This is a genomic window from Odoribacter sp. Z80, assembly GCF_009935865.1.
Classification (GTDB): Bacteria; Bacteroidota; Bacteroidia; order Bacteroidales; family Marinifilaceae; genus Odoribacter.
The window spans coordinates 288358-345484 of sequence record NZ_QWEL01000003.1 but is presented as its reverse complement, the minus strand read 5'-3'; the positions used below and the strand labels follow the sequence as shown (position 1 = coordinate 345484).

The window sequence follows — 57127 nt, the reverse complement described above, 5'->3', positions numbered from 1 at the left end:
GGAGGCAATAACCTGACTTCATTAGATGTAAGCAAGAATACAGCATTGACAGACTTGTACTGTGGAGAAAATAACCTAACTTCTTCCGCATTAAACCAGATTTTCAGGGATTTACCGCAAGGGAAAACAGGAAACATCTTTATATATGACAACCCCGGAAGTGAAACTTGTGACAAGAGTATTGCAGAAAATAAGGGGTGGGAAGTGTATTACTAAAAACAAACAAAATAATTTATTAACCTTTTCACCACTCCTGATTCCTTAGGGAGTTGGGGGTGGTGAAATTAAAGATGATATGTTTCTTTTATTAATATCTTATTTCTATTGTAATTATGACTATCCAAGAATTTTCGAATCTGCTTGATTTCCTAAAAACAAGAAAGCACATAGAATATAGGAAAGAATATTATATTTACTTATCCAAAGATTTAAAAAAAGGATTTGCAGATGCTATCCTTAAACCACATTACAAAGGAGAATTTGATTATGTAATTCCCCTTGCAAGTTATTGGGCAACGATTGATAGATGGAATGGGTATTGGCTTCATAATTTCGGATTTTATAATAGTAATTATGAACCTTGTGAAATCATATTCAAAACACAAAAAGGAGAAGCATGGAAACTATACGAATTGACTGAATCTACAACGATTGGCAAAGAAAGTTTCGCTCCCATATTTAAACTCCGAAATGAAAGTGAAACAATGACGAAAGAGATTCGTTGTGAAGAATATCTCCCTGATTTTAACAAGTCTCGTTTATTATTATATAATGAACTAAATGATATTACTACTGATTGATTTTAGTTTAATTGTACAAAAGTCAGCATCCCACCCGTTGCTGGCTTTTTTATTGGTGGTGGGAAAATACAGTAATTCCGGTTATATATACCTTTTACCAGATTTATCACCAACAGGAAATATACGAGTACAGGAGGAGATAAAGTCAGTATTTTATTACTCCATTACGATAAACAGGAAGTATAAATTTAAAATTTAATTGCCTATGAAGAATAAATAACAGACACAACCAAGATAGAATTAACAATAGTATTAACTTACTTTCGTTTACTTGACAAGTTAAACCATGAGTTAAACCGAAACAAAAAAGAAATAGCTAAAAGACTTCGTAGCTCGCTGGTGGCGTCGAAAGCGCAGCTTTTGATGCCGGAGAAGAGCAATTGACTCTTAATCAATGGGCCGAGGGTTCGAGCCCCTCCGAGGTCACAGAAGATAAACCACTTACGAAAGTAGGTGGTTTTTCTTTTGGGGTTGATTTTTGGTTGTTTTTGAAATTCACGTCAACCGAACAATTTGCGGCAAATATCGGCTATTTTAGAGACAAAACAGATTTCTATTTTTTCCACTTTTTTGGAGAATCCTTTTTTATTTCCCAGGGGCACAAAGATACGTTTAAAACCTAATTTTTCTGCTTCGGAAATCCGTTGTTCAATGCGACTGACCGCCCGTATCTCTCCGGACAACCCGACTTCACCGGCAAAAACGGTATCACCGGGAAGAGCCGCATCTATATTGGATGATAAAACAGCCATCACTACGGCCAAATCCAAAGCCGGGTCATTTACCTTAATGCCTCCTGCTATATTCAAAAAGACGTCTTTAGCAGCTAATTTAAATCCAACCCTCTTTTCAAGTACGGCAAGCAACATATTCAGACGCCTTGAATCAAAACCCGTAGCAGAACGCTGAGGCACTCCATAGGCTGCTGTAGAGACCAGCGATTGCACCTCCAGCAAAATGGGACGCACGCCTTCTACGGTTGCAGATACCGCAATACCACTTAACTCCTGATTATGATTCGACAAAAGTAACTCGGAAGGATTACTCACCTGACGCAAACCGGATTGCAACATCTCATATATCCCAATCTCAGAAGTGGAACCAAAACGGTTTTTCATAGACCTCAATATACGATACATGTATTGCTGGTCTCCTTCAAACTGCAACACCGTATCTACCATATGTTCCAGAATTTTAGGTCCGGCCAGTTGTCCGTCTTTTGTGATATGTCCGATTAAAATCGTGGAAATCGTATTTTCCTTACAAAACCGCAGCAACGCATTAGTACACTCCCGGATTTGAGACAAACTGCCGGGAATGGAATCAACCATTTCAGTGGCTAAAGTCTGGATGGAATCTATAATTAACAAATCCGGTTGGATAGTACGGGCATGTTCCAATACCACCTCCAAAGAATTCCCGGATAAAAAAAGACATTCATCATTATCAGCATTCAAGCGCTGCGCCCTCATTTTTATCTGCGAGATACTTTCCTCACCGGAAACATACAACACCTTTCCACACTGGTTGTGTAAAGCAAACTGAAGTACTAATGTAGATTTTCCAATACCCGGTTCTCCTCCCAAAAGAATCATAGACCCCGGAACCATACCCCCACCCAATACCCGGTTCAATTCCTGGTCTCCGGTATCGCGGCGGGCATCTGCATTCACTTTAATCTCAGACAGACGTAAAGCCTTAGAAGTAGGGCTACCAACGACAGAAATATTCCTTTTCCCCTGACCTGACACTTCTATTTCTTCAACAAAACTGTTCCATTCTCCACATACATTACAACGTCCCGTCCATTTGGATTCCTTTGCTCCGCAATTCTTACAGACATATACCGTTTTAGATTTCATCGTAAATCCCTATTCTAATAAAACTCTTCGTCCTCTTCATTTATTTCGTTATTCATCTCTGCAGATTCTGCCGGAACGGTTTCATCACAATCCAGACGTTTGGTCACCCCTGCCGGCCGTTCAAAAGGAGCATCCGTCATCTTTAACGATGAGTCTGCATAAGCTTTCTGCAAAAATTTTGCCCATATAGGCAAAGCCATACTTGCTCCCTGTCCATTAGCCAGATTCTGGAAACGGATAGACCGGTCTTCGGCGCCAACCCACACTCCCCCGACCAGATCCGGAGTCACTCCCATAAACCAACCATCGGCATGCTTTTGGGTTGTACCTGTTTTTCCTCCCATCGGATTCATCAATTTGTAGCGGTAACGCAAACGAACACCCGTTCCTCCCGTTACGACCCCTTCCAGCAAATTACACATCAGATAAGCTGTATTCTCAGTAATCACTTCCCGCGAATCAGGGAGGAACTGCTCCAATACGTTCCCGTATTTATCTTCAATCCGATAGACTAACAAAGGAGAATTGTAAACCCCCTTATTCGCAAAAATAGAGTAAGCAGTCACCATTTCCTTTACTGAAATCTCTGCTGTTCCCAAAAAAACAGAAGGGACAGGGTCAATAAAACTCGTAATCCCCATTTTATGAGCCATCTGAGCAACCGCCCCGGGTGTAAATTGTTTCAATACCCAGGCCGAAATATTATTCTCGGAATTAGCCAACCCCCAACGCAATGTTACCATCTCCCCTTTTCGCTTCGTCCCTCCGCGAGCAGTCCAGGGCACTCCGTCCGGCAATATAAAGGTCTGAGGTATATTAGGGACTTTATCACATGGTCCTAAGCCTTCCTGCATAGCTAAAGTGTATAAAATCGGTTTTATGGTGGAACCAACCTGCCGTTTTCCTACACTCACCATATCATACATAAAATAGCGATAATCCGGACCTCCGACATAAGCTTTGACATAACCGTTTTTAGGATTCATCACCATAAACCCGGAACGAAAAAAAGACTTATAATGCCTGATAGAATCAAGCGGGGTCATCACCGTATCACGTATTCCCTTCCAGGTAAATACCTGCATCTCCACCGGTTGCTCAAAAGTCTTCCGGATCTCAGCATATTTTTTACCGGCCCGGGATAAAACGCGGTAACGTTCAGATTGCCTGATAGACGTATTTAACACCCCCTCAATCTCTTCTTCTGTCATATCGTTAGAAAAAGGAGGATTCGATTTATTTACCTTTTCTTTATCAAACAGAGGCTGCAAATCCTGAGATAAATGTTCCCGCACTGCCTCTTCTGCATACTTTTGCATACGGGAATCCAAAGTGGCATAAATCTTTAAACCATCAGAATACAAATCGTAATGAGTACCATCCACCTTCACATTCTTTTTACACCAGCCATACAACGGATTGGTCTCCCAGGCTACAGAATCCAAACGGTATTGTTCTCTATTACCGTAATACTTTCTTTCAGGCTTATTTGCCGTCATAAACAAGCGCAGATATTCCCTGAAATAAGTCGCTAATCCTTCTTTATGGTCCACCCGTTTAAACTGCAATCCCAAAGGCAACAGTCGTAAAGAATCATACTGTTGCTCAGAAATTTTATCATACTTGTACATCTGAGCAAGTACTACATTCCTGCGATTTAAAGTTAATTCAGGACGTCTCACCGGATTATAGTATGATGAATTTTTAGCCATACCGATCAACATAGCTGCCTGCTCCATCTTTAAAGAATCCAAAGGAATCTGAAAATAAATATCTGCAGCAGAACTGATTCCGACAGCCAGATTCAAAAAATCGTATTTATTCAAATACATGGTAATAATCTCTTCCTTGGTATAGCTTTTTTCAAGTCTCACTGCAATGACCCATTCGCGAAACTTACGGATAGCCAATTCAAAAACATTCAAATCCGGCTCCCGTGGGAACAGCATCTTTGCCAGCTGCTGACTGATTGTACTACCTCCTCCGGCAGAGGTATTGGCTGTAAGTACCCCTTTTAACACCCGGAATAATCCCCGGACATCTACCCCACTGTGTTCATAAAAACGGACATCTTCCGTTGCAATTAAAGCATCAATGACAGATTGCGGTATTTCTTTATACTCTATATACTTCCGGTTTTCCTTTTCAAAATATTTGTTCATCACCGGACCATCGGCAAAATAAACTTCAGAAGCAAAGCGGTTATTGGGATTTTCCAACTCTTCAAAAGTAGGCATAAAGCCAAGCTTTCCGATAGAAATCAAATAGAAAAAAAGGAAAACAACTCCTATGCCGACAAAAACCACCGACCAGAATATGACGAATAATTTCCAATATTTTTTTACCATGCCTATTCGTATTAGTAGAAAACAAAAGTAATTAAAAATTACAGAGATATTTCATTTTAATTTAAACGATAACATTTTTTCAAAATTGTCTGAGACACACTTTTCCTGAACACAACAAGAGGATGTATCATCACCCTGACACATCCTCTATATCGCTATGGAAATACAATTATTTGTATTCGTCCCAACTTTTAATGGCTATATCTTCGCGGTTTACTTTACAAATGGCATATATAAACGCACTGGCCAAACGGGCATTGGTAATCAATGGAATATTATAATCCACTGCCGCACGACGTATTTTATAGCCATTATCCAATTCGCGCTTGGAATAGTTCTTCGGAATATTAATCACCATATCAATTTTCTTATTCCGGAGATAATCCATTATATTTGGTTCCTTTTGTTCGTCCGGCCAATGCAATAAAGTCACATTTATGCCATTCTCTTCAAAAAACTTGGCAGTACCGGCAGTTGCAAAAATATGATACCCTTTCTCCATCAGCATTTTAGTTGAATTAAGCAATTCCACTTTCGAACGGCTGGGCCCTGAAGAAATCAGAATATTTTTTTCAGGAATCCGGTTACCCACAGAAATCATACTTTTCAGGATGGCTTCGTAATAATTCTCACCGATACAACCAACCTCACCCGTCGAAGACATATCTACCCCCAAAACAGGATCAGCTTTCAGCAAACGGGCAAAAGAAAATTGAGAGGCTTTTACTCCCACATAATCCAAATCAAAAACCGATTTGTTCAATGCTTCCACATGCTCACCCAACATAATGCGGGTTGCCATCTCGATAAAATTGTATTTTAACACTTTAGATACAAACGGAAAACTCCGGGAAGCGCGAAGATTACATTCAATGACTTTAATATCATTGTCTTTAGCCAAGAACTGCATATTGAAAGGACCGGAGATATTCAGCTCCTTAGCAATAGCCCGGGCTATCTTCTTTATCCGGCGAAGAGTTTCCACATACAGCTTCTGGGCAGGAAAAACAATAGTAGCATCACCGGAATGCACGCCGGCAAACTCTACATGCTCACTGATAGCATAGGCTTTAATTTCACCTCCCTGGGCCACAGCATCTATTTCAACTTCTTTTGCCTGTTCGATAAATTCCGTTACTACGACCGGATAATCCTTCGAAACTTCAGCCGCCAACTCCAGGAAACGAACCAATTCCTCTTTATTGGACACCACATTCATAGCAGCTCCGGAAAGAACATAAGAAGGACGTATCAATAAAGGGAAACCCACTTCTTCCACGAATTTATAAATATCATCCAAACTGGTCAATTCTTTCCAACGGGGCTGGTCAATTCCCAACTGGTCGCACATGGTGGAAAACTTCTGACGGTCTTCGGCCCGGTCAATAGATTCAGCAGAAGTTCCCAGAATATTTACGTGCTGGGCATTCAACCGCATAGCGAGGTTATTCGGTATCTGACCTCCGGTGGAAACGATTACCCCTTTCGGGTCTTCCAATTCCACAATATCCATCACCCGCTCAAAAGAGAGTTCATCAAAATACAAACGGTCGCACGTATCATAATCCGTACTTACTGTTTCCGGATTATAATTGATCATTACAGAGCGATAGCCGGATTTATTAATGGTATGCAAAGCACTTACCCCACACCAGTCAAACTCTACGCTACTGCCAATCCGATATGCACCCGACCCCAAAACAATGACAGAGCGACCATCATGTTCATACTGAATATCATTTTCCGAACCATTATAGGTGATATACAAATAATTAGTCATTGCCGGATATTCTCCGGCCAATGTATCTATCTGTTTTACATAAGGAACAATTCCCAAGCCTTTGCGGTACTCGCGGACCATCAACATTTTCTGATGTATCGGCTGGTCATTTTTGATAGTAAATCTCCCGATCTGAAAATCAGAAAATCCCATTTGTTTGGCTTTCCGCAACAATACCGAACTGACCCCTGTAATAGTGGAATATTTGTTCAATTCCTCTTTCAGGTGATAAATATTTTGTAATCTCTCCAAAAACCATTTATCAATCCGGGTTATCTCATGGATTTTTTCCACAGAATATCCTTTGTTAAAAGCTTCAGCTATAGCAAAAATACGCTTATCCGTAGGATTCAGCAATTCTTCATCCACATCCGGAATCTCTATATTATTGCCAACAAATCCGTGCATCCCCTGACCTACCATCCGAAGTCCTTTTTGAATAGCTTCCTCAAAAGTACGGCCGATAGCCATAATCTCACCGACGCTTTTCATAGAAGAACCTATCAATTTAGATACTCCTTCAAATTTACTCAAATCCCAACGGGGAATCTTACACACCACATAATCCAAAGCAGGCTCAAAACAAGCGGTAGTCACTTTGGTAACAGAATTTTTAATTTCATGCAGACCATAGCCCAACCCTAATTTTGCAGCAACAAAAGCCAAAGGATATCCGGTTGCCTTAGACGCCAAAGCACTGGAACGGGACAAACGGGCATTCACTTCAATTACACGATAATCCTCAGAATTCGGGTCCAGGGTATACTGAACATTACACTCTCCGATTATTCCGATGTGACGGATAATTTTGATGGCAATAGCACGAAGCTTATGATATTCACTGTTACTTAATGTCTGAGAAGGTGCCACTACAATACTCTCTCCGGTATGGATGCCAAGGGGATCAAAATTTTCCATATTACAAACCGTAATACAGTTATCATACTGGTCCCGCACCACTTCATATTCCACTTCTTTCCATCCTTTCAGGGATTCTTCCACCAACACCTGAGGAGAATAAGAAAAAGCACTGGCAGCCAGTCTCCGGAGTTCTTCTTCATCGGAACAGAAACCTGAACCTAATCCCCCCAAAGTGTATGCTGCCCGTACAATAATCGGAAAACCCAATTCCTTAGAAGCGGCAATGGCTTCTTCCATATTATTAGCCGCGATGCTCCGGGGAGTCTTTACACCAATTTCATGCAATTTATTAGCAAAAATTTCCCGGTCCTCCGTATCAATAATAGCCTGTATAGGAGTTCCCAATACCTGTACATCATATTTTTCCAGAATACCTTTCTGAAACAACTCCACTCCGCAATTTAAAGCGGTTTGTCCGCCGAAAGAAAGCAAAATACCGTCGGGACGTTCTTTTTTAATCACCTCTTCCACATATTCCGGTGTCACCGGCAAATAATAAATCTTATCGGCTACACCCTCAGAAGTCTGTACAGTTGCAATATTCGGATTAATCAGCACACTATATTTTCCCTCTTCTCTTATTGCTTTCAATGCCTGGGAACCTGAATAGTCAAACTCTCCGGCCTGACCAATTTTTAAAGCTCCGGAACCCAGCAATAATATTTTATTTATTTCTTTCATACCCTTGCAATTTTTGATTTACAATTTCGGTCGCTTTCTACCTTTGAGTTTTACTTATGCTTTGCCTGTTCCATGTTTTTTACAAACATATCAAACAAATACTCTGTGTCCACCGGCCCACTGGAAGCCTCCGGATGAAACTGGGCAGAAAAGAAAGGTTTGGTTTTATGCCGTATTCCTTCATTAGTACCATCATTCACATTTACAAAAAGAGCTTCCCATTCTGCCGGTAAAGTTTTATCGTCAATAGCAAACCCATGATTCTGGGAAGTGATATAACAACGATGGCTTCCAGGCTGCATCACGGGTTGGTTATGGCTACGATGACCGTATTTCAGTTTATAAGTCTCAGCACCGGCAGCCCTGGCCATTAACTGATTTCCCAGACAAATACCCATAATGGGTTTATTACCGTCCAGTATCTTTTTAATATGCTGAATAGTCACATCACATTTAGCAGGGTCACCGGGACCATTTGAAAGAAAATAACCGTCACATTCTTCCCGGGTAAAATCGTAATTCCAGGGTACACGCTTTATGCTTACATCCCGTTTAAGCAAACAACGAAGAATATTATATTTTACCCCACAGTCCACCAAAACCACTTTATATTTTCCCTGACCGTATTCTACTACCTCTTTAGTAGACACTTCCGCCACAATATTATCTTTATTGGGGTCATAAAAAGGCAAAGAAATGTTGTCAAATTCTATTCTCCCCAACATAGCACCGTGTTCTCGCAATTTTTTAGTGAGAGCACGGGTATCTATACCAAAAAGTCCCGGTACCTGTTGTTCTTTCAACCATTGACCGAGACTTTTCTGCGAATTCCAATGACTATATGCAAACGAATAATCGGAAATAATTAAAGCCGTACAATGAATCTTATCCGATTCAAAGAATTTTGAAATGCCATGCTCTTCATCATCTATAGGCACCCCATAATTACCAATCATGGGATAGGTGGGAACTAAAATTTGTCCTTTATACGAGGGATCGGTCAAACTTTCCGGATAGCCTGTCATTGCCGTATAAAATACGACTTCCCCGGAAACTGACTTCTCATAACCAAAAGAAGTCCCTTCATAAATTGTCCCATCCTGCAGAACCAAACGCGCTTTTTTTAAATTTTGCATATCTATTTTTGTGAACTGATTTACCAAACGTCCAAATTGGTGCAAAGGTAATAAAAGTTTTGTCTAAGTACAAACCTTTCAGAATATACATGCATATATTTTAAATATTTATGTAGACTATAAAGAAACAAATGGATTTCCAATCTTTTTTTTATCTTCCAATTGTTTCTATATTTGCAAAGTAATATAAATCATTATGAGGAATAAAACAAAAAGATTGCTTACTATCCGCAAATTGATAGAATCCGAATTGATTTCTTCCCAGGAAGAATTGCTATTCAGACTAAAAGAAATGAATGTGGAAGCAACTCAAAGCACTTTATCCCGGGATTTAAAATTCATGAAAGTAGCCAAAATTCCTCATAAAGAAAAAGGATATGTCTATGTTATTCCTGAAAGTATACAAAATGAACAACGGGAAGAAAAAGTATCTTCCATTATTACGGACACTATTCTAAGCATTGATTTTTCTGGCAATATAGCAGTGATCAAAACTCTTCCCGGCTATGCCAATGCCGTAACTGTATTGATTGACAGTGAAAACTACTTTGAAATTTTAGGTACTATTGCAGGAGATGATACCATTTTTATAGTCATGCGGGAAGGAGTGAGCAGAAGTGAATTGATCGACGCTTTGACATCCGTACACCCGGCAATCCACACCTTATATAAATAATCTTTTGAGTTATATCTTTATTTAAAGTAAACCTCATTTCTGCTGATTTGAGTCAGCAACATCATATTGTCTTTTCCGGTCAAGGCACTTTTCGGGGAGGAGAATGTATTTTAACAGAATGAACATTCTTCAGACCATTCAATTTTCTGCTTATAAAAGTACTCGGCGGTATATTTTGACGAATTAAAGTCCACTTTCTCCAACTGACCATATGCTGAAATATACTTCTTATTCAAAAAATATCATCAATCAGGCATGATATTTTCTTACAATTTTGTCATATTTTCAAAAGCATAAGTTCTTTGTCCGAATTTACATTATTCAGACAACATTCCAGTCATACTTACTCGTACAATTCAAAACCACAGTAACTGTGGTGATTTGAAGCAAGATGCAGATGTGAACATCAAATATAGGCCATACAAATATAATGTATAGTTATAACACATCAAAGCGTTTTTTCAAAAACCTTTAATTTAAAAATAATTTTTTTGGATATGGAAAGAAAAAATACTTCGATTGAATTGTATGTTATTGAACAAGTTAAAAAAAGAAGAACAGCCTTGAATATAGTACCTCGTACCCTATCCATCCGGATAGGTCTGGAAGAAAGTTTTGTTGGTCTGGTTGAAAATCCCAAAAACGGAACAAAATATAATTTTAACCATTTGAACGAAATTGCAAAAGTATTAAAGTGTTCAGTATCAGATTTCTTCCCGGTTCCTCACTTACCGGAAAACTGTATTGCCGAATATAAAATATTACATCCTCGTCCAAAAAAATAAAAAAAGCTGTCCCGAAGGACAGCTCCAAGCACATTGATAGAATTTTTCTACAACTCTTTCTGCACTGAATTACCACCATACGCACACCGTTTTTTGACCTTTGATGTTGTACACCAGAATAAAACACGATAGCATTTATTCAGTAAAACAGATAACAGAAAAATTTCAAAGAAATCCCGCCAATTCATTTTAAAGAACCCGCATAAAAAAAACACGCGGACTTATCCATCTTGCAGAAAACAGGTTTCTCACGACCTATAATTGTCAAAATGGAGGCCCGCGTTGCTTTCATATATATTTCATTTATATACGAATCCACAGCGCAGGCGTTACCACTCTTAAATCCAACAATTATAAACATTGAGTGTGAGAATTTGTTTTCTTTGGAAATAAGCAAACGCCAATACGTTATTTATAAGAACTCCGGCCTTTTGGCCTTACTTTTGTTCTGCAAATGTACAAATTAATTTTTATATTCCAATTTTGACAGATACTTTTTTTCATTTTTTTTCAAAAAAACGAGGAAAGCCTCCATATATAAATTTTAAGAGTGTTCGTTTTTTAATTATAAAAATAGTTCGTAAACTTGCACCCCGTATTTTTAATAAAGTGTCATGAAAGTATTAAACACTAAAAATGAACTGATTAGCCTTTTAGAAAATTATAAAAAAGAAGGTAAAAAAATCGGATTTGTACCCACTATGGGTGCTTTACATGAAGGCCATCTTTCGTTGGTAAAAGAAAGCAAAAAACAAAGTGATATTACTGTTGTCAGTATATTTGTGAATCCCACCCAGTTTAATGATCCCGAAGATTTAAAAAGATATCCCAGAACTTTAGAGAAAGACCTGGAACTTTTAAAACCAGAGAATTGTGATGTTGTTTTTGCTCCTTCCGTTGAAGAAATTTATCCGGAACCGGACACACGAAAATTTGATTTTGGCTATTTGGAAACAGTGATGGAAGGTGCTAAAAGACCGGGACATTTTAATGGAGTAGGACAAGTCGTAAGCCGGCTTTTCGATATTATCAAACCGCATAAGGCTTTTTTCGGAATGAAAGATTTCCAACAAATAGCCATCATTCGGAATATGGTTCATCAATTGCATTATAACATAGAAATCATTTCCTGTCCTATCATCCGTGAAGAAAACGGATTAGCCAAAAGTTCAAGAAATATGTTGCTGGATGAAGACCATAAGAAAAACGCTCCTCATATTTATGCAACTTTAAAGAAAGCAAAAGAATTAGTCTCTCAAAAAAACGTTAGCGAAATTAAACAATGGATAAGTGACGAAATTAATAATAATCCTTATCTGGAAACAGAATATGTTGAAATCGTTGATGAAATGACCCTTCAGGTGACAAAAGAATGGGAAGAAAAAGGAAATAAAGTAGTGTGTGTAGCTGTATATGCCGGCAAAATTAGATTAATTGATAATATTGTGCTCTAACCTGTGCTGAAGTAAATCTTAAACTATAATCATGTTTATAGAAGTAGTAAAATCGAAAATCCATAAAGTAACGGTCACCGAAGCTAATCTTCAATATGTAGGCAGTATCACTATTGATGTAGCTTTAATGGAAGCTGCCAATATAATCGAAAACGAAAAGGTTCAGATTGTAAATGTAAACAACGGAGAAAGACTGGAGACATACGTAATAAAAGGAGAAAGAGGCTCTGGGGTAGTCTGCCTGAACGGACCAGCCGCTAGGAAATGTGCTGTGGGGGATATAGTAATCATCATTTCTTATGCTTCTATGGATTTTGAGGAAGCAAAAAAACACACTCCTACCTTAGTTTTCCCGGATACAACTACCAATCAGTTGATTTAACTTCTGAAACCATGGAATACCTTCCCTACATCCATCAAAAAATAGTGAAAGATAGAGAAACTATTCAAAGCACGTTAAATCAATGGAAATTTAAAGGAGAAAAAATAGTTTTTACCAACGGTTGTTTTGACATTTTCCACAGAGGACACACAGAATATCTGGCCCAGGCAGCTGCTTTAGGTACCAAACTAATTATAGGACTGAATACCGATTCGTCCGTAAAACGTTTAAAAGGTGAAAACCGACCGATAAATAACCAAGACGCCAGAGCTATAGTATTGGCGTCCCTCATTTTCACAGACCGGATTATCTTTTTTGATGAAGACACACCTCTCGAACTTATCCGTTTCATTCAACCGGATATTTTAGTCAAAGGAAGTGATTACAAACCCGAAAATATTGTCGGTTACGATATAGTAAAGGCCAAAGGAGGGCAAATCGTAACGATAGACTTAACCCAAGGTTATTCTACAACTTCCATTCTGAACAAACTGATCTGAATTCTTTCAGTACTTAAAAGAAATTATCTCAAAAATCCGGAGAAGACATTTTTCTTCGGATTTTTATTTACATCTTTTTAAACCTGCCTGATCATCCGAATACAAATAAACATGTTAGAAACTTGAATAACTATTGTTGAAAACTCATGAAAGAAATTCTTTTAAAAATTTGGAGAAGAATTCCGGCAAGGTATTCTAAATTTATTTCGATTCTCAAAAAAAACAATGCTTTTTTATTCGGAAATCTTTATACAAATTACTAACTGTTTTTCACTATCCGTTCACCAACTATTTTTCAAAATACCAACTTACTCACTACTGTTGATAAATTATATAATTTACTGATTATATCGTATATACAATATAAGTACTTGTTAATAACATTTCCTCCCTATTTAATAAGATAAAAATCAAATAAAATAACCAACAGTTTTAAATAATACTGACACCTTATAATTATAACCATCTTTTTTTACAGATAAATAAAAATATAATATTAAATATGAGTTTGTTGAAAACTGATGATGTAACTTTGCAACTGCTTTATTAAAATTTAACGATACCCTTTTTTGGGGAGGATAAAAAAATAGTAAGTTTGAAGATTATAATAAATAGTATTATGAAAGTGAAAATAATAAACCGGTCTAAGCATCCGCTACCTGAGTATAAAACAAAAGCTTCGGCAGGTATGGATATTCGGGCTAATCTGGAAGAGAAGGTGACGTTACACTCTTTAGAAAGAAAATTAATCCCTACAGGATTGTTTATAGAATTACCCGAAGGATATGAAGCTCAGATACGTCCAAGAAGTGGTCTGGCTTTAAATGAAGGTTTAGGCATATTAAATAGTCCCGGAACGATTGATTCCGATTATAGAGGGGAGTTAGGAGTAATTGTAGTAAATTTGTCAAATGATCCGATTACCATCGAGGATGGCGAACGGATCTGTCAGATGGTTATTCATTCTGTGGAACAGGCTGAATGGATAGAAATGGAAGAATTATCGGAAAGCGAAAGAGGGAAAGGGGGATTTGGACATACGGGAAAAAAATAATTAAAGAAAGAGAATAGTTATATGAAAAAATGGATTGTTCTGGTATTTGTTTTCTTTTTGGTTCCGGAAGTTTTTGCCGATCAGAAAAAGAAGACGGAGAATGTGAAGGAATTGAGTGAAGAAAGCAGGTTGGAATTTGACTATTCTTTTATGGAAGGTGTTCGGAGTAAGATAACAGGAGATTATCGTGCTGCTTTGGAATGGTTTGATAATTGTCTGAAAATATTACCTGCAAGTCCGGTAGTAAAATATGAAATAGCTACTTTATTAGTCTTGAATGAAGACTATAACGGAGCTCTTCAGTTAACCCGGGAAGCTGTATCTGGTAATCCGGATAATATATGGTATAAAATATTATTGGCCAATATATTGCAAAAAAAGTCCATGATTGAAGAAGCTTGCAATGTATATGCCGAAATTATCTCTAAATATCCGAATAAAGAACAGTTTTACATTTTGGAGGCTGGTTTATATACTTCTGTGGAAAAATGGCAAAAGGCGATAGAAGTATATGACCGTTATGAAAATCAATATGGTATTACAGAACCTGTTTCTATTGAAAAAATTAAATTATATACTAAACTAAACGATGTTAAGAAAGCTTCGAACGAGTTGTTAAAGCTGATTCGGAAATTTCCGGATAAGAGTGAATATCTCAGTCTTTTGGCCGAACTTTATTTTAATTATAATCAGGATAAGAAGGGATTACAGATTTTGGACCGGCTTTTGAAGTCTGATCCGGATAACGGATATGTTCATTTTTATCTGGCAGATTATTACAGGGATAAAAAACAGAGGGAATCGGCAGATAAGCATACCCGTAGTGCTTTGTTGAGCGATGGTATAGAAAATGGCTATAAAATTCAGTATATTTTAAAATTGATTTTAAATCCGGATACCACATTGGTTTCTGATTCGGAACTGGATTCCTATATGGATTTAATGATGCAAAAATACAGTGATGATTTATCTGTAAGGGCTTTGCATTCGGATTTTCTGAAAAAAGATAAAAAATTTCCGGAAGCAAAAGAAGAATTGGAATACATTCTTTCTAAAGAGAAAAATAACTATTTGATTTGGGAAGGATTACTTTTGTTATGTAATGAAATGTCCGATACCAATTGTATGCTGAGCAGGAGTATAGAGACAATCAAATATTTCCCTGAGCAACCTTTACCTTATGCTTTGGCGGGAGTCTCTCTTATGATGCAGGATAAATTTAAAGAAGCTGTTCCTTATTTGCAAAAAGGAGTAGAATTGACGGATGACAAAATAGCATTGAAAGTTCAGTTTTATTCTTATTTGGGTGATTGTTATTATCGTTTGGATAGTACACAGCGTGCATTTGACATGTTCGATGAAGTTTTAAAGTTAGATCCGAATAATGTTCTTACGTTAAATAATTATGCTTACTATTTGGCATTAAGAGGAGAAAATCTGAATAAAGCTGAACAGATGAGTTTCAGAACTGTGGAACTGGAGAAAAATAATCCGACTTATTTAGATACTTATGCATGGGTATTGTATAAAAGAGGAGATTATTCCCAGGCTAAATTTTATATGGGCCTGGCAATAGAGGGAAGTGAAGAACCTTCCGGGGTGTTATTTGAACACTACGGAGATATTTTGTACCGGGTAGGAGAAAAAGAGAAGGCGTTGGAAATGTGGAAGAAAGCCTGGGACAATCTGGAAGAAAAATCGGAGGAATTAAGGCTAAAAATAGAGACAGGTACTTTGCCTGAGTAAGTGTATTGAAAATGAAGTATAGTTATATTTTTTTATTGGGTTTACTGTGTGTCGTAGTGACTTCGTGCTGCACTACGATAAAATTGGCCGAGAAAAAAGAAATTCCTCTTCTTACTGAAAACAAATTATTTAAGAATATTGAAACCGGTGAGTTAGACTATAATACTTTGTTTGTGAAGCGGATGGACGTTTCACTTGAACATAAAGGAGGTTCAAACGGTTTTAAAGCTTCCATGAAGATACAAAGGGACAGTTTTATACAGATATCCGTCACTGCTCCTCTGGGCATAGAAGTAGCCCGCGTATTGCTGACTTTGGATAGTATTAAATTTGCGGATGTATATCACAAAAAATATTTTATGACCGATTATGAGTTTTTCAATGAAAAATATGATGTTCGGTTAGGCTATAATTGTATTCAGGATATATTGACAAATACTTTTTTTAATTTTGAAAGTTGTAGTGGATTAGAGAAAAGCAAAAAGTATAGATTAGCTCGTACAGTTGAAGGATATGAATTATCTTCCCTGGAGGAAAGAGCTTTAAGTCGGAAAATTAGAAAATTGTACAAGAAAAAAAGAAAAAACAAAGATTTTGTATTGATTTTGCAGAAAATTTTGATTGATCCGCAATTCTTCCGACCGGTAAGGGTATCCATAGAAGATGTTGATGAAGATATGGAAGTAGCAGTGGAATACAGTCATTTTAAAGATTTTTCGGGCAAAATATTACCAGAGAAAATAGAATTCCGGCTTAATGCAGATCGGGAGCATACAAATGTGAAGGTACAATTTCAAAAAGTAGAATTTGACGTGCCGGTAGAATCTAATTTTAAAATTTCATCGAAATATAAATTGATACAATAGTTCATGATTTTCAGATTATTCAGTATATTATTTTTATTGTTTTTATTGAGTACCGGAATTTTCGCTCAATCTATCAATTCTATTAAGAAACAAAAAGAAAAAAGTGAAAAGGAAATAGTGTATTTGAATAAATTGCTGAAAGAAGCGATGAGTAATAAATCGGTTTCCACAGAGAAATTGAATATTTTGCGACAGAAAATTGTAGAAAGTAGAAAATTACTTTCTGTTTTAAATCAGGAAATGAAGTATCTCCAGGGTAATATAGCCGGAAATGAAAAGAGAATCAGTGAATTAGAGAGTGAAAGGGAAGCAATGCTTGACCTTTATGCCAAATTGGTTTATGGAAGTTGGAAAAAAAGGAATAAGGTTGATAAACTCATGTTTATTTTTTCTTCGTCCGATTTTAATCAGGCCTATAACCGTTTTAAATATTTTCAACAAATCCAGGAGTATTCCAAACGTCAGCTTCATTTAATCCGGCAAGTAAATGATTCGTTAAACAGAAGAAACCAGAACTTGAAAGATTTATTGGTCCAGAAAGATGCCGTAGCAAATACGATTAATCATAGAAACCAGGAGTTGGAATCTGAACAAGTCAAGGAAAATCAGTACATGACTCAGTTACAGAAAAAAGAGAAGGAAGTACGGAAAAAGTTGCAGGTTGAAATGGACAACCGGAAAAAATTGGATAAAGAATTGAATAAATTGCTGGCACGACAAACAAAAAAATCCGGAAGTACTTCCTCTGTTTATAAATTGACGCCGGAAGAAAAATTATTATCGGACGATTTTGTGAAAAATAAAGGAAAATTGCCTTGGCCCGTTGCTGAGGGTTTTATATCTGAAAAATTTGGTGTAAGAGTCCATCCCGTTCATAAATATGTTATGATTTCCAACCAGGGAGTAAATATTACTACTTCTAAAAATGCCGAGGTCCGGGCTGTTTTTAAAGGAGTTGTTTCGGATATAGGCTATCTTTCCGGATTACATAATATAGTTGTTATTCGTCACGGCAGTTATTCCACGGTTTACCCGAATATAGTGGAATTGAAAGTAAAGAAAAATGATGTTGTCAACACGAAAGATATTTTAGGTAAAATCGCATATGATGAAGAAAAAGGAAGTGTGTTAAATTTTCAGATTTTAAAAGACAATGTCCGTTTAGATCCTGAATTGTGGTTAGCTAAATAATAATGATGGACTCTGAATATTATACGTTAAGAAAAAAATTAAAAGATATATTGAATGTTTTCAGGTTGAAAGTGCTGCTTTGTAACCTGATGAAAGGCAGTGTATATTTATTTCTATTTCTTTTTGTTTTTCTGTTTCTTTATCGTCACATCACTTTTTTATTTCCTTTGTCTGTTGTGGCCAAGGCTGTGGCGTTTTATTCATTGCTTCTTTGCATCATTGCCGGGTGTTTGTATTTTATCATTTATCCTGTTTACCTTTATTTTAAATCGTCTGATTTTAGAAATGATGCATTACTTCGTCAGTTAAAGCATTATTTAATAACAAAATCGGATATTTTAATTTCTGTTTATCATCTGGCATTTCACAAAGATGATTTTCCCGGAAACGAGCAATTGAAGGAAGCAGCTTTCATACAGAAATATGATTCTTTAGGAAAACAGGGTATATTTTTGAAATTTCCGGGTAAGCTTTTCCGGCGGAGTTTGTTTTTTTTTATCGGAATACTTATTCTTGTTTTTTTTCATTTTTCATTTCTTACTGCCCAATTTGATAGTTTACGGAATTATGAGTCACCTGGTATTCCGCCTCGTCATGTTCAATTTATTTTACAGAATGAAAATTTGGAAGTGGAGTACGGAAAAGGTATCTCTTTAAAACTTCAGGTACAGAGTGAAAATCAAGAAGTGGAACATGTTTTTATTTGTCTGGGTGGGGGTGAATTTTTGATGACCAGGCAAGATTCTGTTTTTGTTTATTCCTTTGAGGTGCTGAACAATGATTTGAAATTTTGTTTCAAAGCCCTTGAGCAACAGAGTGAAACGTATGAAATTAAAGTTCTTCCCACTCCTGTTATTACTGATTATAAAGTTATTTATACTCCTCCAGCTTATACGGCTCTTCGGTCTGAAATCTTGAAAAATATTGTGGATTTCAGGGTTCTTTTTGGATCTACCCTGAAATTTGAGTTGAATTGTGCTGATTTGGATTCTCTTTATCTGGAGGGGAAAGGACGGAATTTTTCTCTTTCTTTGAAGAATCGTTCTTCGGCCGATTTTTCCCTGAATGTTCGCCAATCGGGGGAATATACTTTATATGGTTCTAACGTTCATTTTAAGAGAAAAAGTCTGCTTAGTTTCAATGTAGTTTGTATACCGGATTTATATCCGGGTATTCAAGTGACCGAAGTTCAGGATTCTATGCGTAGTTCTCTGCATTACTTTTACGGAGTGATTACAGATGATTACGGATTTACCGATCTTCGGTTCAATTATTCCGTTCACCATGCGGCATACACTGTCGTTCCGATAAATATAGCTAAAAATACGAATACTCAGGAATTTTATTTCAGTTTTGATTTTGCTGAATTTGGCGGGATGGATAAATCCGAGGTGTCCTATTTTTTTGAAATATTTGATAATGATAATATATCCGGTCCGAAAAGTACCCGTTCTGAGCATAAAACCTATGAGATACCTGACCTGAATACGATATTTGATTACAATACGGAAGCTAATGTTTCCACTAATTCAGCTTTGAATGAAGCGAAGCAATTGGCCCAGGAAATTGTGAAGGGAGTAAAGGATTTACAAAGGAAAATGTTAGAAGATAATGAAGAAGGTTGGGAAAAGCAGCAAATGGCCAAAGATATCATAGAGAAAAAGAATAAACTGGAAAAATTACTGAATACCGTTAAAGAAGAAAATTGGAAAAAATCTGATTTAAATACGAGTTTTACAGGACAAGATAGTGTATTACTTGAGAAACAACAGCAGATTCAGGATTTGCTGGACAAGATTATGGATGATGAAATGAAAAATCTGTTAAAAGAGTTTTCTGAATTGTCTGAAGAATTTTCAAAGGAGAAGTTCAAAAATATGGATGAAAAAATGAAGTTGTCCTTTGACCAGATGAGTGAAAAATTAGACCGTAATATTGAATTGTTGAAACGTTTTCAGATAGAAGAACAGCATGATTTGATTTCTCAACAGTTAAATCAATTAAAAGTTGCCCAGAAAAAATGGGAAGAGATGACCCAGGATAAATCCGTTTCCCGGGACTCTTTGTCGCATGCCGGCAAATCACTTCAAAACGACTTGAATAAGATAAAGGAGAATTATGAGCATTTGTTAAAGCAAAATCAGGAATTGGATGAACCTTATTCTCTGAATGATTTAAAAAAAGAATTCGGAGATTTGGACCGGAAACTGGATGAACAACATCAAAATGTTGCAGACCATAAAAAAAATAAAGATTTATCGGAAGAGATCCGGAAAGATATGGAAAATCTTTCTGAGAAACTGGAACAGCAAAAGAATCAAAATTTTATGGATAAATCTTTGCCTGAAAACCAGGTTGAACTCATCATTCAAAATATTTTAATCATTTCATTGACCCAGGAGGATTTATTAAAACAATTTCCGGAGGTTGAGTCCCAGAGTTTAAAATATAATGAATTGGGGCGGTTACAGGATTTAAAGCGTCAGGAATATAAAATTGTAAAAGATAGTTTATCTGAATTGGCGAAGTCGAATTTATCACTGGCTTCTTTATTAAGCCAGAAATTTTATGATATTGAAGTTAAATTCAATTTACTACCTCAGTATATACAGGATAACAAACGGAGTGATTTGGCCAGGGAGCAGCAATATATTGTTACTTATTTGAATGACATGGCTTTAACTCTGACCGATGCTTTACAAAAAGCCCGGCAAGAGCCATCAAGTAATAAGAATGGCCAGGGGGGTAAACAGAAAAAAGGCAATGGAAAAGAAAATCCTTCGGAGGGCTACGACCGTTTAAAAGACAGTCAGAATGGCTTGAAGAATCAACTTCAGGAGCTTATTTCCCGGATGAAAAAAGGAGAGAAAGGAAAACCTTTACAGGAAGGAATCAGTAATATAATCAGACAGAACGAACTTTTCAGAAAAAGTCTGAATGACTTTATTTCACGGTCCGGTTCTATGTCTAATCAGGAAAAACAATTATTGAATGAAATTAATCAATTATTGGAAGAAAATATCCGTGATATTGCCAATTACTCTTTATCAGGCCGTTTGATTGAACGGAACAACCAGATATTTAATAAATTGTTAATGTCTGAAAAAGCTTCCAAAGAGAAAGAGGAATATGAAGAGAAAAGAAGGGCGGAAACGGCAAAAGATTTTCTTTATGAGCGTCCTGAGATTTTCTTTCATAACAGAAAAAAGAATACTTTGATAAAAACTGATTTTCAAAAAACCGATTTAAAATTAAATACTTATTTTAAAATTCTCTATAATAATTATTATATAAAGCTTGGTAATGAATAAATTAGAAATTTCGGTATCTTCTGAAATTTGCAATATTGTAAAAATTGAAAATTTCATAGAGAAATTTGTAAGCTATTTTCAATTGTCTGATGAATTGTTTGGGAGGATTAGTTTATCAGTGATTGAGGCTGTAAATAATGCTATTTTATCGGGAAATAAACGGGATCCGGATAAAATGGTAATAGTGAGTGCTGAAAAGTTGGAAAATCAATTTAGGGTAACTGTAAAAGATGAAGGAGAAGGATTTGATTATACGAATATTCCTGATCCTACTTTACCGAACGATTTAAATAAAGTGTGTGGTCATGGACTTTATCTTATGCATACTTTGTCGGATAATCTGATTTTTGAAAATAACGGTGCTTCAGTAACGTTGATTTTTGATTTATAAAGTAATTAATTGTGTGCTAAGTTGATATGAAAGAGATATTGTTCTTTAAAGAAGGCAACGTAGAATATCCTTCTTTTTTTTCGGATGTATTTATTTGCAAATGGCTGGAAAGAATAGCGGGTTATTATCACAAATCACTCGGAACAATAAATTTTATTTTTTGTGATGATGAATATATCCTTTCTGTAAACAGACAATATCTGAAACATGATTATTATACGGATGTCATTACTTTTGATTATGTAGAAGGAGATGTTTTGTCCGGAGATGTTTTTATTAGTCTTGACACGGTCCATTCCAATTCAATGATGTTTGCTACTACGTTTGAAAATGAATTTTATAGGGTACTTTGCCATTCCGTACTTCATTTAATCGGTTTTAAGGATAAAACGGATGCGGACAGTAAGGAAATGCGTTTGAATGAAAATATATGCTTAGATCTTCTTAAAATCGCTTAAAATGGCAAATCTGTTACCTGATTATGATGTAATTGTTGTAGGGGCGGGACATGCCGGTTGTGAAGCTGCTTGTGCTGCTGCTCATTTGGGTTCCCATACTTTGTTGATTACTTTGGATATGAATAAGATAGCGCAGATGTCATGTAATCCGGCTATCGGAGGTATTGCCAAAGGGCAAATTGTAAGGGAAATAGATGCTTTGGGTGGAATGAGTGGAATTGTGACAGACCAGAGTTCTATTCAATTCAGGATGTTGAATTTATCCAAGGGACCTGCGATGTGGAGTCCTCGTGCCCAATGCGACCGGATGCAGTTTTCTTCAAACTGGCGTCATATTCTGGAGCATACTGAAGGGTTGGATATGTGGCAGGATGATGTGACGGAACTTCTTATAGAAGGACAACAGGTGAAAGGAGTAAAGACTTCTTTTGGAGCAGTTTTCCGGGCAAAGCGGGTGATATTGACTAACGGTACCTTTTTGAATGGTTTGATGCATATCGGGCGCGTAAGTTTTCCGGGGGGCAGGATTTCAGAACCTGCATCTTATGGTATTACGGCCCAATTGAAGAATTTAGGATTTGAAACAGGGCGCATGAAGACCGGTACACCTGTTCGTATTGACGGACGAAGTATTGACTTTTCTAAATTGACTGTTCAGGATGGTGAAAATGATTTTCATCGGTTTTCTTTTATTCATTTTGATTATACGAATAATCTGGTTCACCGGCCCTGTTATATGGCTTATACCAACGAAAGAGTCCATGCAGTTTTGAGAGAAGGTTTTGAAGACAGTCCGTTGTTCAATGGTACGATTCAGAGCATAGGGCCCCGTTATTGTCCCAGTATTGAAACAAAACTACATACCTTTGCTGAACGCACAAGCCATCATTTATTTTTGGAACCGGAAGGAGAACATACTACGGAGTATTATCTGAATGGCTTTTCTTCTTCTTTGCCTTGGGAAGTACAATTAAAGGGGTTGCGATGCATAGAGGGGTTTGAGAATGTTAGAATTTACAGGCCGGGTTATGCTATTGAATACGATTATTTTCCGCCGACCCAGCTTTATCATACTTTAGAGACCAAACAAATTAAGGGGCTTTATTTTGCGGGACAAATCAATGGAACGACCGGTTATGAAGAAGCCGCTGCTCAAGGGTTAATGGCTGGGATTAATGCCCACCTTTCTGTCAGGGATGAAGAGGAGTTTATATTGGGCAGAGATGAAGCCTATATCGGGGTTTTAATAGATGATTTGGTGACGAAGGGAGTAGATGAACCTTATAGAATGTTTACTTCCCGGGCCGAATATCGTATTTTACTTCGTCAGGATGATGCAGATATGCGCTTGACTCCCATAGGATTTAAAATAGGATTAGTTAATAGAAATAGACATAATATTTATTTAGATAAATTAAAACTAAGAGATAGTTTAATTGATTTTATAAGGAATTGTAGTGTTAAAGCTGAGGTAGTAAATCCTCTGTTAGTTTCTTTGCAATTGACACCTTTGCGTCAGGGAATGAAATTGATAGAGGTTCTTAATCGACCTTTAGTAACTCTTCAGCAATTGAGGGATTTGCTTCCTGTTTTAAATGGTTTTATTGAAGAGAATAAAATTCGTTTGGAAATTTTAGAAGCTGCTGAAATTTGTATAAAATATTCGGGATATATAGAGCGTGAACGGGTGTTAGCTGATAAACTTTCCCGTTTGGAGAATTTGGTTATAGCGGGGAAATTTAATTATGAAGAGCTAACAAATCTTTCTATAGAAGCTCGGCAAAAATTATCGAAAATACAGCCCCGAACTATAGGGCAGGCTTCACGTATAAGTGGTGTTTCTCCCGCTGATATAAATGTTCTTTTGATTTTGATGGGGAGATAATCTGCATTTATTGCTATTTTTCTTTCAAATGAATTAACATTGTTTCACGTGGAACATTCAATATGTTGCGAAGACCTCTTTTGAGGTTAATTTATTTTTCACAAAAAAAATCTGATGGCATGACACGTATAGAAGGAAATATTGTAGATGTTGTAAATCGCAAAATATATCCGGGTGTGATTAATGTTGAAGGAGGAATCATTCAATCTATAGAAGAAAATAGCAACATCTACGATAGTTTTATTTCTCCTGGATTCATAGATGCCCATGTGCATATTGAAAGCTCTATGTTATTGCCTGAAGAGTTTTCTAAAATAGTTATACAAAAGGGGACTGTCTCTGTCATTACAGATCCGCATGAAATAGCTAATGTCTTGGGTAGGCAAGGAATAGAATTCATGATAGAACACAGTAAAAATTCCCTTCTAAAAATATTTTTCACCATTCCTTCTTGCGTGCCATCATCTTCTTTTGATGCGACAGGAGCTCAGATTACTTCTTCCGATGTTGAAGGATTATTGAAGGATCATTCTTTTGTAGGACTTTCGGAAATGATGAATGTACCGGGAGTTATTTTTGATGATCCGGAGGTCATACGAAAAATTCGGCTTGCTCAAGAATATCATCTGCCTGTTGATGGTCATGCTCCCGCTTTGAGAGGTGATCATTTGAAAAAGTATATATCTGCCGGAATCACGACAGACCATGAATGTACTACAATAGAAGAAGCGAAAGAGAAAATTCAGTACGGAATGAAAGTGTTGATTCGGGAAGGAAGTGCTGCCAGAAATTATGAAGCCTTAAAAGAGTTAATAGCTCTCTATCCTAACGATGTTATGTTCTGTACAGATGACTCTCATCCGGATAATTTATTAGAATTTGGCCATATTGATAAAATAGTAAGAAGAGCTATTTCAGATGGGTATGATTTGTTTGATGTTTTAAAGATAGCTTGTTTAAATCCTATTGAGCATTATCAGTTAAAAGTCGGAAGTCTACAAGTGGGAAATGCAGCTGATTTCGTTATATTTCGGGATTTAAAATCGTTTGAAGTCTTGTCAGTTTATGTAAATGGCAAAGAAAATTTCAATATACAGTCTCCATTTCCGGAGAGTAATACAGAAAATTTAATATGCGAAAATTTAAATTGTTTTCATCATGACATGATTACGGCTTCCCAGATACAGAAAAAGGTAAATGAAAAAGAATTAGTTTGTATGAAGGTCCTCCCGAATGAGTTAATTACGGAGAAAATCGTTTTTCCGATCTCTTCTTATGAGAATTTTCAATCTGATACAAAAAAGGATATACTAAAGATCATCTATATAAACAGATATGAAAATAAACAGCCTCAAATAGCTTTTATTCATGGTATGGGTTTAAAAAGAGGAGCGATGGCCAGTAGTATTTCCCATGATTCTCATAATATAATTGCTGTTGGAACAAATGATTCTGATTTGCTCGATGCAGTAAATACGATTATTCTCCAAAAAGGAGGTATTTGTATAGCAGATAAAGGAGAAAAAGAAATATTACCTTTACCTATAGGAGGAATTATGACAAATAAAGGAGGGATAGAAATTGCAGAGCAATGGAAAAAAATTCAGAATCGTTTGAAGCAGATGGGATGCCCGCTTGAATCACCGTTTATGACTTTGTCTTTTATGGCTCTCATTGTTATTCCTGAGTTAAAGATAGGCGAAAGGGGATTATTTGAATTTAGTAGGTTTAATTTTATTTCTGAATAATGATTTATGTTCTGATATGGCCCTTTATGATGAATACCTAAGAAAGAAAGTAAATGAATTGCCTGATAACCCCGGAGTTTATCAATACTTTGATAGTTCGGGAGTGATAATATATATAGGTAAGGCTAAAAATCTGAAAAAAAGAGTATTATCATATTTAAATAAAAGTAATCAATCCAGTAAAACCCATTTATTGGTCAATAAAATAGCTGATTTACGATATATTGTGGTAAACAGTGAGCAGGATGCGCTTTTATTGGAGAATAATCTGATTAAAAAGTATAAACCCAAGTATAATATTTTATTGAAAGACGATAAAAGTTATCCTTGGATTTGTATCAAGAAAGAGCCTTTTCCCAGGGTTTTTATTACCCGCCGCTATATTCGTGACGGCTCTGAATATTTTGGACCTTATACTTCCGGGAAGTTTGCCCATGTATTGATTAATTTGATTAAATCCTTATTTAAATTGCGGACATGTAACCTGGCTTTGAATGAGAAAGCAATTCAGGTAGGTAAATTTAAAGTTTGCCTGGAATATCATATCGGGAATTGTAAGGCACCCTGTGTAGGAAGAATAGGGCAACTTGAATACGATGAGTACATTGTTCAGATCCGAAATATTCTGAAGGGAAATTTATCTTCTGTGATTGAAGCAATGACGGCAAAAATGATTTTTTATGCCAATTCTTTAAAATTTGAAGAGGCCAATTTGATGAAAGAGGCTTTGCAGGCAGTTAAAAACTATCAGGCTAAATCAACCATTGTACGCACGACGATAAGTGATACAGATGTATTTTCTTATACTGAAGATGAAAAATATGCTTATATTAATTATTTGCGTATTTTACACGGAGCAGTGGTTCAGGTACATACGGTCGAACTGGAAAAAAAGATAGAAGAAGAAAAAGAATCTTTGCTGGCTTTTGCTATTTATGAAATCCGGCAAATGATGGATAGCCATTCAAAAGAAATCATTGTGCCGTTTTATCCGGATATTCAATTGGAAGGGATTGATTATGTAGTTCCTCAACGTGGTGATAAAAAACAGTTGCTGGAGTTATCAGAAAGAAATGCTTCTTATTTTCGTTTGGATCGGGAACGGCAACGCTCTACTAAAACAAAGGAGAATAATACATTTAATTTACTGAAAACCATTAAGTTAGAGCTGAAATTACCAGAATTGCCTCACCGAATTGAGTGTTTTGATAATTCGAATATTCAGGGAACTAATCCGGTTGCTTCCTGTGTGGTTTTTCTGGATGGAAAACCGGCGAAAAGGGAATACCGGAAGTTCCACGTGAAGACAGTGATTGGAGCTGATGATTTTGCTTCTATGGAGGAAATCATTTACAGACGATACCGGAGAGTATTGGATGAAGGGTTGGAGTTGACCAATTTGATTGTGATTGACGGCGGGAAGGGACAATTGCATTCTGCTGTCAATAGCTTGAAAAAATTGGGCTTGTATGGTAAAGTATCTATTTTGGGATTAGCTAAACAAATGGAGGAAATTTATTTTCCGGAAGATCAGCAACCTTATCTCTTGGCTAAAAATTCAGTGGCATTGAAGACTTTAATGCATATACGCGACGAAGCCCATCGTTTTGGTATTACTTTTCATCGCAGATTGAGAGAAAAAAATCAAATTAACAGTGTGATTTCTCAAATTAAAGGCATAGGTAATAATACTGAAATATCTCTTTTACAGGAATTTAAGTCAGTAGAAAATATCATGAAACAATCTATTCCGGAATTGGCAAAGATTATAGGTACGAAAAGAGCTGAGTTGGTTTATAATTATTTCCATGGTTCTGTAGAATGACTGGGATGCCTGTCAGCGCTTTAATGGCTTGTCATCTCCGAACGCTATACTAAAAAGCCCTAAAATAGATCTATTTTAGGGCTTTTTGAGGTATTATTTAAAATTTATTTCAACATATTATCATATGCTGATTTATCGGATAGAATAGATACTGCTTTATTTATCTCTTCGTCATGTTTAACTTTATATTCTATGACTCCTTCTAAGAAATAATAGCGCTGAATGAATTGTTCTGCAAGGAATTGGGATATTTCTTCTTTGAATAAAGACATGTCACGGTCTATGGAATGGGTAAATTCTTTTTTCAGCTTTTCGATTTCTTCTTTGGAGCTGTCATAATACTTTTCGTTTTTAGCAGTATTGATTAGTTTTTCCAACATCTTTTGGGATTCGGTTTCATAGCTGAAATTTTTATTTTTCAGATAGGTTTTAAATTCATCGTAAATTTCGTCGGTTATTTGAAATTGTCCGATGGGAGCGATTTCGGGGTGACGAAGTGCATAGTCATTAATAAAATCAAATGTAATATCTTTGATTACCAACTGTTTCGTAATGTTTGCAAATTCTGGTTCCTCTATTTTAATGTCCGGGGTAATACCTCCTCCATCGTATACTTTTCTTCCGTTTTTAGTTGTATAAGCTGTGATGAGGGAATCCGGCACTTTACCTACACTGCCATCCGGATTCCGGTGAGAGTAGTCTAAGGCTTGAATACATCTACCGCTGGGGATATAATATTTAGCCGTAGTAACTTTTAATTTCGTGTTATAGGCCAGATCCCTTACGGTTTGAACCAGACCCTTGCCAAAGGAACGTTCGCCGATTAAAACGGCCCTATCGAGGTCTTGCAGGGCTCCGGAAACAATTTCTGAGGCGGAGGCCGAGCCCCGGTCAATCAGTACAGCCAACGGCATATCCGGAGCGATAGGATTTTTATCTGCATTATATTCTTTATCCCATTGCTTCATTTTTCCTTTGGTGCTGACTACTTTTGAATCTTTGGGAACAAAATAATTTACGATTTCTACGGCCTGGTCCAGTAATCCTCCTGAGTTGCCTCTCAAGTCGAGAATCATGGCTTTTGCTCCTTTATTTTTTAATTCAATAATGCCTTTTCTGACATCTGCAGCGGCCTTGTCGGTAAAACTGGTCAGGTAAATATAGCCGATACTGTCATTTACCATACCGAAATAAGGAACGCTCGGAAGTTGTATTTTCTCCCGGATGGCTTTTTTCTCCAAAGGTTTGTCCTGATATTCCCGTTTAACTTTAATGGTAATTTCTTTTCCGGGTTGTCCTTTGAGCATAGCGCTGACATCATCTATTTTTTTCCCTTTTACGGAATTTCCGTCTATGGTCAGTATAATATCGCCGGGGAGCAGACCTGCTTTAGCAGCCGGAGAATTTTTGTAAGGTTCACGAATGATGATATTTTCTCCTTTTTGACTAATAACAGAACCAATACCTGCATATTCTCCGGTGGTCATGAGTTTGACATCTTCCATTTCAGATTCCGGATAATAAACCGTATAAGGGTCAAGGGATTTTAACATGGAATGGATGCTTGTAGTGACTAAATCTCCAGGGTTGATTTCGTCAACATAGAACATGTTAACATCTCTGAGGAGAGTGGCATAAATGTTCAGGTGTTTGCTGGTTTCAAAACTTTTATCATCATTTTTCAGCGCTGTTAATCCACAGGTGATAGCGAGGACTGCCAAGCCAATGACTAAAATTTTCTTTGTCTTCATTTATTTTTACATTACTGGTTTCTATACGTTTTAATATTTTGATTAACGAAATTACAATTTATAATTGAGATTTGGAAACGGTTTGATAGATTTAGTAAAACCTTAAGAGGCATTGAATCTTTTTAAGGAACCGGGTCATAACCATGTCCTCCCCAGGGATGACAGCGTAAAAGCCGTTTAACGGCCAGCCATAAACCTTTTAACGGTCCGTATTTTTGAATGGCTTCTACTGCATAGTGGGAGCAAGTGGGAGTGTACCTGCAGGTCGGAGGTTTTAAAGGAGAAATACTGTGTTGATAAAATTTAATAAGGCCCAGAAAAATAAAGCTCAAAAGGCGTTTTAAATAATACATCATCATATGGTTAAGTCGCCTGAGGAAGATAATGTGGAATCTTTTCCAGAATATTTTTCATGGCTTTTTCTATTTTAGAATAACTGAACAAATGGTTGTCCAGGTAGATAAATAAAATGTCCAGGGTTGTTCCCGATGGCAGACTCATGTAAAAATCAGGCTTATTCAATCGGTAAGCTTCGCGGGTTATTCTTTTGATGTAATTTCGTTTTACAGCTCTTTTGAACTTTTTTTTGCTGACGCTAATGGCTATGCGGGCAGGAAATTCACCGGGGAAGGAAGAATCTTTTAAAATGACCCGGAAAGGATATTTCACAAAGCTACACTCTGAAGCCAGCAATTCTTCGAGCAGTGTTTTACTACACAGACGTTCCGGTTTGCTTAGTGAATACATGAGAATAAAAACATAAAACTCTGAAGTCAGGATCTGGCTCCAGAGTTTTATATTAAAGTAAGTTATTTATTTTTATTTTCTTTGTTGAAACGCTTGATAAACTCTTCGATGGCCATAGTCATTGAAGGGCATTGAGGTGTTGGAGCTTTTATATCCAATCTCAATCCGGCTTCTTCTACTGCTATGGCTGTTGCTGGTCCGAATGCCGCTATGACGGTTGTGTCCTGCACAAAATCAGGGAAATTCTGGAACAGTGATTTAATGCCGGAAGGAGTATAGAATGCTATAATATCGTATTCTTTCAGGTTTTTGATATCGCTCAAGTCGCTGGCTACTGTTTTGTATAAAATAGCCTTGGTATATTTCAGGTTCAGTTGGTCGAGTAAACCTGGAATATTTTCTTTATGAATGTCGGAAAGGGGAACTAAAAAATTCTCGGTTTTATGTTTCAAGAGAATTTTAGTCATATCATCCATTTTTTTGTCTCCGTAGAAAATTTTTCTTTTCCGGTATACAATATATTTTTGAAGATAAAAAGCAGTGGCTTCTGATATACAAAAGTATTTCATCGTATCCGGAACGGTAATTCTCATTTCACTGCAAATACGAAAGAAATGATCAATAGCAGTCCGGCTGGTAAAAATGATAGCAGTATGGTCCAGGATATTGATCCGTTCCTGCCTGAATTCTTTCGCTGCAACTCCTTCTATTTTAATGAAAGGACGAAATTCTAATTTTACACCATATTTTTCCGCTAATTCAGAATAAGGAGATTTTTCTGTTGCCGGTTGGGGTTGAGATACGAGTATCTTTTTTATCTTCAAAGCAGTAGAGTTTTAAATTAATACCCATTTTAAGCCACCATTTTGTATAATACAAGAAGAGGCATTATTTCAAAGCCACAAAGGTACAAAAACATATACAAAATTGAAACTCTGTGTGAGAATAATATTTCTACTTCCCGGATGATTTTAACTATTATAAATATTAACGAACTAAATATAACAATTTTGAGTAAGGGGATTACTGCAAAGGCTTGCACAAAGAAAATGGAGATAATGAAAGGGGAGATAAACAGTCCCAGAAAGATATTGTAAGTCCACAAATTCACTATAAATTCATCGGCAGTTCCTTTTGAGTTAAAAGTCCATCCCAATATACGGATAAGAAGAAGCAAGAAAAAATGATAGAAAAATAATCCGGTGAAAATATAAAAAGTGGAAGGAGAAAAGAAAACATTCCAGGTGATAAAGGTAATGCCTATCGAAATAGCTGAAAAGGATAGTGCTAAGGCAAGAATATAGCAAATCAGGTTGGAAGCAATTCCTTCATTCAGAATGATTTCACTTTTTTTTCTTTTGATGAGGATGTGAAGCAGATTGGAGAGCAGGTCTTTGCCCCTTAGACGAATAAAGGCAAAGATGATAAGAAAAAGAATGGTGTAGATAAAATCTCCCCACAAGTTCTCATTTTTTCTTAAATAAGTAGCAGGCAGCGACGGAGCCTGGGAAGAACGGATTTCGAAAGTATCGGTCTGGAATTCGTTCAGGGGACAAAGACTTCGGCCTTGCTTAGAAAGAAAATATGTTGTATTTGTATTTTGCATTGAATTTATAAATAATATTAAGGCTGATTTCGTGCGATCCTTCCATTGAATTTGCTAAATTTCCCAAAGACATGTCGTAGGAATAAGCCAGACGATAAGTTAATTTTTTGTTGGCAGAAGTAAATTTCAGGCCTATTTTAAAAATAATGGCCTTGTAATTTTCACTTGAACTGTTCAGAAGCTGCGAGCTGTACCAGACCCCTCCGAATACCGGATCGGTATAAAGGTCGCTGCCTATTATAAAGTTGTTGAATGAAGATGCCGACATTAGTTTGTTTCCTTGATTCTCAAATAATAATCCGGGACATACGTAAAGATTGCTTTTTTTGTCCAGGCTATATAAGGATGTACGTATAAAGCCCGCCCATTGTAAACTTAGCTTCATGGGAATTTTTTGTTTTATTTCCATAAAGTTATTTTTCGGCCGGGTGAAATGATGGATGGAAAAACCGATGTAGTTATGCATAAATTCCCGGTAATGACGTTCCCAGGGAAGATGTACCATAAAACCGGTGCTGAAATCCCAATAGTTTTGTTTTTCATTGACTTCCATCGGCCGGGTCACGGGGAAAATGTTGCCGTAAATTTCATGCAGATTGCCGGAATAAATGTATTGATTAAAATCCAGTCTTTTATCCTGATAGCTTCCCCGGATGCCCAATTGAAAGTAAATGCCCTTTTCTTTATTGAAATAACCTCTCCAGGAATAAGAAAGGCCTGCTCCCGTGGATTTGATGAAACCTCCTCCTTCGTCACCGGAAATCACAAATAGACCGAAACCGTAGTTATTGTAAGTTTTCAGGTCTGCTGAAAAAAAGAGTGTTGAAAAATTTCCGGGAAATTTTGGCCATAATTTCTGATAGGTGAGTAAAGTATTCAGTTCTCCTTCTCCTAAGCCGGTGAAAGAGGGATTGTAATGTGTGCGGTTTTCCCAAAACTGAGAAAAAGTATAATCCTGAGCCATAGCTGTTTGATGGGCCATGAAAATCAAAAAATAGAATAAAATTCTATTTTTAACAGGAGATTTCATACAAAAGATGGATTGAAATTTATCGCAATGATAGAAAAAAAATAGGACTTATTAACAAGTTTTTCACAAAAACATGTAAACTTGCAACATTTTAGCGGTTAGTATATACTTTATTCTCAGCGGAAATGAAAATAAAAATATTTTTTTGTTTATCTATTTTGTTTTGTTTGTCGGAAAGGGGATGGGCGGACACTGTTTCCGGCATAGATACAACATGGATAGTCAATTATCAATATTCTTCAGGTAGCCGCGATACTTTTGAATATGTTCCGGATATTCCCGAAAAGACCGGAGAACTGGCAAAATATAATTATATTCAGGTGGTGTGGGGTGACCGGACTGTTGACGGAGAGGAGCAGAAGTCTCCGTTTTTCAAGTTTGACGGGAATCCGATAAGCCTTCCCACGCATAAGTATGCCGAGGGGATGTATGATCTCATGATAAATTTTTATGAAAATGACCCTTCCGGACATCCGGACATGTTGCCGGATTACCAACAGTGCCGGATTATTTTCAATCGGGATCTATCCGGTTCAATAACCATTGAAGGGAGAAACGGTTGTATGGAAGATGGGGCGGACACTTTTTTGGTGCGCATCCATAATCATGAAATTAATCCCAAAGGGACACAATATTCGGTAGAGGTGCAATGTATGGCCCCTGTCACAGACCGGTTGTGGGGTTCATTTCCGGCTACACAAAATATTACGGATTCCGTGTATGTGGTATTTTACGAGCCGACCGGAAATTTCGGAGCCATGATTCAGGTCAATATGACCTACAAGGAGAATGAAGATTCCCGTTTTGTTAAACGAGGTTCAACAGAAGCCCGAAAGGTATATGTTTACAGTAAACCCGATTTACATGAAATATTTCATTATAAGGATACATTAAAAGACGAATCTCGGGATTATCCGTTTCAATATCTGGAATTATGTACCGGAAGTGAATTTGAACCGATGAAATTTGATTCGTTGAGGAATATTAAGTTTGCTTATGCGGACGGCTCACCGATGTACAGAGAACGCTACAATTTTGATGTACAATATTACCGGAAAGACTCGGTTAATCAAACCGATTGGGTGAATGTCACTTCTGATAAATCTATGGTAGATACGGTTGATATGCTTTTTAATTATCCTGGTTTCTATAAGATAGAAATGGTGGCGGAGAATGTCTGTGGACGGACTTTCCTTTCTACGGAAGATTTAAGATGGACGGAAAAAAAACAGTTGATAAAAGTATATCAGAACGGCAAAAATACCTTTGAGTGTAAAGAAGACCGGTTTTGCGGAGTTCCGGATGAGGGGGTGGTGATCACCATAATGGATCGCAGTTTTAGGTTTGCCTGGGACGCATCTCCTGCATATGATTTTAGTATTTTACGCACGTTTGAGGGGAAAACCGATACGGTTAAATTAAGAAATGCACCGGAAATCATTTGTTATAAAGACGGGAATCCTTATAGTGTTTTTGAGGCTAGTACGATGGGGTGTGATTCTACCAGATTACAATTCCGGCTTTATGAATTGGGGGCTTATGAGGTAACCGTGAGCCGGAGTAATTATTGTGGGGATCCTGTTGAATACTCCCATGCGGTGAGTATCGGTGATGTGCCGCTTTTGCCGCAAGATGTTCTTTGGACCCAATTGGGGGTTACAAAGACGGAGCCTTTCCGGTCTTGCGGGGAATATGTTTATACGCTGCCTGAAATTGATATGGATGAACGGATGTTTGAGGTGGATTCTATCGGGTGGTATTTTGAAAAAAAATCTCGTGTAGATACCTTGTATCAGGAGTTGGGGGTGCTCCGGCAATATGCCTTTGATTCTTTGGGCGATCATAAAAATTATATCCGCTTAAGGGCCCGGAATTACTGTGGCTGGAGTTTGCCCGAAGAACTTGAATTGTATACGGATGTTGTTCCCCAGGTTTCGCTGTGGAGGGATTCCGTCGAAAAGAATGATTCTTTATGTGTGGGAGTGGAGTATGAGTATTATTGGGTGGGGAATATGCCTCAACATTACTCGGTGAGGGGATTGTGGCAAAGGGATGTGGAAGTGAACGGTTCTTTGGTGTCACTGGGGTATGATGCAATATTAGCTTCTACGGAAGGAGGCGATATTCCCCGGGTTGGCAGAGTGAAGTATAATCATCCTTCCAATCGAATTTGTGAATATTATCAGATTTGGAATACTAAAAATCCGTCCTGTTTACAGGAACTTAAAGATTCTCTGGCTATTGTATCACCTCCTGACGGTTCTTTTTACAAGGATACGGTTTGGCACTGTGAAGATTTTCTGACTTTGGAGGCGAAACAATTATTTCAGAATGAAAATCCCGGTTTCAGTTATGTGGAATGGAAATTTAATGAAGAGGCTGTAGTCCGGGATTATCCGGATGCTTTTAACCGTTCGTGGCTTTTGAGTGCTGTTCAGGAAGATTCCTTACAATTGGTTTCTTATAGTTCGAAAGGATGTCGCCGGGAAGATAAAGTGGTGTTCTTGCCTGTTGAAAAGCCGGACTTGGTTTTGAAACAGAAAAATCTGGAGAAATGCGCTGATGTCACATTGGGTAGCAGTGATTATACAACTCCTTTTATTCAGTCGTTTAACGGGTATACAAATCCGGATATTGATTTGAAAATTTATCAGGAACAGGTGGATGTCTATCACTTGATTTATGATGTGTCTCAGTCGGTGAAGGTGAAGAAAGACGTGGAATTGAACCGGGAAAGCAAAGATACGGTACGTTTGATTTATGAAGGTAAAAATAAAAGGGTTACTCCGGGCTTCGGCGATTGTATGGTGTTCGATACGCTGGCTTTGAAAGTATGGAAACCTTTACTGGAAATAAGGGGAAGTGATACCCTCCGGGGAGGGGATAATGACCGGTATGAATTGAAAAAGAACGGTCTGACTTATACAATTGATACGGCAGATATTAAGGACCAACGGATTACCTGGACTTTATTGGATAAAACGGGGAATCAGGTTTTGGGGCATAATATGGAGATGTCCTATCTGTTGCAGGAAAGGGACCATCAAAAAGATTTTTTGGAGTTTGAGTTATCTGGTTCCAGTGCGTGCAAAGAGATGCTAAGAGATACTTTGGTGGTATATTTGTCCCGGGAGCAGTTATGGGCGCATTCGGATACAATATGTGTCAATGACCCCGGATATTTATTGTGGGGGCCTGACCAAGGCAAAACCTCCGGTAAATTTATTAATCCGTCCACTTTGAAGTGGACTCTTTTACCGGATAAAAACGGGCTCTCTTTGGGTAGCCTGACAGGGACTGTGGGAGAACTGGTGAAATATGTGCCAGGTACGGATGCCTGGAAGGCAGATACGGTAAAAATAGAAGTGAAAGGATGGAATCAGTATGATTTAAGCCAGACCGGGAAGGTATTGACGGATACTGTTTTTCTGAAAGTGAATAAGCCTGCTAAGAATATATTTCCGGACACTTTATATTTGAAAGCAGGTGAGGAAAGTGGCCGTACTTTGGTCATAGATGATATACGGACTTTCCGGAGCGGAGTTGCGAATGCCGGTGAAGCGAATAGTGCGGACATTACCTGGGATTGGGCCGGTGACGGAGGGATGAATGCCAGTTTTGTCAGTGGAAGATTTTATTTGGGCTTGCCTTACGATGAGGAAAATTATACAGCTAATTTTAACGTAAAATTCCGGGGATTGAAAGGGTGTCCGGAAATAGAATCCCGGGTGATTGTCTGTGGTGTGATGCCTCCTGTAGTGAGTATGAGTGACTTTGATCTTTGTGACGGGAGTAGCGTTAGGGTAGATACTGGTTATCAGATAAAAGGGGAAGATGGTTTTTTGCGTTTGAGTTGGAGTACGCCGGATGGAAATGGTCAGTTTGTGAATAGTTTTGGCCAGCTTCAATATCAGGCAGGAGTTGTAGACCCGGTAACTACATTGAAACTGGATGTTTCCAAAGTGTTTACACTTTATGATGGTGTTTCGGCGGAATATCGGACATCTGCTGCCGGTACGGTGCATTTATACCGGAAACCCCGTTTCCATTTACAAGATGGACGGGGACATGAAATATCACATGATACCCTTTGTGTGGACGAACAGAAGTATGTGTATAAACGGGATTGGATTGCCGGAGAAAATTTCAGTGAGGCCAATTGTACTATGTTGAATATGGTGGCGAACCGGAGTATCGGATTGAGCGGTGATTTCCCGGAATTTACTTTACAGGAGGGGGTGACTGAGGCCAGGTTAATTGTAACTCCCGACTTTGGTACTTGTAAGAAATGGGAGGATATCGGAGATACGATTTATATTACGAAGCTGACCCCGATGAACGGGAGTTTTGAGGTTCCCTCGACTGTATGTGAAGGGGGTGAGTTTGAGGTGGAGCAAGTTACGTTGGATTCGCGATGTAAGAGTTTTTCGTGGCTGGCACAAGGAGGTACGGTGGACCAGTCGGATTTGAAAAAACCGAAATTTACGGCTACCGGAACAGGGAAAGCTGCCCTGTCTATGCTGATTACCCCTCCGCATGGGTGTTTACCTGTCGAAACCATTACTAAGGAATTCGATATTCTGGAAAAACCTGTTTTGGTATTGCGGGACACTTTGATGTGTGAGAATGGAGAGCTTACCTTTGGTTTTGCCAAGTCTTCACAAATGCAATCTATTGCCTGGAAGGCAAATGGACGTGTTTTTCAAGTGACTGCTGCAGAGTCTGAAGTTACCTATCACTATAAAACGGAAGATGTCGTGGACGGAAAAATCCGCATAGTGGCAGAAATTACACCTCAGTTGCCTTGTAAGGATAAGATATTATCGAACGAAATGTGTGTCACTGTACAACAGCTTCCTTCCATTTCAGGTAGTTTGCAGGCAGAAATGTGCCAGGGAGACAGTTTACGGTTTTCATCCGACATTGTGTCGGTATCCGATTATCAAAGCATCCAGTGGGCCTTGAACGGAAGTGCCGGAGAGCTAAAGGATGCGAATACGTTGACTTCACAATATTTTCCCGGAGAAACGTCCGGACGCCGGAATTTGCTTTTGAAAGTGAAGGGGCTTTCTGTTTGTCCTGAGATTTCAACTCAGGTGGAGGTTCATGTCTTGAAGGCAGATTTGCCTGAGTTTACTATTCCTGCTGTGAGCTGTATCGGAGAGGAACTGGAGATTCGGCAGGTGGCAGAAGATTGTCCTTCGGGAGGTTCAGCCGTTTGGGCATTGGATGGTGCGGAGGTTTCCCGGGAATGGAGTTCTTTCCGGAAAACTTTTTCTGAAGCGGGAGAGCACCGTGTCCGATTGACGGTTACTTTGAATGGGAAGTGTCCGCGCTTTTTAGAAAAACAGATGACGGTACATTCATTGCCACAGACTGATTTTGTGAGTGTTCCGGATTCTATTGTAGGTGACGGAAATGAAGTGCATTTTACGAATATAACCCCTGGTACGGTTTCTTATGGCTGGGATTTCCACGGATATGGAACAGAGGTGCGCGATGAAGGAGGCGTGTATGTGCGTCGTTATGACTGTAAAGGGGTATCTTCCTTGTTTGCTGATGTTACGTTGACTGTGACGGATATCAATGGCTGCCGTGCTGCGAAGACGCATACATTGAAAGTTGTCGGTAAGCCCCGGGCCGAATTTGAAGTTACACGTTTTGATCCTTGTAGCGGAGAGGTTGAACTGAAAAATGTTTCTACTGGCGAGAACCTGGATTTTTATTGGAATCTGGGGAATGGGTATACCTCGGTAGATACAGTTCCTGCGAACCTTGTATATCCTCCTGATTATAAAGATTCGGTATATCATATCACACTTCAGGTGACGAATAAAGCGGGAACATCTCAGTTTACGAAGGAAGTAAAAGTGATTTCTTTGTTGTCGCCGCGATTTGTGATTAGTCCGGATAAAGAAGGCTGTGAAGGGAAACAGTTGAACAAAGGTTTTTCCAACCGTACGGAAGGAGATGCGGATAGTTATACTTTTTCCTGGGGAGATGGGACTAAGGATCAAGTATTTACTGAATTTTATCCTTTCCCTGTCTATCATTCATACCATAACCCGGACACTCGGGTGAGGAAATATGCGGTTACTTTGACAGCTGCCAACAGTTGTCATAAGGAGATATATAAAGATTCCGTGTCTCTTTTGCCGAGTGTGATTAGTACGGAACTTACCTTGAGTGATACCAGGGTGTGTTTCGGGAATGAGATTGTTTTTAAAAATCAATCTTTTGGTTTTGCTGAAGATGTTCAGGCCTGGTGGTATTTTGATTCAGATACCCCTCTGCGTGAGAATAAAGAGGAATTCTCACACCGGTTTGATGTTCCCGGTACTTACCCGGTTTTTCTGGTTATGACGGACCGTTGTAATTCGGATACTTCTGATGTCGTTCCTGTTCGGATATTGGGCGACCGCTCTCTTGCTTTTTCCATTAGTGAAGAACCTTATTGCAGCAATCAGGAAGTAACGATGAAAGTAAGGACTGATGTCAGAGAGCGTTTCACTGGTTTTGAATGGGATTTGGGAGATGGAGAGGTTCAGAAAGGGATGGATTCTGTGAGGAAAGTTTATAGACACAGAGGGACGTATCCTGTGACTTTAACGGCTAATGCCCTTTCGGAAGGGAATTGTCCTGTGACTGCTCCGGTGTTGATGTTGAAAGTGAATCAGACCCCTGATGCTTTTATTGAAATGCAAGGTGCTTCGGAAGGATGTCATCCGCATGTAATAGAACAATTTTCCCGGGGCGGAGAAGGAGATGAACAGATATTCTGGGATTTTCAGAATGCAGGGACATCCACAGACCCGGTAGTTCAACAAGTCCTTTTCGGCGAACCGGGCGTTTATCCGGTTTTGTTGCGATTGACTTCACCGGAAGGTTGTATAGATACTGCTTTCAAAGTGATTACGGTGATGGAAAGTCCGGAGCCTGCTTTTGAGGTTTCTGCGGGTCAGTTTTGTTCCTCGGATGGTAATTTGAGTATCGGTTTAAGGAATCAGACAAAGAGCCCTCAATTGTTTTCCTATGAGTGGTCTTATAATGACCGGACTCCGTTTTCCAGAATGGAAAATCCCGATAGCCTGAAATTGAACAATGAGTTTGGAGAGATTCGGATTGAGCTACTGGCTGTGCATCATGAAAATGGTTGCCGGACGAAGGCTGTCCGGCAAGTGGTATCGGGGCATCAGGTGCAACCTGATATCAGGGTGGATAGTGCCGTATGTTTGGGTGTTCCGGTGGATTTGCTGAATGTTTCTGTATATGGAGAGCAGGTCCGTTGGGAGTTGGGAGACGGAAGTGTATGGGAACAGGACACTTTTTCCTATGTTTATGATGAGCCTGGCATTTATAGATTGAAAGCTGTTGTGGCTAATGCTGCCGGGTGTGCTGATTCTTTGGAGAAAACAGTGAAGGTTTATCCCCTTCCTGTTGCGGATTTCTCGTATGAAGACGGGCAGTTTATTCCGGAAGAACTGGATGGACGTCTTGACTTGAGTACATTGCCGAATGTGAAGAACGGGAGCATTCGGTTTAAAAACCATTCTTTTGTAGATAGCTATGGTTTTTCAAATATGAAATTGGAATCCTTCTGGAGTTTTGGAGATGGGTCAGAAATAGCGGGTGTGGATGAGCCGGAACATTATTTTGATAATAATGGGCAATACGGAGTCCGTTTACTGGTTTGTACTCCTTATGGATGTTGTGATTCCGTGATAGACAGAGTGTCGGTGGATGCCGTAAAGGGATTGTTTATCCCCAATGCTTTTGCTCCGGGAGCGGGAGTGGTGGAAAATCCGGGTGTGGCCCTTTTCCAGCCTAAAGGAATCGGATTGCTATCTTATGAAATAAAGGTATACGACCAATCCGGGACTTGCGTCTGGAGTTCGGATAAGTTGTCGGAAGGACATCCGGCAGAAGCTTGGGATGGAACCTTTAAAGGGGAGCCTTTGCCGGGAAGATTATATACTTGGGAAGCAAATGCCATTTTTATTGACGGTTCGGTGTGGACCGGAGAGAACGGGCATAAGAAAGGATATGTCATTCTTATCCGGTAGCAGATAAAAGGCCCTGAAAAGTAATTTTAATGGGCCTCATACCAGTTTTCTCCGAATCCTGTGCTTACAGTCAAAGGAACGGAGAGTTTTACTACCTGTTCCATACAATTGGTGACTAAACTTTGAAGGAGATGTTGTTCAGATTTGTGACATTTGAAATTCAATTCGTCATGTACCTGAATGATCATTCGTGACAAAAGGCCTTCTTCCCGGATGCGTTTGTTGATGCAAATCATAGCCATTTTGATGATGTCTGCAGCGGAACCCTGAATGGGGGCATTGATGGCGTTGCGTTCGGCCATTCCCCGGATTACTGCATTCCGTGAGTTTATATCGCGGAGATAACGACGTCTCCCCATAATGGTTTCTACGTACTCTTTTTTCCGGGCTTTTTCGACGGATTCTTCCATGTATTTTTTTACGTCGGGATAGAGCTTGAAATAGCCGTCTATTAGTTCCTTGCCTTCTTTCCGGCTGATGTGGAGACGTTCGGCAAGTCCCCAGGCGGAAATGCCGTAAATAATACCAAAATTGGCCGTTTTCGCCCGGCGTCGCATTTCGCTGGTCACTTCTTCGAGAGGAACATGGTAAATTTTAGAAGCCGTAGCAGTATGGACATCTATTCCATGATTGAAGGCATTGATCAATTCCTTGTCCTGACTCAGGTGGGCCATTAGACGGAGTTCTACCTGTGAATAATCTGCAGAAAAGAATACATAATCTTTATCTCCGGTCACGAAAGCTTTTCGGATTTTACGTCCTTCTTCAGTACGGATGGGGATGTTCTGTAAATTGGGATTCAGACTACTCAGGCGTCCCGTAGCAGCTTCGGCCTGGTTGAAATGGGTATGGATTTTTCCTGTTCCCCGGTCTATAAAGGTGGGTAAAGTTTCTGTATAGGTAGACACCAGTTTCTTTAATCCTCTGTAATCTAATATTTTGGTGATTATGGGATGTTCCTCTTCCAATTTGGCCAATACTTGTTCCGAAGTACTGTATTGTCCTGATTTGGTTTTTTTATGGGTACTGTCGATTTTCAGTTTATCAAACAGGATTTCCCCCAATTGTTTCGGGGAACTGATATTAAATACCTGGCCGGCTAAATCATAAATTTCTTTTTCAATGACATAAATCTTTCCGTTAAGTTCCTGGGTAATGTTTTTCAGTTCGTCACAATCGATACTTACTCCTTCGTATTCCATATCTGCCAGTACAAATACCAGAGGCATTTCAATATTGTTGTAAAGGGTAAGTAAACCGGTCTGTTGAAGTTCATCACGCAGTTTTTCATACAATTGGAAAATGATATTGGTGTTTTCTGCAAAATCGTTTTCCTCCGGTAATTCTTCATCAAATTGCAGGCTCAATTGCTGTTCTTCCTTTACTTTGTTGCCCGCCAGTTTATAGTTCAGGTATTCCAGGGCAATTCGGTTGAGGTCGTGAGACATGTCCGGGTGTAATACATAATGGGCGATTTTAACATCAAAGATTGTGTTTCGTACGGCAATGCCGGCCCTTTTCAACCAGATTATGTTATTTTTTACATCTTCGGAAATCAACGTTTTGGAACTGTCTTCAAATACCGGTTTAAATTGGAGAAGTATTTCCAATGCTTTTTCCGGAAGTCCCGGAAGACAGATATAATTTACTTCATGAGGTTTGGTCCCGAAACAAAGACGGGAGGGCCAGGACTCATACAAGGAATCTGCCTGGAGTTCTGTATACAGAGCAAATAGGTCCGAGTCTTTCAATTCTTTGATAAGGGCTGGGATGTCCTGACTGCGGTCGGTATAAATTACCTTGATATCAGGCAATTCAGTAGCAATGTCTTCTTCGGATTCGGTGTTCAGAACTCTCCGGACCAAAGAAAATAATTCAAGTTCCTTGAAAATCGGTTCCAATACTTTCACATCCAAGGGCTTTTTTTCCAGGTTGTCCGGAACAATATCGGTGGGTACTTCTGTGCAAATGGTAACCAATGTGCGGGAAAGTTGAACTGTAGGCTGGCAGTCCAGCAAGTTTTGACGCTGTTTGCCTTTCAGTTCATCGATGTGGGTATAAATACCATCAATGTCGCCATATTTATAAACCAGTGAGGCTGCACTTTTCGGACCGATACCGGAGCATCCGGGCACATTGTCGGCAGTATCGCCCATTAAGCCTAATATATCAACCACCTGGTCCACCCGTTCTATACCAAAGTGATCCAGAACTTCTGCGATACCCCAGACTTCTGATTTATTTCCGGAGCGTCCCGGTTTATACATAAAGACTTTTTCACTGACTAACTGGGCGTAATCTTTATCAGGCGTGATCATATAAACGGTATAACCCTCTTTTTCAGCTTTTTTGGCCAGGGTGCCAATGAGGTCATCGGCTTCGTAGCCGGGGGCGTCAATGCACGAAATGCCTAATCCTTCAATGATATTTTTTATGTAAGGAACTGATTTCCTCAAGTCTTCAGGCATGGGCGGACGCTGGGCTTTATAGGGCGCGTACATTTCATGGCGGAAGGTTGGACCTGCCGGGTCGAAAACTACTGCAATGTGGGTGGGTTTTTCCAGTTCCAGCAGTTCAACCAGAAAATTACAAAAACCGAAAGTAGCAGAAGTATTGATACCTGTTGTGGTAATCCGGGGATTATTGATAAAAGCATAATACGAGCGGTATATGAGCGCATAAGCGTCCAGCAGAAATAAAGTTTTGGAATCAGGCATATTGTATTTTGTGATGTTTTAGTGGCAAATTTACAGGAAAACCGTGTAAAAAGCGAATGAATTCCAAAGAATAACATTATGCGGATATGAGGTAAAATATACCGGTAAATTTATAGGTGTGTGTTATTTTAAACATTTTGGGTGATTATTGAAAAAAAATCAATATTTCCCATAAAAAACGGCTTTTGATATTTGGAAGGGAATGTTTTGTTTGTATCTTTGAGGCCATAAAATTGAAAGAAATGAAATCATTTTGGAATGCATATTACTTTTATTTCTACTTTTTTAGCAGAAAGTAAAGGGCTTCCGTATGATGAATAAAAAAATATGATAAGTAAGCCCTGAAAATTTCAGGGCTTTTTTTTATGACGATATGATGGAGAAATATTTTCGATTTAGCAACTGGTTTTATTTTTATTTCTACTTTTATTTTAGAAGAAGTAGCCGGTGGCTGTATATTTTGTCCTGAATCTGTATGATAATATATATGAACCCCGGCTTGATGTCCGGGGTTTTTTTGAGAATAAAAACGAAAAAAAGATGACAAAAATTGCAATTCAAGGTGTACACGGATGTTTTCACGAGCAGGCTGCGCGTTTGTTTTACGGGAATCAGATTGAAGTTTGTGAATGCCTGAGTTTTGAGGATCTGTTTCTGAGTTTAGAGCAGCAAAAAGCGAACGGGGCGGTTATGGCTATTGAAAATACCGTAGCCGGAGGATTATTGCCGAATTATTCGTTACTTCATAAATACGGTTGTCCGATTAAAGGGGAGGTGTTCCTGCGTATTCAACAAAATTTGATGGCTTTGCCCGGACAACGGATAGAGGATATTCGGGAAGTACATTCCCATTATATGGCTATTGCCCAGACCCGGGAATTTTTTAAACAATATCCGCATATTCGTTTGGTGGAATCGGAAGATACGGCAAAAAGTGCGGCGGATATTGCAATCCGGGGATTGAAGCATACCGGAGCGATTGCTTCCGGATTGGCTGCAGAACTTTTTGGTTTGGAGGTTTTACAGGCCAGTATAGAAACCCATAAACAGAATTATACTCGTTTTCTGATTCTGGACGAACATATTGATGTACCTGAAAAGGACAGGGATAAGTCGTCTATTTGCTTTACTCTTCCACACAAAAAAGGAAGTTTGTCACAAGTGCTTTCAATCTTTACTTACTATGACCTGAATCTGACGAAAATACAGTCATTACCTATTCCCGGCCGGGAATGGCAGTATTTTTTCTATGTGGATCTGAAATTTGAAGATTACGGGCATTACCGGGAAGCCATAAATGCAGTAAAGCCTTTATTGGAAAACATTACCGTTATGGGAGAGTATAAAAGTTATTGTTGATAAAAATATAAATATTATGATTATTAAACCCGCCAACCGGACGAATTGTGTTAGTGAGTATTATTTCTCCAGGAAGTTGCAGGAGATTGAAGCCATGAACCGGCAGGGCATACCGGTGATTAATTTGGGTATCGGAGCTCCGGACCGTATGCCTCCCGAAGAAGCTATCCTTGCTTTGATTAAAGAGGCTCGGAATCCTGCGAATCATGCCTACCAGAGCTATAAAGGAATTGCTTCGCTGAGGGAGGGGTTTGCTGATTGGTATAAAAAGTATTATGATGTGGAGCTGAATCCGTTTACAGAAATTCAGCCGCTGGCGGGTTCTAAAGAAGGAATTCTGTTGTTGTCGCTGGCTTTTTTGAATAGAGGGGACAAAGTATTGGTTCCCAATCCGGGTTATCCGACTTATTCTTCTGCTTCCTTGCTGGCTGAAGCAGAAATTATTCCTTACGATTTAAAAGAGGAAAACGGTTGGTTTCCCGATTTCGGGCAATTGGAAGCGATGGATTTATCCGGTGTTAAAATGATGTGGACGAATTATCCCAATATGCCTACAGGTGCCAGAGCTGACAGGCAATTGTATGAACGTTTGGTTGCATTCGGATTAAAACATGGTATTTTGATTTGTAATGATAATCCTTATAGTTTTATTTTGAATGAAGAACAATTGAGCATTCTCAGTGTTCCCGGGGCGAAGGAGTGTTGTGTGGAGTTGAACTCTTTGAGTAAAGCCCATAATATGTCGGGATGGCGTATCGGAATGATAGCCGGGGAGGCTGATATAATAGCCAATGTCCTGAAAGTAAAGAGTAATATGGATTCGGGTATGTTTAAACCTTTGCAATTGGCTGCTACCGTTGCATTATCCCAGGGGAAGGATTGGTACTTCCAATTGAATGCCGAATACCGCAAGAGGCAGAGACTGGCCGGAGAGATTTTTGATTTATTGGAAGTGAAATATGATAAAAACAGCGGAGGTATGTTTCTATGGGGAAGAGTTAGTGATTGCTGGAAAAACGGGGAAGAGTTATCGGATTATATTTTGCAGGAAGCCAGGGTATTCATCACTCCCGGATTTATTTTTGGAAGCAATGGGGAACATTATATCAGAATTTCCTTGTGTGCGACACAAGAAGTTTTATCGGAAGCTTTAAACCGGATTCGGAAAGCTTTGCGGTTATCTCCTTTTAAACACGGGTCATTTTGTTAGTATGCTGAAATTAAATAGGGAAGATATGCAAGTAGGAATTATAGGAATAGGTCTGATTGGCGGTTCTATGGCTGTGGATTTGAAAAAAAGGGGATTTGCCGACCGGGTAGTCGGTGTGGAACAGGATGCTTTGCATGCGGCGGCGGCACAGGAACTGGGATTGGTGGATGAAATTGTGGATTATGAAACATGTGTTGCCACCAGTGATATTATTGTGGTTGCTGTACCGGTAAGTGCTGCAATCCGGATTATTCCCGATATTTTGGATAAGGTGGACCGTCAGGTGGTAACCGATGTTTGTTCCACAAAAGAAAAAATTAACGATCTGGTCCGGTACCATCCGAACCGGAAAAATTTTGTAGCAGCCCATCCTATGGCGGGAACTGAATATTCAGGTCCCTGGGCTGCTTTGCCCGGTTTATTCGATGGCCGGGCGGGAATTATCTGTAATGCGGAAGATTCGGATATCCGGGCAGTGGAATTGATAAAGCAGATGTATGATTGTTTGAATATGCGGATCATTTTTATGCGTGCGGCCCATCATGATGTACATACGGCTTATGTTTCTCATATTTCTCATATTACTTCTTTTGCGTTGGCGTTAACAGTTTTGGAGAAGGAGAAAAATGAAAAGAATATTTTTGACCTGGCTTCCGGGGGATTTTCTTCCACGGTGCGTTTGGCTAAGAGTAATGCTGATATGTGGGCTCCTATTTTTTCTCAGAATAAAGAGAATGTATTAACGGTTCTGGATACTTATATGGAGAAATTGCAAGAGTTTAAGCACCATATTGAAGAGTATGATGAGGAGGGGATAAAAAAATTGATTCATAAGGCGAATAAGATAAAGAGAATTATCCGGTAGAAATAAAACACATAAAACGATAAAAAGTATGACAGCTACAAAATTAGATTTAATCCAGACGGAAAAATGGGGACTGTTTTCTGATATGAGAAAGCCGGTTATTATTGCCGGGCCATGCAGTGCGGAAAGTGAACAGCAAATTTTTGAAACCGCGAAAGCTTTGAAGAATGCCGGAGTGGAAGTGTTACGTGCGGGAATATGGAAACCGCGTACCCGTCCTAATTGTTTTGAAGGTGTCGGTTCGGAAGGTTTGTCATGGATGCAGCGGGTTCAACGGGAGTTGGGAATGAAAATTTCTACTGAAGTTGCGAATGTAAAACATGTTTACGAAGCTTTAAAGGCCGGAATGGATATGTTGTGGATTGGTGCCCGGACGACTGCCAATCCTTTTGCGATGCAAGAAATTGCTGATGCTTTAAAGGGTACAGATATTCCGGTACTGGTAAAAAATCCTGTGAATCCGGATGTGGAATTGTGGATTGGAGCGCTGGAACGTTTAAATATGGCGGGTTTGAAAAAAATGGGTGTGATACACCGGGGATTTTCTACTTATGGGAAAACGAAGTACAGGAATGTACCGCAATGGCAGCTGCCGATTGAGATTAAGAGACGTTTTCCCGAAATGTTAATGATTTGCGATCCGAGTCATATCTCCGGTAAGCGGGAATATATACAGGAGATTTCCCAACAGGCTATGGATTTGGGGTTTGACGGTTTGATTGTGGAGTCTCATATTTGCCCGGAAATTGCTTTGAGTGATGCTGCACAACAAGTTACTCCGATGGCTTTGTCCGAAATATTGGATAAGTTGGTGATTCGGGATATTGATTCGGAAAATGTGGAATATAAAGAAAATATTGATGAATTGCGGGCCAGGATAGATGTGCTTGATAATGATTTGCTGGAGTTATTGGCAAGCCGGATGAGGGTGTCTGATGAAATCGGAAAATACAAGAAGCAAAATAATATTACGATATTACAGCCGGGGCGTTGGGACACCATCTTGGGTAAAGTGTTTGAGAAGGGAAATCAAAAAGGTTTGGATAATGAGTTTCTGGAAAAGATATTCAAGGCTATTCATCAGGCTTCTATTGACCGTCAGACCAAAATTATGAATGAATAATCAAAAGGAGTGTCGCAAGACACTCCTTTATTTTTCAGAAAGAGAGGCCAAGCCCTACAGTATAAGCATGTAATTTGGGGGTGTCGCCGGATTTGAACATATTGGTCAGTGTATAGCTGCCCCATACGTTCACATGGTGGTAACCTATTCTTGCGATAGCATCTGCTTTGAAGGGTATCATGTTGAAGTTTCCTTTCTCTTTCTTTTTATGTTTTTCTCCTTCTTCGTCTTTATAAACAATTTTTGTTTTGGAATGCATCCGGAAACCTCCCATAAAGCCTGCGGAAACATACATACGTTTTTTATTTCTGGCGGGGAATTGAACTTCCATTAAAAGCGGGATAGTTAGGTAAAGTGTTTTGAAACAACTGCGACGGACAGATCCGATATTGTTGTCGTGTTCGGTCGGATGATACATGATTAAATCTCCATCTTGTTTCGTGATGGAAATATCATCTTTATTAAACCGAAGTCTCTGATATTCCAACCCTAAACCGGTCAATAACCCTAAGTTGTCACGACAGGAAAGATTAATGTCATATTTGAACAGATTAAATTGCATTGCAAATGAACGACACCAATCCAATTCTAAATCTTCCCAAGGAGAAGGAATATGAGTAAAATTTACAAATCCATACTGGAATCCGCTCCAATGTCCTTTGAAAGATGAATAATATCTATTGGGAGAAGCTTTTTTTCCAAGCATAAAAAGTTCTGATGCCGTAAGTTCTTTTTTATCCTGATTTTCTTTTTGATAGATGGAAGTGTCTTGAGGTGTTGTTTTCTGATGCCGGAGAATAATTGTTGCGGATTCGTTGTGCCTTAAAGTATCTTTAGTCACATCGTTGTTTTGTGCAGATAGCGATAAACTGAACAGAATACAGAGAAGTATTAAATCTGATTTCATGATTTTATTGTTTTGGTTGATTTTAGAATTGAATCATAACGAAAAGCTGAAGCTTTATTTTACTCTTTATCAGAAGAAGGGAAAGAGATGGAATTGAAAAAAATATCTTTCTCTGCTTCGATAATATCCCGATGGCGGGAACGGCCGCCTATCGAGATTTGAAAAATATATTTATTCTTGAAGATAAATCTTTTAAAGTATGTCATTTCATGATTTTCTTTTATAATAGTATATTCAATTTCTTTAATAAATATGCTATCGGAGGGTATGTTTGTTTCATTTTTTAATTTAGCAGTTTCCCGAAGCAAACTTCCTTTCTTGAATTCTTCATATAGCGGCGGGATATTTTCCGGAGTAATAGAAATACCTGTGACGGAGATGTCGGAACAGACAACGCCCAGAACACAGGTTAAATCTTTGGTTTGATAAATGGTTGAAGGTATGTTGTTGATTAATTTCTCCAGTTTTTGCGGATGATTGGGGAAAAGAAAAGAGATTTGGTCTGTGGTGATGCGTTCCCATGGGATTGAACCGGGAAAGAAAGCGGTTAAGAGGAAGAGCAGTCGGAGTAATGGCATCATGAGATATTGAATTATTTGTGATTGATAGGGCTTTCTGTTATTTTTGTGGTAAATTTATAAGAATTTTAGAATATCTGTAGAGTATAAAATATAAATAGTATAAATACTTCTCTGATAATCTGAGTTTAGTGTGTAGAAGTAATTTGTATTTGGATGAAAGTTGCCGGAAAGGAAATGGGCGAACGTCCTTTGATATTAGCTCCGATGGAGGATGTTACGAATCCGCCGTTCAGAAAATTCTGTAAAAAATATGGAGCTGATTGGTTGTATTCGGAGTTTGTTTCTGCGGATGCTTTGGTACGTTCTGTCAATAAATCGTTAAAGAAGCTGACTATAGACGAATGTGAGCGTCCTGTGACCATCCAGATTTATGGACGCTATGTAGATTCAATGGTGGAAGCGGCCCGGATTGTGGAGCAAGTGCAGCCGGATTTTATAGATATTAATTTTGGTTGTCCTGTGAAGAGGGTTGCCCAGAAAGGAGCAGGAGCCGGATTGTTGCGGGATGTTCCTTTAATGGTTGAGATGGCAAAAGAAATTGTCCGTGCTGTCCGGATTCCGGTGACGGCCAAAACTCGTTTGGGGTGGGATAGCGAACATATTCTTATTGAAGATATTGCAGAACGTTTACAGGATGTGGGTATTCAGGCTTTGGCTATTCATGGCCGAACAAGGGCTCAGATGTATACGGGTGAGGCTGACTGGGAGCCTATAGCCCGTGTAAAAAATAATCCGAGGATCCGGATTCCGATTCTCGGTAACGGAGATATTACTTCTCCGCAGAAGGCAAAGGAGGCTTTTGATAAATACGGAGTGGATGGGGTGATGATCGGAAGGGCTACCATCGGTCGTCCCTGGATTTTTCAACAAATAAAGCATTATTTTGCTACGGGAGAGATATTGCCGGACTTATCTGTTGCAGAGCAGATTGAAGTGATTAAAGAACAGATTTTGCTTTCGGTGGATTGGATTGATGAGGTTCGTGGATTATTGCATATGCGGCGCCATATGGCTGCTATGTTTAAAGGATTACCTCATTTCCGGGAACTGAGAATCCGAATGTTGCAAGCTCCTTCTGTTGAGGAGTTATGGAAGGTTTTCGATGAAATCCGGGAGCGTTATGCAGAGATTTGAACATAAAAAATCTCCTTTAAACAGTCTTGTTAAAGGAGATTTTTATTTGTGATGTTTCTATGCCATTATAATGTTGCAATAGCTTTTTCCATACGACGAATGGTTTCTTCTTTGCCTATAATTTCAATGACATCAAACATATGCGGTCCTTTGGCAGCTCCTACAATCGCTACCCGGAAAGGATTCATGACTTTTCCGAAGCCCAGTTGTTTTTCCGTAATCCAGGCGGAAATCACTTTTTCCGTATTTTGGAATGAATAGTCATTAATGGATTTTAAGAGTTCCAGTAATTCTTTCATTAAAACAGGAGCATCGTCTTTCCAATATTTTTTACAGTCTTTTTCATTGTATTCCGTAGGAGCAACAAAGAAAAACCGGCAGTCTTCGTATAGGTCTTTCACAAAATTATACCGTTCTTTCATCAGTCCGCAGATTCTTTCTACTTTGGAACGATTGAATTCCAATTGCTCGGCAGTCAGCGTTTCGCCGACTAAAGTTGCTAATTCTGCATCTGATTTAGCTACCAGGTATTTGTGGTTAAACCATTTGGTTTTTTCCGGGTCAAATTTGGCTCCCGATTTCTTTACTCTGTCTAATGTAAACAGTTCACAGAGTTCTTGCATACTGAAAATTTCCTGTTCAGTCCCCGGATTCCAGCCTAAAAGAGCTAACATATTGATAAAAGCTTCCGGAAAATAACCGTCTTCTTTATATCCGTGCCATTTTTCTCCAGTGGCGGGATCTGTAAATTCCATGGGGAATACCGGGAACCCCATTTTATTGCCGTCGCGCTTACTCAACTTGCCATTACCGACAGGTTTAAGGATTAGGGGAAGGTGGGCAAATACGGGCATTGTATCTTCCCAGCCGAAAGCTTTGTAAAGTAATACATGTAAAGGCAAGGAAGGAAGCCACTCCTCTCCGCGGATAACGTGAGTGATTTTCATTAAATGGTCGTCGACAATATTCGCCAGATGATAAGTGGGCATACCATCGGATTTGTAAAGCACTTTGTCATCCAATAAGGAACTGTTGAAATGAACTTCTCCCCGGATGACATCATGCAGACAGAGTTCTTCATTTTCCGGCATTTTAAAACGAATGACGTAAGAAGTTCCGTTATTCAGTAGTTTTTCTACTTCTTCGGGAGATAGGTTTAAAGAATTTTTGAGTTTTTTCCTACTCCGGGCATTGTAAATAAATGTTTCTCCTTGCTCTTCGCATGCTTTGCGCAAGGCATCCAATTCTTCGGCTGTATCAAAAGAATAGTAAGCATTTCCGGAAGCTATCAGTTGTTCTGCATAGGCTTTATAAATTGCTTTACGTTCACTTTGACGATAAGGGCCATATTCTCCGCCGGCTCCGACTCCTTCATCCACTTTTAGACCACACCATTTTAAAGATTCTATGATATATTCTTCTGCTCCCGGCACATATCTGGTTTGGTCGGTATCTTCAATTCTTAAAAGAAAATCTCCCCCGTAATGGCGGGCAAATAAGTAATTAAACAGGGCTGTCCGGACTCCTCCGAGGTGAAGTGCCCCTGTCGGACTGGGAGCAAATCTTACTCTGACTTTTCTTTCCATTGCTTTATTTATTTTCTTCTGATGATTGATTTAAAATATCGTGGAATAATGTTTTGACGTACTCTATTCCTTTTTTTATGGCTGTGTCTTTAGAAGTGATATTACTGAGGATGGGTTCTGCATGGTTTAAGGGATTTGTAGGAGTATCTGTGAGCAGATATACTGTATATTTCCCGTTTTTACCATTTTTGGTTTTACTGACTAAGCCCAGCCATATATCGATGGCTTGGTTGTCTACATAAATTGTACGTTTGACCTTATACATCAGCGGTTATTTTTATCCTTGTTCTGGAAGTTTAAAAGTGTAATAATTCCAATAAGGCACGCCATTGCAGCTATGTTGAGATATACGGATGTCCTGTCACCGGGAGCGTATAAGGAAAAAGCACTTGAAATCATAATCAGGAATGCCGTCAGTATAATAAGTAGCCGGATAATTTTCATAGAATGTAGTTTTATCATTTTTAATTTTCTGTATATAGGGATTTTTTACGGCGAACGGTGTGTCTGTTCATTTTTTAACAGTTCGTTCGCTCTGATGTATGCAAGGATTATAAATTTAATTTATTTTTTACAGGATTTGCATAAATTTCTAAGAATATATTATTCAAAAGGGATATATTGCCTTCCAATTTATCCATTTTAGTAGTCATTACCTGAATAAATTTTTGTTTTTCCTCAGGAGTGTAATATTGGACAAACTTATTTCCTGAATGCAAAAGGTCGTAAGCAATATAATTGTTAGGCCATAATTTGAAATTCTTATATATTTTTGAGTCAATCAGGTCTGCTAATGCTTGAATTCTTTCTCCGTTGCTGGAAAGAGGGGATATTTGTGCCCACTCTTCTTCGGTGATATGGTCCATGTGGAAATGCACACGTCCTTTATAATCACTGAGGCCTGTAAGCATACTGTTCATGTCAGCTTCCGGAGTTTTGATGTATTCTCCGACGGTTTTGGTATATAATTCCGAAGTTTTTAAAGCATCGCAAGGTTCCCATTCATAAGAAATGGAAAGAGGCATAATATGCAGTTCTTTAAAATTATCTACAAAATTGGCAGGACCGCTCATTTTCAACATTTTCAGAAGGCTCTGCTGGGTGCGGTCATTTCCGTCTTTGGTTCTCCCTTCACGCTGGGCTATCCATACAGAGTCTTCATTTTCATGTATGACTTCCCGGATATATCGGGAACGGATTGCTGAACTGGTGAGCATTTCCCTCACCGTTATATCTCGTTCAATGACAAAACAGGAATTTAGTTTGACTAAGTCGGTGACCCATTCGTTAATCAGTAGATTACTACCGATAGCTGCCCGGGTATATTTGTTGGAGTGTTGCCGCAACAATACGTTAAGGATGGCAGAATCCAGGATAATATCCCGATGATTGGACATGAAAAGATAGGAGGTATCGGGACGCACCAGATCCATGCCTTCTACCGTAACCCCATCTGTCGTGCTTGCCATCAGCAATTGGATTGCCGGACCGAAAAATTGTTGCTGAAATTCATTTCTTGTCCGGATGCTTTTTAAAGAATCAATGATTGTGCCTTTCTCCAGTCTTGTCAATTGAGAAAACAGAGTTAAAAATTCTGCGGATTGGCAGAGCCGATCCCTGGCTGCTTCCATTTCTTTGCCACAATATGGTCTGATATGATCAAATTCAGAATCCGATGTCATGATTTTGTTTTTTTATTGCTGTTATTGCGGGCACACTTCCCTATTTTGCCACAAAGATAAAACTATAAAGCTAAAAGCTGAAAGCTAATGGCTAAAACTTCCGTTAAATGTAGTTTAACTTGTTCTGTATGTTTGTTTTAATGGGAATGATTTTCGTTTATTCTGCCTGGATATTCTTTTAAGGCTATTGCTAATATTTTCATTGCTTTCTTTAGTTCACTGATTTTAAGGACATAGGCTATGCGTACTTCGTTTTTACCCAGACCGGGGGAATGGTAAAATCCGCTTGCCGGTGCCAACATAACGGTTTCTCCTTCGTAACTGAATTCTTCCAGAAGCCATCGGGAAAATTTTTCTGCATCATCTACCGGTAGCCGGACAATAGAATAGAAAGCTCCTTTGGGCATAGGACAAACGACACCAGGCATTTCATTTAAGGTTTCAACCATGTAATTCCTTCTCTGAATGTATTCCTGGTATACACTGGTGAAATATTCTTCTGATGTGTCGAGGGAAGCTTCTGCGGCAATCTGGCCGAGTGCTGGCGGACAAAGACGAGCCATGCCGAATTTTAGTGCTGCTTCTAAAACAGCTTTGTTGCGGGTGATGATTGCTCCGATACGGATTCCGCATTCGCTGTATCTTTTGGACATAGAGTCAAAAAGGATGGTGTTTTGTTCTATGCCGGCCAGATTCATAACAGAATAGTGTTTCAGACCATCATAACAATATCGTCTGTACACCTCATCCGAATAGAGATACAAGTCGTATTTTTTTACAATATTCGCCAAGTCCTCCAACTCTTTTTGAGAATAAAGGTAACCGGTAGGATTATTGGGATTGATAATTACAATCCCTTTGGTTCGTGGAGTGATTTGTTTTTCAAATTCGCTGATGGGAGGAAGGGCGAAGTTGTTTTCTATTTTTGCCGTTACACTTTTAATTTTGACTCCGACCATTGTGGCAAAAGCAGTGTAATTGGCATAATAAGGTTCAGGAATGATGAGTTCGTCTCCTTCATTTAAAGTACTTAAAAATGCAAAAAGAATGGCTTCCGAACCTCCGGTAGTAATCAGGATATCTTCTGTGGTAACGGGGATATTCAGTTTCTGATAGTAATGGGCCAGTTTTTGCCGCAGGGAAAGGTTACCTGCAGAGGGAGTATATTCAATTACGGATAAACGGGTTCGGCGTACAACCTCAAGAGCGAGGTGAGGAGTCCGAATATCCGGTTGGCCGATGTTTAAATGATATACTTTTATCCCTTTTAGTTTTGCCTGATCGGCATACGGAACCAGTTTCCGGATAGGAGAAGCAGGAATGTGTTTGCCTTTTTCTGAAATTTGTAACATAAAATAAAATTGAAGGTTCAGTATATAAATGTCCCTCAAGGTACAAATTTTTTATAAACCGGCAAGCGTTTTCAGTTTTTCGGGATTTAATAATTTTATTTGGCGTCCTTTGGATTCAACCATGTTCTCAGTCTTCAATTCTGACAGGAGACGGATCACTGTTTCGGTTGCTGTACCGATAAAATTACTCAGTTCTTCACGTGTAATGTTGATTTTCAGTGTCTTATCTTTTTCGATACCGAAATCTTCTGCCAAAAGTAAGAGGATTTCAGCTAACCGTTCTTTTACGGATTTTTGAGCAATGTCACGTATATAGCGATTGGAATCACCCAGTTCTTTACAGGCTATCTGAATCATGTCATGAGCAAAATTGGAACTGTTTTTTATCAGATGCATCAGAAGTGTGTCCGGGATGTGGTAAAGTATGCTGTCCGTGTGTGTTTTGGCTGAAGTACAAGCGGGTTCATGCCGGATAATCGAACGGTAACCAAAAATATCTCCCTCCTGGTCGAATTTGATGATTTGTTCTTTACCTTCATGACCGGTCTGATAAATTTTGATGATTCCGCTGTAAACGAAATAACAACCCTTTGTCCGGGTTCCTTCTTCATAAAGAAGACTTCCTTTTGGGTAATAACAAATATTTCGGAGACTCAGCAGGCTTTTTAATTCCTCGGAAGAAAGGCTGGTGAAAGTATGTTTCAGTTTTTGGCAACACAAATCAATATCGGGTAATGTGCCTGTGCTCATTTAATGCTCTGTTTGTTGAAATTGGGTTTCTGTTACGGACATTTCATGGATGGCATTTAGGATGCCTTTTTGGTCAAATCCACATTCTGCATAAAGTTGTTCCTGGGTACCGTGTTCGATAAAACTATCGGGTATGCCTAATCTTTTAACCTGGGCCTGATAATGATGGTCGGCCATAAATTCAAGTACGGCACTGCCTAATCCTCCTTGGATGCATCCGTCTTCGAGAGTGATAATGCGGGAAAATTTATGAAATACGTCATGCAATAAGTTGATGTCAATGGGTTTTAAAAACCTCATGTCATAGAGGGCGACGTCTTGAGTTTGCATATTCTCTACAACACTCTTCGCTACATTGCCTATCGCACCGATAGACAAAATAGCTATTTTGTTGCCTTCTATCAGACACCGGCCTTTTCCTATTTCCATTTTCCGAAAAGGAGTGTGCCAATCTGTAAGGTACCCACGACCTCTGGGATAACGAATAGAAAAAGGTCCCTGATTCGGCAATTGAGCTGTGTACATCATGTTTCTTAACTCCTCTTCGTTCAGAGGAGCTGCTATGGTCATATTCGGAATGCACCGGAAATAAGCCAGGTCATAGGCTCCGTGGTGGGTGGCTCCGTCCGAACCGACAAAACCCGCCCTGTCCAGACAAAGGATGACATTCAGATTTTGTAAGGCAACATCATGGATTACCTGATCATAGGCCCTTTGCATGAACGAAGAGTAGATGTTGCAAAACGGGACAAAGCCTTTGGCAGCCAACCCTGCGGAGAAGGTGACTGCATGCTGTTCAGCAATTCCTACATCAAAACAACGTTCTGGCATTTCATGCATCATGATGTTTAAGGAGCATCCCGT

The 57127-nt window shown here is 38.8% G+C and carries 41 protein-coding genes and 1 pseudogene (1 of these 42 cut by a window edge); 23 read left to right on the top strand and 19 right to left on the bottom strand.

The annotated features are described in order from the left end of the window. A pseudogene (locus D1136_RS10890) lies at positions 1-216 on the top strand (hypothetical protein); the annotation flags it as partial. Between the two features lie 116 nt (positions 217-332). Continuing rightward, a complete protein-coding gene (locus D1136_RS04990; protein ID WP_161876524.1) occupies positions 333-800 on the top strand; it encodes a hypothetical protein in 468 nt (155 codons plus the stop codon). A 500-nt stretch (positions 801-1300) separates the two neighbouring features. Here D1136_RS04990 and radA read toward each other — a convergent pair whose 3' ends face one another. The 4 genes from radA to carA form a co-directional block, all read right to left on the bottom strand. Next, the gene (gene radA, locus D1136_RS04985; RefSeq protein ID WP_161876523.1) at positions 1301-2662 is read right to left on the bottom strand and encodes a DNA repair protein RadA; all 1362 of its coding nucleotides are present in this window, start codon (positions 2660-2662) and stop codon (positions 1301-1303) included. A 14-nt stretch (positions 2663-2676) separates the two neighbouring features. Continuing rightward, positions 2677-5010 carry a transglycosylase domain-containing protein gene (locus D1136_RS04980; RefSeq protein ID WP_161876522.1) on the bottom strand — a complete coding sequence of 778 codons (2334 nt, stop codon included), beginning with the start codon at positions 5008-5010 and terminating at the stop codon, positions 2677-2679. A gap of 169 nt (positions 5011-5179) precedes the next feature. Then, positions 5180-8392: a carbamoyl-phosphate synthase (glutamine-hydrolyzing) large subunit gene (gene carB / locus D1136_RS04975; RefSeq protein ID WP_161876521.1), complete on the bottom strand. Its 3213-nt coding sequence runs from the start codon at positions 8390-8392 to the stop codon at positions 5180-5182. Between the two features lie 50 nt (positions 8393-8442). Continuing rightward, the gene (gene carA, locus D1136_RS04970) at positions 8443-9528 is read right to left on the bottom strand and encodes a glutamine-hydrolyzing carbamoyl-phosphate synthase small subunit (RefSeq protein ID WP_161876520.1); all 1086 of its coding nucleotides are present in this window, start codon (positions 9526-9528) and stop codon (positions 8443-8445) included. Between the two features lie 196 nt (positions 9529-9724). On the opposite strand from carA, the gene argR reads away from it, so the two are divergent. From argR to uvrC, 15 genes are all read left to right on the top strand, one after another. Continuing rightward, positions 9725-10204 carry an arginine repressor gene (argR, locus tag D1136_RS04965; protein WP_161876519.1) on the top strand — a complete coding sequence of 160 codons (480 nt, stop codon included), beginning with the start codon at positions 9725-9727 and terminating at the stop codon, positions 10202-10204. Between the two features lie 497 nt (positions 10205-10701). After that, a complete protein-coding gene (locus D1136_RS04960; RefSeq protein ID WP_161876518.1) occupies positions 10702-10989 on the top strand; it encodes a helix-turn-helix domain-containing protein in 288 nt (95 codons plus the stop codon). Between the two features lie 614 nt (positions 10990-11603). Then, positions 11604-12443: a pantoate--beta-alanine ligase gene (gene panC / locus D1136_RS04955; protein ID WP_161876517.1), complete on the top strand. Its 840-nt coding sequence runs from the start codon at positions 11604-11606 to the stop codon at positions 12441-12443. A gap of 31 nt (positions 12444-12474) precedes the next feature. Beyond that, complete coding sequence (gene panD / locus D1136_RS04950) at positions 12475-12825, top strand: aspartate 1-decarboxylase (RefSeq protein ID WP_161876516.1); 351 nt, start codon at positions 12475-12477, stop codon at positions 12823-12825. Positions 12826-12836: 11 nt separating this feature from the next. Further along, positions 12837-13325 (top strand): D-glycero-beta-D-manno-heptose 1-phosphate adenylyltransferase, encoded by a 489-nt coding sequence (gene rfaE2 / locus D1136_RS04945; protein WP_161876515.1) that lies wholly within the window; start codon positions 12837-12839, stop codon positions 13323-13325. 619 nt (positions 13326-13944) lie between these two features. Next, positions 13945-14379 carry a dUTP diphosphatase gene (gene dut, locus D1136_RS04940; RefSeq protein WP_161876514.1) on the top strand — a complete coding sequence of 145 codons (435 nt, stop codon included), beginning with the start codon at positions 13945-13947 and terminating at the stop codon, positions 14377-14379. A gap of 21 nt (positions 14380-14400) precedes the next feature. Further along, positions 14401-16125, top strand: a complete 1725-nt coding sequence (locus D1136_RS04935) for a tetratricopeptide repeat protein (protein ID WP_161876513.1) — start codon at positions 14401-14403, stop codon at positions 16123-16125. 11 nt (positions 16126-16136) lie between these two features. Further along, positions 16137-16991 (top strand): DUF4292 domain-containing protein, encoded by an 855-nt coding sequence (locus D1136_RS04930; RefSeq protein WP_161876512.1) that lies wholly within the window; start codon positions 16137-16139, stop codon positions 16989-16991. Positions 16992-16994: 3 nt separating this feature from the next. Continuing rightward, positions 16995-18182, top strand: a complete 1188-nt coding sequence (locus D1136_RS04925; RefSeq protein WP_161876511.1) for a murein hydrolase activator EnvC — start codon at positions 16995-16997, stop codon at positions 18180-18182. A 2-nt stretch (positions 18183-18184) separates the two neighbouring features. Continuing rightward, a complete protein-coding gene (locus D1136_RS04920; protein WP_161876510.1) occupies positions 18185-21493 on the top strand; it encodes a DUF4175 family protein in 3309 nt (1102 codons plus the stop codon). Continuing rightward, the gene (locus D1136_RS04915; RefSeq protein WP_161876509.1) at positions 21486-21884 is read left to right on the top strand and encodes an ATP-binding protein; all 399 of its coding nucleotides are present in this window, start codon (positions 21486-21488) and stop codon (positions 21882-21884) included. The genes D1136_RS04920 and D1136_RS04915 overlap by 8 nt, the downstream gene beginning before the upstream one ends. Before the next feature lie 26 nt (positions 21885-21910). Beyond that, positions 21911-22342 carry an rRNA maturation RNase YbeY gene (gene ybeY, locus D1136_RS04910; protein WP_161876508.1) on the top strand — a complete coding sequence of 144 codons (432 nt, stop codon included), beginning with the start codon at positions 21911-21913 and terminating at the stop codon, positions 22340-22342. Position 22343: 1 nt separating this feature from the next. Further along, a complete protein-coding gene (mnmG, locus tag D1136_RS04905; protein WP_370461312.1) occupies positions 22344-24227 on the top strand; it encodes a tRNA uridine-5-carboxymethylaminomethyl(34) synthesis enzyme MnmG in 1884 nt (627 codons plus the stop codon). 119 nt (positions 24228-24346) lie between these two features. Further along, the gene (gene ade / locus D1136_RS04900; protein WP_161876507.1) at positions 24347-25975 is read left to right on the top strand and encodes an adenine deaminase; all 1629 of its coding nucleotides are present in this window, start codon (positions 24347-24349) and stop codon (positions 25973-25975) included. Positions 25976-25991: 16 nt separating this feature from the next. Further along, complete coding sequence (gene uvrC / locus D1136_RS04895; RefSeq protein ID WP_161876538.1) at positions 25992-27800, top strand: excinuclease ABC subunit UvrC; 1809 nt, start codon at positions 25992-25994, stop codon at positions 27798-27800. A 104-nt stretch (positions 27801-27904) separates the two neighbouring features. On the opposite strand, the gene D1136_RS04890 is transcribed toward uvrC, so the two are convergent. From D1136_RS04890 to D1136_RS04865, 6 genes are all read right to left on the bottom strand, one after another. Continuing rightward, positions 27905-29551, bottom strand: a complete 1647-nt coding sequence (locus D1136_RS04890) for a S41 family peptidase (RefSeq protein WP_161876506.1) — start codon at positions 29549-29551, stop codon at positions 27905-27907. Positions 29552-29673: 122 nt separating this feature from the next. After that, entirely contained in the window at positions 29674-29904 is a 231-nt protein-coding gene (yidD, locus tag D1136_RS04885; protein WP_161876505.1) for a membrane protein insertion efficiency factor YidD, read from the bottom strand. A gap of 10 nt (positions 29905-29914) precedes the next feature. Further along, positions 29915-30298 carry a ribonuclease P protein component gene (gene rnpA / locus D1136_RS04880; RefSeq protein WP_161876504.1) on the bottom strand — a complete coding sequence of 128 codons (384 nt, stop codon included), beginning with the start codon at positions 30296-30298 and terminating at the stop codon, positions 29915-29917. 62 nt (positions 30299-30360) lie between these two features. Beyond that, positions 30361-31122, bottom strand: a complete 762-nt coding sequence (locus tag D1136_RS04875; RefSeq protein WP_161876503.1) for a uroporphyrinogen-III synthase — start codon at positions 31120-31122, stop codon at positions 30361-30363. Positions 31123-31151: 29 nt separating this feature from the next. After that, positions 31152-31904 (bottom strand): DUF4271 domain-containing protein, encoded by a 753-nt coding sequence (locus tag D1136_RS04870; protein WP_161876502.1) that lies wholly within the window; start codon positions 31902-31904, stop codon positions 31152-31154. Then, on the bottom strand, positions 31870-32934 hold the full coding sequence (locus tag D1136_RS04865; RefSeq protein ID WP_255491924.1) for a PorP/SprF family type IX secretion system membrane protein: 1065 nt from the start codon (positions 32932-32934) through the stop codon (positions 31870-31872). Before D1136_RS04865 ends, D1136_RS04870 begins: the two co-directional genes overlap by 35 nt. Before the next feature lie 125 nt (positions 32935-33059). Between D1136_RS04865 and D1136_RS04860 the strand changes: the two genes are divergently transcribed. Then, positions 33060-40997 carry a PKD domain-containing protein gene (locus tag D1136_RS04860; RefSeq protein WP_161876500.1) on the top strand — a complete coding sequence of 2646 codons (7938 nt, stop codon included), beginning with the start codon at positions 33060-33062 and terminating at the stop codon, positions 40995-40997. A gap of 26 nt (positions 40998-41023) precedes the next feature. Here the strand turns inward: D1136_RS04860 and polA are convergent, their stop codons facing one another. Next, complete coding sequence (gene polA / locus D1136_RS04855) at positions 41024-43714, bottom strand: DNA polymerase I (protein WP_161876499.1); 2691 nt, start codon at positions 43712-43714, stop codon at positions 41024-41026. 540 nt (positions 43715-44254) lie between these two features. Between polA and D1136_RS04850 the strand changes: the two genes are divergently transcribed. From D1136_RS04850 to D1136_RS04835, 4 genes are all read left to right on the top strand, one after another. After that, a complete protein-coding gene (locus tag D1136_RS04850) occupies positions 44255-45073 on the top strand; it encodes a prephenate dehydratase (RefSeq protein WP_161876498.1) in 819 nt (272 codons plus the stop codon). A gap of 16 nt (positions 45074-45089) precedes the next feature. Further along, complete coding sequence (locus tag D1136_RS04845) at positions 45090-46283, top strand: pyridoxal phosphate-dependent aminotransferase (RefSeq protein WP_161876497.1); 1194 nt, start codon at positions 45090-45092, stop codon at positions 46281-46283. A gap of 1 nt (position 46284) precedes the next feature. Further along, the gene (locus tag D1136_RS04840) at positions 46285-47148 is read left to right on the top strand and encodes a prephenate dehydrogenase (RefSeq protein WP_255491923.1); all 864 of its coding nucleotides are present in this window, start codon (positions 46285-46287) and stop codon (positions 47146-47148) included. An 85-nt stretch (positions 47149-47233) separates the two neighbouring features. Beyond that, complete coding sequence (locus D1136_RS04835; protein WP_370461313.1) at positions 47234-48271, top strand: chorismate mutase; 1038 nt, start codon at positions 47234-47236, stop codon at positions 48269-48271. Positions 48272-48305: 34 nt separating this feature from the next. On the opposite strand, the gene D1136_RS04830 is transcribed toward D1136_RS04835, so the two are convergent. Both D1136_RS04830 and D1136_RS04825 read right to left on the bottom strand, forming a co-directional pair. After that, positions 48306-49178, bottom strand: coding sequence for an outer membrane beta-barrel protein (locus tag D1136_RS04830; RefSeq protein WP_161876494.1), 873 nt, complete (start codon positions 49176-49178; stop codon positions 48306-48308). A 59-nt stretch (positions 49179-49237) separates the two neighbouring features. Continuing rightward, complete coding sequence (locus tag D1136_RS04825; protein ID WP_161876493.1) at positions 49238-49759, bottom strand: hypothetical protein; 522 nt, start codon at positions 49757-49759, stop codon at positions 49238-49240. A 153-nt stretch (positions 49760-49912) separates the two neighbouring features. Between D1136_RS04825 and dusB the strand changes: the two genes are divergently transcribed. Continuing rightward, positions 49913-50893, top strand: coding sequence for a tRNA dihydrouridine synthase DusB (dusB, locus tag D1136_RS04820; RefSeq protein ID WP_161876492.1), 981 nt, complete (start codon positions 49913-49915; stop codon positions 50891-50893). A gap of 65 nt (positions 50894-50958) precedes the next feature. On the opposite strand, the gene gltX is transcribed toward dusB, so the two are convergent. From gltX to dxs, 6 genes are all read right to left on the bottom strand, one after another. Continuing rightward, positions 50959-52479: a glutamate--tRNA ligase gene (gltX, locus tag D1136_RS04815; RefSeq protein ID WP_161876491.1), complete on the bottom strand. Its 1521-nt coding sequence runs from the start codon at positions 52477-52479 to the stop codon at positions 50959-50961. Positions 52480-52483: 4 nt separating this feature from the next. Then, positions 52484-52744: a hypothetical protein gene (locus D1136_RS04810; RefSeq protein WP_161876490.1), complete on the bottom strand. Its 261-nt coding sequence runs from the start codon at positions 52742-52744 to the stop codon at positions 52484-52486. Positions 52745-53030: 286 nt separating this feature from the next. After that, positions 53031-54161: a 1-acyl-sn-glycerol-3-phosphate acyltransferase gene (locus D1136_RS04805; protein ID WP_161876489.1), complete on the bottom strand. Its 1131-nt coding sequence runs from the start codon at positions 54159-54161 to the stop codon at positions 53031-53033. A gap of 137 nt (positions 54162-54298) precedes the next feature. Further along, positions 54299-55513 (bottom strand): pyridoxal phosphate-dependent aminotransferase, encoded by a 1215-nt coding sequence (locus D1136_RS04800; protein WP_161876488.1) that lies wholly within the window; start codon positions 55511-55513, stop codon positions 54299-54301. 51 nt (positions 55514-55564) lie between these two features. Further along, a complete protein-coding gene (locus D1136_RS04795) occupies positions 55565-56263 on the bottom strand; it encodes a Crp/Fnr family transcriptional regulator (protein WP_161876487.1) in 699 nt (232 codons plus the stop codon). Next, positions 56264-57127, bottom strand: the 3' portion of a protein-coding gene (dxs, locus tag D1136_RS04790) for a 1-deoxy-D-xylulose-5-phosphate synthase (protein ID WP_161876486.1). Its footprint extends 1044 nt past the window's final position; the window shows 864 of its 1908 coding nt (coding positions 1045-1908); its start codon lies beyond the right edge, outside the window — the gene reads right to left on this strand; its stop codon occupies positions 56264-56266.

What these genes read in the sequence shown, in the direction of transcription:
- D1136_RS04930 (WP_161876512.1), top strand. Translation starts at nt 16,137, where the DNA reads ATGAAGTATAGTTATATTTTTTTATTGGGTTTACTGTGTGTCGTAGTG.
- D1136_RS04920 (WP_161876510.1), top strand. Translation starts at nt 18,185, where the DNA reads ATGATGGACTCTGAATATTATACGTTAAGAAAAAAATTAAAAGATATA.
- panC (WP_161876517.1), top strand. Translation starts at nt 11,604, where the DNA reads ATGAAAGTATTAAACACTAAAAATGAACTGATTAGCCTTTTAGAAAAT.
- dusB (WP_161876492.1), top strand. Translation starts at nt 49,913, where the DNA reads ATGAAAGTTGCCGGAAAGGAAATGGGCGAACGTCCTTTGATATTAGCT.
- D1136_RS04845 (WP_161876497.1), top strand. Translation starts at nt 45,090, where the DNA reads ATGATTATTAAACCCGCCAACCGGACGAATTGTGTTAGTGAGTATTAT.
- radA (WP_161876523.1), bottom strand. Translation starts at nt 2,662, where the DNA reads ATGAAATCTAAAACGGTATATGTCTGTAAGAATTGCGGAGCAAAGGAA.
- dut (WP_161876514.1), top strand. Translation starts at nt 13,945, where the DNA reads ATGAAAGTGAAAATAATAAACCGGTCTAAGCATCCGCTACCTGAGTAT.
- D1136_RS04990 (WP_161876524.1), top strand. Translation starts at nt 333, where the DNA reads ATGACTATCCAAGAATTTTCGAATCTGCTTGATTTCCTAAAAACAAGA.
- D1136_RS04925 (WP_161876511.1), top strand. Translation starts at nt 16,995, where the DNA reads ATGATTTTCAGATTATTCAGTATATTATTTTTATTGTTTTTATTGAGT.
- argR (WP_161876519.1), top strand. Translation starts at nt 9,725, where the DNA reads ATGAGGAATAAAACAAAAAGATTGCTTACTATCCGCAAATTGATAGAA.
- carB (WP_161876521.1), bottom strand. Translation starts at nt 8,392, where the DNA reads ATGAAAGAAATAAATAAAATATTATTGCTGGGTTCCGGAGCTTTAAAA.
- polA (WP_161876499.1), bottom strand. Translation starts at nt 43,714, where the DNA reads ATGCCTGATTCCAAAACTTTATTTCTGCTGGACGCTTATGCGCTCATA.
- yidD (WP_161876505.1), bottom strand. Translation starts at nt 29,904, where the DNA reads ATGTATTATTTAAAACGCCTTTTGAGCTTTATTTTTCTGGGCCTTATT.
- D1136_RS04865 (WP_255491924.1), bottom strand. Translation starts at nt 32,934, where the DNA reads ATGAAATCTCCTGTTAAAAATAGAATTTTATTCTATTTTTTGATTTTC.
- D1136_RS04870 (WP_161876502.1), bottom strand. Translation starts at nt 31,904, where the DNA reads ATGCAAAATACAAATACAACATATTTTCTTTCTAAGCAAGGCCGAAGT.
- D1136_RS04915 (WP_161876509.1), top strand. Translation starts at nt 21,486, where the DNA reads ATGAATAAATTAGAAATTTCGGTATCTTCTGAAATTTGCAATATTGTA.
- panD (WP_161876516.1), top strand. Translation starts at nt 12,475, where the DNA reads ATGTTTATAGAAGTAGTAAAATCGAAAATCCATAAAGTAACGGTCACC.
- gltX (WP_161876491.1), bottom strand. Translation starts at nt 52,479, where the DNA reads ATGGAAAGAAAAGTCAGAGTAAGATTTGCTCCCAGTCCGACAGGGGCA.
- D1136_RS04840 (WP_255491923.1), top strand. Translation starts at nt 46,285, where the DNA reads ATGCTGAAATTAAATAGGGAAGATATGCAAGTAGGAATTATAGGAATA.
- D1136_RS04810 (WP_161876490.1), bottom strand. Translation starts at nt 52,744, where the DNA reads ATGTATAAGGTCAAACGTACAATTTATGTAGACAACCAAGCCATCGAT.
- carA (WP_161876520.1), bottom strand. Translation starts at nt 9,528, where the DNA reads ATGCAAAATTTAAAAAAAGCGCGTTTGGTTCTGCAGGATGGGACAATT.
- D1136_RS04860 (WP_161876500.1), top strand. Translation starts at nt 33,060, where the DNA reads ATGAAAATAAAAATATTTTTTTGTTTATCTATTTTGTTTTGTTTGTCG.
- D1136_RS04825 (WP_161876493.1), bottom strand. Translation starts at nt 49,759, where the DNA reads ATGATGCCATTACTCCGACTGCTCTTCCTCTTAACCGCTTTCTTTCCC.
- D1136_RS04795 (WP_161876487.1), bottom strand. Translation starts at nt 56,263, where the DNA reads ATGAGCACAGGCACATTACCCGATATTGATTTGTGTTGCCAAAAACTG.
- D1136_RS04935 (WP_161876513.1), top strand. Translation starts at nt 14,401, where the DNA reads ATGAAAAAATGGATTGTTCTGGTATTTGTTTTCTTTTTGGTTCCGGAA.
- uvrC (WP_161876538.1), top strand. Translation starts at nt 25,992, where the DNA reads ATGGCCCTTTATGATGAATACCTAAGAAAGAAAGTAAATGAATTGCCT.
- rnpA (WP_161876504.1), bottom strand. Translation starts at nt 30,298, where the DNA reads ATGTATTCACTAAGCAAACCGGAACGTCTGTGTAGTAAAACACTGCTC.
- D1136_RS04805 (WP_161876489.1), bottom strand. Translation starts at nt 54,161, where the DNA reads ATGACATCGGATTCTGAATTTGATCATATCAGACCATATTGTGGCAAA.
- D1136_RS04850 (WP_161876498.1), top strand. Translation starts at nt 44,255, where the DNA reads ATGACAAAAATTGCAATTCAAGGTGTACACGGATGTTTTCACGAGCAG.
- D1136_RS04980 (WP_161876522.1), bottom strand. Translation starts at nt 5,010, where the DNA reads ATGGTAAAAAAATATTGGAAATTATTCGTCATATTCTGGTCGGTGGTT.
- mnmG (WP_370461312.1), top strand. Translation starts at nt 22,344, where the DNA reads ATGGCAAATCTGTTACCTGATTATGATGTAATTGTTGTAGGGGCGGGA.
- rfaE2 (WP_161876515.1), top strand. Translation starts at nt 12,837, where the DNA reads ATGGAATACCTTCCCTACATCCATCAAAAAATAGTGAAAGATAGAGAA.
- ade (WP_161876507.1), top strand. Translation starts at nt 24,347, where the DNA reads ATGACACGTATAGAAGGAAATATTGTAGATGTTGTAAATCGCAAAATA.
- D1136_RS04835 (WP_370461313.1), top strand. Translation starts at nt 47,234, where the DNA reads ATGAGAAAGCCGGTTATTATTGCCGGGCCATGCAGTGCGGAAAGTGAA.
- D1136_RS04890 (WP_161876506.1), bottom strand. Translation starts at nt 29,551, where the DNA reads ATGAAGACAAAGAAAATTTTAGTCATTGGCTTGGCAGTCCTCGCTATC.
- D1136_RS04800 (WP_161876488.1), bottom strand. Translation starts at nt 55,513, where the DNA reads ATGTTACAAATTTCAGAAAAAGGCAAACACATTCCTGCTTCTCCTATC.
- ybeY (WP_161876508.1), top strand. Translation starts at nt 21,911, where the DNA reads ATGAAAGAGATATTGTTCTTTAAAGAAGGCAACGTAGAATATCCTTCT.
- D1136_RS04830 (WP_161876494.1), bottom strand. Translation starts at nt 49,178, where the DNA reads ATGAAATCAGATTTAATACTTCTCTGTATTCTGTTCAGTTTATCGCTA.
- D1136_RS04960 (WP_161876518.1), top strand. Translation starts at nt 10,702, where the DNA reads ATGGAAAGAAAAAATACTTCGATTGAATTGTATGTTATTGAACAAGTT.